We start from the raw sequence: 57,671 nt of genomic DNA, 5'->3' as shown, positions 1-57,671 counted from the left end.
GTCAAGCCGGTGTGGATCGGCTGGGCGCTGGATTCTCCCTTGCTCTCCCACCAGCTCTTCAGCTTGTTCTCGCCATAGCTGGCTTCCAGCCGGCTGGTCAGCGTCTCGTTCTGGAACTTGAGACCGCCATCATACTGGAAGGCCTGTACCCGACTCTGATCGGCCGACTGATAGGCATCATCCATCTCGGTCTGGTTGTCATAACCCTGAGCGTTGAAGTCCGCACTCCAGGCATCATTGAAGGCATGGTTCAGCCCGATCTGGCCATTCAGACTGTCGAAGCCATCCCGATCCGGCTGCTGGGCATTGGCCACCACATCGAAACCATCGGTGCGCTCGTAGCCGATCATCATATTCATGTCGGTCTGCTGACCCAGGGCCTGCACGGTACGCACCTGACCCTGGCCGTAACCATTGCTGCCCACGCCCCCCTTCAGGTGGGTCTCGCTGCCATTCTTGGCGGAGGTCTTGGTGATGAGGTTGATGACGCCGCCGATGGCATCCGCGCCATAGACAGCAGCACGCGGGCCCCGGATGTACTCGATGCGCTCGATATTGCCCAGCGGGATCTGGCTGAGGTCTGGCGTGCCGGCCACCATGGCGGCGATGGGGCGCCCGTTCATCAGCACCAGTGAATGGTTGGAGTTGGTACCGCGGATGAACAGGCTGCTCATGTGCCCTCGCCCACCCAGCGTGGTGATCTGCACACCCGGCAGCGTCTTCAACAGCGCTGGCAGGCTCTGCACCTGACGGGATTCGATCTCGGCGCGATCGATCACCACAACGGGTGCCAGAACTGTGCTGATGGGTTGTTCCACCCGGTTGGCGGTGATCACCAGGGTAGGATTGACGGGGATGGTCGTCTGGGCGAAGGCCGCCGTTGGCAACAGGGCAGCCACCAATAATTTCTTGGACATGAGAGATCCTTAAGTTCGCGTAAGCATCTACTTCGTGGCCGGTTTCTCTCGGCCCGAAATACGAACTTTGGCAGGTCTTCGGGCTGGGGGGCTGATGGCCTACGGCGACGGCTTCCCACCTGACGGCAGTGCCCTGATGTCGCTTCGTTCCCCCTTACCGCTGCGCGCCAGCTCCGGATTTTCACCGGATTCCCTATTAAGCATGATGCGCCAAAGTGGGGGGGATTATAGGAAAGGGCGGCACAAGAGTATAGATATTTAGCCATCTATACGTCTTTTGATGAAAGAAAAACCTGAGCCCATCGGGCTCAGGTTTCATGTCGTCATCGAGCGAGGCGAACCCTCAATCGGTGCAGAGCGGCTTGGGAGCCGGCAGACGTATGGTGAGGGAGAGCACCAGGGCCACCACCATCAGCACCAGAATCAGGTTGAAGGTCGCCATGAAGCCGCCGAACAGGGAGGCCACTATGGAGCCTATGATGCTGCCCAGACCAAAGCCCAGATAGATGACGCCGTAGTTCTTGGTCAGGTTGTTGAGACCGAAGAAGTCGCTCACCAGCGAGGGATAGACTGTGATGGTGCCACCGAAGCTGAAGGCCACGCAGGCTACCGCCACGAAGAAGAGGTTGGCATTGAGCGGCACGAACAGCAGCAACGCCATGCCACACAGGGTGATCAGCTGGGCTATGGTGATGACCCGGATGCGGGACATCTTGTCAGACAGTATGCCCAGCACCAGCCGACCACCCAGGTTGGCCATGGCGATGATGGCGACCGCATTGGCGGCAACCGCAGTCGACAGACCCACCATGTTCTCGCCTATGTCCTTGGCCACACCGATGACGTAGAGGCCGCTCATGCAGGCGGTGAGGAACATCAGCGCCAGCATCCAGTACTGCGGCTTGCGCATCGCCTCGGCCAGGGTGAAGTCACGGCTTTCGGTCTGCTGCACTGAGGCGGCCTGCTTGGGCGCATCCTTCATCAGCATGCCGCCCACCAGCACCATGGACATGGCGATCAGCCCCCACAGCTGGAAGGTCGCTTCCAGACCGTTGTTGGAGAGCAGCAGCAGGTTGATGTATTTGAAGCCGAGACTGCCGAGGCCATAGGCACCGATGGAGCAGGCGGAGATGAGCCCCTTGCGCTCCGGGAACCACTTCACGCAGTTGGAGAGGGTCATCAGGTAACCGGTCCCGTCGGCGAAGCCCACCAGTATCCCCGCACAGAGGTAGAGCATGGCCAGGTTGCTGGCGTGGGCGGTGAGGAAGAAGCCGATGCCAAGCAGCACGCCGGCCCCCAGGGTGACGTTGCGCACCCCGAACCGCTCCTGCAGCTTGCCCGCCATGGAAGAGGCCACCGCCAGTGACAGGCTGAGCAGACCGAAGGCAAACGCCACCTGGCTGACCGGCTCGTCCAGCTTGTCGGAGAGCTGGGCGTTGAACAGGCTCCAGGTGTAGACGGAACCCAGCGCAAACTGGGTGATGATGGTACCTATCAGGGTCAGATAGCGGGTGCGATTCATCTCTTTGGTCATGATGCGTCTCGGTCGATGGCCTTAAGGAAATTGAGGCCACTATAGGCAAGACGCAGCTCGCGCCGACCGATTAAGGCATGAAATGCAGATCGGCGGGAATGAATGACAATCAGAGCCGCATCAGCTGACGGAACGCCTTGATGTTGCTGCGGCTGACCGGCACCTCGAACGGCAGGTCATGGAGCCGGATGAGATAGGTGCTGTTGAACCAGGGCACTATCTCGCGGATCTTGTTGATGTTGACGCAGTAGGAACGATGGCAGCGAAAGAACCCCTCCGCCGGCAGCCGGCTGACAAACTCGCTGATGGTCATGGTCATCACGTAGCGATCGGTGCGGGTATAGACATAGGTCAGCTTCTCGTCCGCTTCCGCGTAATAGATCTGCTCGCAGGGGGTGACTATGATGCGCTCCCCCTTCACCAGATTGACGGTGCGATTCTGCGGGCTGATCACGTCTCCGCTAGCCTCTCCCGTGGTGGCTGGCTGCGACTTGCCCGCGTGCTCGAGCTTTTGCAGCAGATTGATGATGCGCGGCTCGTTGTAGGGCTTGAGGATATAGTCGAACGCCTCCAGCTCGAACGCCTCCACCGCAAACTCCTTGTAGGCGGTGACGAAGACGATGTGAGGCGGATGGCTCGACTTGTGCAGGTTCTTGGCCAGCAGCAGGCCATCGATGGAGGGGATCTGGATATCCAGAAACACCACGTCCACCTCGTGATCCTGCAGGTATTTGAAGGCCTCGAGCCCGTCCTCGAAGCTCGCCACTATCTCGATCTGGCTGTGCTGGCTCACCAGATAGATGAGTTCCTCACGGGCCAGATATTCATCTTCGACAATAATGGCTTTCAGCATTGCGTTGCCCCTAGCTGGGAAGAAGAGCAGGTCAGCACCTCTCGAGTCAGAGACTCGTCCTCAACAGTGATGTCTCTCAGCATGGCATGGCCTCCTGATCCGGCAGATAGAAACAGACTTCGGTACCCGGTTCCAGCCGCTTGAGCTGCAGGCCGTCACCGTACAGCAGCTTGACCCGCTGATGAACGTTCATCAGGCCTATGCTGCGGCTCTCCACCCGACCGGCAGCCACCCCATCGATCACCGCCTGACTGATGCCATAGCCGGTGTCGCGCACCGCCACCCGGATACCACCCGCCAGCTGCTTCACCTCGATAGTGACCCGGCCCGGCGCGCTGCGGGGCTGGATGCCGTGCAGGATGGCGTTTTCCACCAGCGGCTGCAACAGCAGGCTCGGCACCTGGATGTGGACGTCGTCCACCTCGAACACCACCTCCAGTTTGTCGCCAAAGCGGGCCTGCTCGATGGCCACGTAGTCGCGCACCTGCTGCAGCTCCTCCTGAATGTCGATCAGCTCATCCCCCTTGTTGAGGTTGTAGCGCAGGTAGTCCGCCAGATTGGCAATGAGCTGGCGCGCCTGCTGGGGACGAATGCGGATCAGGGATGAGATGGCGTTGAGGGCATTGAACAGGAAGTGCGGGTTGATCTTGCTCTGCAGTGCGGTGAACTCCGCCTTGCGAGTCATCTCCTTCAACTGCTCGATACGCGACACCTCCATCTGGGTGGAGATGAGCTGGGAGAGGCCCACCGCCATCTCCCGCAGCGAGCTGGTAATGCTGTGGGTGCGGCGGTAATAAATCTTGAGAGTGCCGCTGACGGCGCCGTTTTCCCGCAGAGGAATGATGATGACAGAGTGAAAATCTGACAGGTGATACTGGCGCAGATCGTTGTTGATGATGATTTGGTCCAGCAGCACGGCCTGCTGGGTCATGCCACTGATGGCGTGGTGTTCGTCCAGCTCGTAGTAATCCTTGCCTACCCCCACGTAGGCCAGCACGTCACGGGTATCTGTGATGGCCACCGCATCGGCATGGATCTCGTTGCAGATGACGCCGCACACCTGGCCGAGGGAGTGGCGATCGACCTTCTGGAAGAAGGGCAGCGTCTTGTTGGCGATATCGAGCGCCAGCTTGGCCTGCTTGGCGGCAATCAGCTCTTTCTCGTCATCCAGATCCTGCACCAGCTTGATGATGAGCCCGATGCAGAGCGCGCCGGCGATCATCGGATAGGCGATGTGGCTGACGATCTCCACCCCTACCTCATGAGGTTCGGTCAGCAGCCAGATCAGCAACATGGTCAGCCCCTCGCACAACATGCCCGCCAGTATGCCGTAGAGCCAGAGTCGCGACTTGCGGCAGCGCAGGTGCAACCAGGTGGCGAGCAGACCGGCGATGATGCTGGCGATGAGGCAAGGTATCGAGGTGTGGCCATCCATGTCGATGAGGTAACGGTGCAGGCCCGAGATGACCCCGGCCGGGATGCCAACCCAGGGGCCGAACAGTATGCCGCCCGAGATGATGGCGATGATCCGCACGTTGATCAGCGCCCCTTCCACCGGAATGCCGGTGTAGGTACTGAACACGGCGAACAGGCCGAAGATGGAGGCGACCAGCACCAGCTCGGCCGGGGTGTGATCCCGCTTCTGGAACAGCCGCTGGAACGGCCTGGTGCGGGTCAGGAAGAACAGGGTCATCAGCATCAACGCCGCCCGTTCGAATACCGCCAACAACATCATCTGATTTTCGAGCAAGACAGGGATCCCGTATCAATGAAGAAGATATGCACCAAGGCGCGGGATCATACCCCGTATTCCGTGTCAGCTCATTCCGAATCACGAGCGTCAAACTAAGCTTTCTGGCAGGTGAGTCGATAAACGGATGACCCCGACAACGGGGTAACCTCTAGATCCAGGAGATGACCATATGTCTCAGAAAGGAATGCTGGTGGCGTTACTGCTTGGGTGCTGTGGTGCAACCGCCCAGGCCGACACCCTGACCCGTCAACTCAATTGGCCAGCTACCGCCAGTAAAGATACCAGGATGGAAATAGCACTGACCCATCCCGGCCTCCAACCCGTCAATTCAAACCAGACGCAGTATCCCATTCACACCCTGGCGGCCAATATCAGCAGCCCGGATTTCAATACCACCTATCAACTGCAAGCCCGCAAACTATATGGCACCCTGACACAACAGGCCGGCACTCCCATCAGTCTCACGCTCAATGGTCAACGGATCCCCTCCACACATCCTCTGACCCTGGCACAAGCCACCCGCTATTACCTCAGCTATCAAGCCCCTTCGAGCCGGCCCCACCAGACAGGTGAGGCCGCCTATGAGTTGATGGTGTATTGGCACGGTTGAGCAGTCATGAAGGCATGTCACCATGCCTTCATTCTCATCCAGGTTCTGCGCGCTGCAACCGCACTATGGCCAGCCTGGCAATGTGATAGACACGTTGCAGGCGCTGCAACGCCATGGGCAGGGTTTGTGCGTTCAGTTCCCCGGACTCTATCTCGCTGCAGGTGGCAACCAGCTGCATGGCCCCCATGATCCTGGCTCCGCCTTTCAGACGATGAACATAATCCAGAAAGCGGGCCAGCTCCCCGGCAGTCGCCGCCTGTTGCAACGCCTGCAGGTCGTCGTCACTGGCACGAACAAATTCGGCCAGCAGGGGCAACATCAGGGCTGACTGGTGACCGGTCAGCGGCCCGAGACACTGCCTGATCTCCTGCATGCAGGCGGCGACATCGGCTTGCTCCTCACGCTGCATATGCCGACGCAGGCAATGATCGAGCGCCTCCAGCCCTACCGGCTTGAACAGACAATCATCCATGCCAGCCGCATGACCCTCGTTCACCTGCTCCTGACGCGCATCGGCCGTCAGACCCAGGATCACACAACGGTGCCTGCCATTGAGGTGTTCCCGCGCACGGCACTGCCGGGTCAGCTCGAACCCGTTCATGCCGGGCATGTTGAAGTCGGTGATGACGACATCGAAGGGGTATTCGGCGAAGAGCGCCAGCGCCTGCTCACCCGACTCGGCCGCCATGGCCTCATGCCCCAGATAGGCCAGTTGCTGACTGATAAGCAGCCGATTGGTGGGGTGATCATCCACTATCATCACTCGCAGCCTATCCCCGCGCGCCATCACTGAGTCGAGTTCGCCTGGCAGGGGTTTCTCCACGGCCGTGGCAAGGGGCAGTTTCATCTCGACACACACCCGGGTGCCACGACCCAACTCGCTCTCCAGCACCAGGGATCCCCCCATTGACTCGCAGAGTGAGCGAGAGATCATCAAGCCGAGGCCCGTACCGGATTGCTGGATGTGCTCGGGCTGGCTGGCCTGGCTGAAGGGCTGAAACAGCCTCGCCAGTTCCGCCGGGGCTATCCCTATCCCGGTATCCCTGACCACCAGTTGCAAGATACACCAGCCGTCACTGCTCCATAGCTGCAGCTCGACCCGTACCGAACCCAGCTCAGTGTATTTGATGGCATTGCTGATCAGGTTGGACAGGATCTGTTTGTAACAGAGGCCGTCTACCTGCACCCAATGGGTCGCTCCGATAACCAGTTCCAGTTGCAGATTCTTCTGTCTGGCCAGGGCGTTGAACACCGTGACGACAGACTCGGTCAAGGCCGCTATGTCATGGGGTTCGGGTACCAGCTCGAGCCGCCCCGACTCTATCTTGGAGATATCCAGGATATCGCCGATCAGGGTAAGCAGATCCGTCGCCGAGCCATGGGCGATGGAGAGCGAGGCTTTATCCTCCTCATGCAGACGATCTCGCCGCAGAGTCAGCTCCAGCAGGCCAATGATGGCATTCATGGGGGTACGAATTTCGTGGCTCATGGTGGCCAGAAACGTCGATTTGGCGCGATTGGCCTCTTGCGCCTCCTGGCTGACCACCGCCAGATCATCCAGCAGGCGCAGGCGCTCGCTCACATCGATCCAGCCGCCAATGCCCCCCTGCACCTTGCCATCCAGATCGTAATAAGGCTGGACCCAGTGATAGACATCCACTGCCCCGTTCACCATGACCAGACGATGATCCCCCTCCTGCGCCTGTCGCTCCTCGCGGGCAGCGGCAAGATCGGCAAACAGGGGAGCGAGAAAGGGCCAACGCTCACCATCAGCGGCCAGGCCTGCGCCCAGCAAGCCGGCTTTCGGTTCACCAAAGAAGGCCGCATAGCTGCTGTTGCAGAGGATAAGCCGCCCATCCTGGTCTCTGGCATAGATGGGATGGGGCGTGCCGTCCACCAGATCTTCAATGAACTTGAGCTGGGCACTCAGCGCCACTTCGGCAACCCGACGTTCGCGCATCTGTTTGCGCAGGGAGAGACTCCACAGGCTGACCAGGAGGGTCAACAGCAGGATCAGTGAAATAAAGATGCCAAACTCGCGTACCAGTTCCTGCCAGGTGATCGCCTCCTGCTGGGTACTGACCCGCCAGCGATTGGAGAGCCCTTCCAGCTCGTCCGGCGGCATGGTTGCGATCACCTTGTCCAGAATATTGCGCAGTACTGTGTTCTCCTGGGATACCGCAAACGCGGCACCAATCGGAATCGAATCGAATAACTCGCCCGTGATAAGCAAGCTGTCGGGAAATTTGCTGTTGACGTAATACTTGGCCACCCGCAGCGGCAGTACAGTCACATCACATACCTCGGTCGCGACACAACGCAGTGCATCTTCAATCTTGTCAAACGGGCGAGTCCTCAACCTGCCGTATACCTCCTCTATGGCCTGCGCCGAAATGAAATCCTTGACCACGGCCACAGTCCCGAATTTGAGCAGGGTGTCCGGTTCACTCGCTTCATGTTTCACGCCAACCACGTAAGACAAGGGATCCAGCACGAAGGCCCGGCTGAACAGAAAACGACGCTTGCGCTCCACCGATGGGCTCATTACCACAGCATCCACTCTCCCCTCATCCAGCAGCTGGATCATGCGCTTGATCGTCTTGACCGGGACCGCCTCGATCTCCACTCCCAGTTTCGCCCTCAGTACCTGCAACAGATCGGCAGTCACGCCATGCAAGGTACCGTTCACGTCGAGGAAGCTCAGCGGCGGAATACCGCTGTTGACCGCAATCCGGAGCTTTCTCTGCTGGCCAAGCCATGCCCATTGACCACTGGTCAGCCCTATCCTCTTGGCATCGATGGAGAGTCCACCACCGCTCCAACGTTTGGCAATTTCCTCGCGCTTGCCTTCCAATACCTCATGCAATGCAATATCAATTATTTTCTTGAGGCGCCGATTCTGTTTTTCCAGCGCGAATGAGAAACCATGAGTATCCACATACAAGGGCCTTAGTAATTGAATGCTGTCTTGGTAGAATTTATTGACGATAAAATTACCAGAAATCATATCCACCATGACAGCGTCGACCTGACCATAAGCGACAGCCGACAAGGCACTATAGCGGGAGGAATATAACTTTACTTGAACGCCAGGCAGGTAACGCATCACATCAAGAGTTGGCAGATAATACTCTGGGACGGCCACCGTTTTTATATCACGCTCCTTTACGTGTATGCTTTTATATATGGCGGGGTCATCTTCCATATATTTATCAGTTAATAGCAACTGTTGTTCCTCCTCATAAGCATTTGAGGTACTCAACAGATCGATCTCCCCCCGCTTGAGCGCAGCTATGGCCGCCGCCCGTGACGGAAGCTTCTTCACCGCTATCTCGACGTGCAACAAATAACTCAACATACCGGCAATGTCGGCGGTAACCCCTTCATAGGCACCGGAACGCAGAGTAATGTCCATGGGGGGGTTGTCCGGCATCGGCACCCCCAGGATCAGCCGTTCACGATTGCGCAACCATAGCCAGTCATCGGCACGCAGAGGTAGTGCCTGCTTGCCGAGATACTCGTTGTCATCCCGCGCATAGACATGCAGCAGGCTATCTTCCAGTTCATGGGCAGGGGCAAGAAACGAACTGAGCGAACTAAGGCTGACGAGCAAGATCAGAAGTAATTTCATCTTGCTCACATCAATTCTTGCCGCTTGGCCAGACTGATCAGGTCAACCATGTTGGTTACATTGAGCTTTTGCATCAGGCGGGTCTTGTAGGTGCTGACCGTCTTCTCGCTGAGCAACATGCTTTCCGCTATCTGCTTGTTTGCATGGCCCTGGCATATCTGCAGCAGCACACTCATTTCACGATCCGAGAGTGCTGACAATAGATCTTCCCTGTCTACTGAATGAGCATTTTTGGCGCCTGCGATAATATCTCTTGGAAAATAGAGCTGATCTTTCTCTATTTTTACGATCGCACTTCTCAATAGCGACAACTCGTCCAGCTTGGACATGAATCCATCAGCCCCGGCCTGCAGGCAACGCACCATGACATGATGAGTTGATTGTGCTGATAAAATAATCACTTTGATGCTGGCATCCAGATCCTTCAGTCTTTTGATAACTTCAATACCATCCAGTCTGGGAATGCCAATATCGAGCACCACAATATCAGGCTGATGTTTCCTAGCCGAAGAGATAGCATCAACACCATTATCAACCTCTGCCAGAATATGGTGCCCATCCTGTTTAAGCAGCATATTCACTGCCATTCTTATTGCGGGATGATCATCGACTATCAATATCCTTGCCATATACCTACCTACCGTTGACTCATTTGATTTAGCGTATACTAACTACAAAATCAGCACCTGTACCATACGGCTCTTTGATATTAATAATATGTTACACAATTCAAATAAAACGCTAATAAAGTGACCTGAACGCTATTTGAACGATTTGTTTTATATCTATTTATCAATTAGTTATAAGTACAAATATTCTTTTGAATCTTATGGTTCATTTGTACCGCATCGCCGACTCAAACATCATTCGCAACCGCTCGCCAGACGCCCGATTCATCTTGATAAGAAAAGCATCAAAATGCTTAAAAATCAAAGTTATAACTTTAAATGACCCATGACAGAGCCGCAGGGATATACATGCATCTGAAGTTGTACGTAACAACTACCTTTTAGGACTTTTCCTACACACCATTAGATCGATCCAAGCAGGTCTGGCGGTTATCTTGGTCGGCGAAAAGATGAGCTGGGTGACGGAACATTATGTTTCGGGGCCCGGCAACACCCCTTGGTCAAATATACCCCGGGGATGAAGAACGAATGCACCTCGGGTGCAGTGAATCAAACGGGTGGCTCAAGGCTACTCATCGGGAAACCTGTAGGAAACATCAAGATGAAAAAGACTCTGATTGCGCTGACAGTTGTAGGTTTGGGTTTTACCGCTGCCACCCAGGCAGCCGTAGAAGCCTCGGCAGTCGCAACATGGCAGGCAACCGCCAAGAAAGACACTACCTCCGAGCTGGTTGTCACCCCGCTCTCCAGCCTCTCTTTCCAGTACGCCGAAGGGATCAAGGGTTTCAATACCGTCAACGGCCTGTTCGATGTCGCCATCAAGGGGGATGCCAGCGCGACTTCCTTCATTCTGAAAGCCAAGAAGCTGAACGGCACCCTGAACCATCTGGGTGGCAACTCCACAGTCGATGTGGGCGTGTTGTGGGGCGGTGCACCGGTCAGCACCACGGCCTACACCACCCTGATCGATACGGCGGCGGGCATCACAGGCGGCAACCTCTCCCCCATAGCCCAGGGTTTCAAGGAGGACACCCAACGCACCACGGCGCAGGGTTCCTTCAGCTTCAACATTGAAAGCGCCACTGCCAACGGCAGCACGGCCACCTTTGAAGCCCTGCCAGACGGTCTGTGGAGCGGCGAAGTCAACGTCGAGTTCGTGGCCAACTGGGCCTGATTGCCTCAACGCATATCATTCGGGGCCCTGCGGGGCCCTTTGTATTCACAGGAGATCACATGAACCTGAAAATGCTGGGGGTATGGATGCTGTTTATTCCCGGAATAAGCCAGGCGATCAACGTCGGCTCGGTTACCACCTTTATTGATGCGGGCAGTCAGGATGTCGCCAAAGAGATCGAGAACGCCAGCGATCAGGCCAGACTGGTCACTGTCACAGTGACACGCATCTCCTCCCCGGAAGAGGGCGGACAAGAGATGCCGATGGAAGTGGACGGTGAACTCATGCTGTCGCCAAGCCGGCTGATGCTCCCCGCCAACGCCAAGAACAACGTGCGCTTCTTTTACAAGGGCCCGCAGGATGGCAAGGAGCGTTACTACCGCATCCGCTGGCTGGATACCGCCCTGTCGATGGACGACCAGCGCAACGAACGCCGCCAGGCGGTCGCCACCACCTCAGCCCAGATAGGCACCATCCTGGTGGTTACACCGCGCCAGCAGAAGTTCGATTACCTTCTGCAAGGCGACACCTTGACCAATAAAGGAAACGCCTCATACCGCACAGTGGCGTATGGCACTTGCCTGAAACAGCGCAAGGAACAGTGCAAGGAGACCTATTACGACCTGCCGGGCAAGCAACGCCAATTCCGCCAGGTTGATCTCCGGGATCCGAAGAGCCATGTCGGCCTCTGGCTGGGCCAGGAATTCGTCGTCATCAAATAATCCTTTGTACTGGTACTGCCTCCACCACCCGGTCGAGTGGCTGTGTTGTTTTGCCGAAATTTAGAGCCATGGTGCGTGATATGTTGAAAAAAGCCTGCCTGTTGCCAGTCTCATTGCTGATCATGATGTCAGCCTCGGCCAGCGCCTCAGCGCCACTCAAAATCGCCAATATCATCATTCCTGCCAGCTTTGCCAGTGCACTGGCAGAGGGCATTGCCGTACCGGTCAGGCTGCAGTATCAGGATCAGGCGCTGGCACTCGACACCACCACCGAAGAGTCCGTTGGCAACGCCACGCTGATCCTGCGGGACGGCGCGCTGCATCTGCTCAACCTGGACTTCAACCAGGGCCAGAGCGATGTGGCCCTGCGCCAGGAGCTGGTGGAGCTGCTGCAACAGAATCAGCTGCGCACCTTCTCCAGAGACGGACGGCTGGTCATCAACGACAGCGCCACCCTGCAGCTGGATCTGATCGCCATGCTGCTGACCATACAAGTCACCAAGGCAGCCTTTGGCGAAAAGCGTGTCAGTGTGGCCAAGACCAGCCTGACGCCCTCCGTTGAGGCGTTGACCAGCGTCAATCGCTACAACCTGGGCTACTCCTTTGCCAACAGTCGTCAGGCGGGCAGCACCAGCACCAACTTCGCCCAGTTGAACAGCCTGGTGGGGTACAGTGAACACCATCTGGACCTTGATGGTTCTCTCTACAATCTGGGGGAAACGAACCAGAACGGCTCCCTCTATCGCGCCATGTATGAGCGGGATATCGAAGATCGCCGTTTTGCGACCGGCATGGTGTCGACCTGGGACCTCCAGACCCTGGGGGGCGTATCCGCCCTGAACGCAGGCCGGATCTACGGGCTCTCTTACGGCAATCAGGCCCGCTCACGTACCGTCAACGAGAGTGAATCCACCACCCCGATCCAGGTCTTCATGCCCTCGGCGGGTGAGGTTCGGGTCTATCGGGATGGCAAGCTGATCGGCCTGCAGAATTTCTCGATCGGCAACCACCGCATCGATACCAGCCGCTTCCCCCACGGCTCCTACAGCGTCACGGTCGAGATCCATATCGATGGCCGCCTGACGGAATCCAGCAATCAGCGCGTCACCAAACTCAACAGCAGCCTGGGCTTCGATCAGGAGTGGGGCTGGCAATCCTGGGGCGGCCTGATGGAGGCCAGTCAGGATGGTGCCCGCTCTCCCCTGCTGGGGCTGTCGCTGGCTCGCACCTTCGAGACTACCAACCTGACCCTGACCGGCTATGGCTTCAAGGATGCCCTGGTCAGCGAGAGCCAGGCCAGCTGGCAGCTGACCGACAGAGTCAGTACCCAGCTGCAGGGCATGCTGGCCTCGGACGCCTCCTGGCGGATCTCGTCCGGCGTGACGGCACAAGTACACGACAACGTCTCGTTCTGGCTCAGTCAGGAGAAACTCGACACGGGCAGCAAGCTGACCACGGCCCCCCTGGATCTTTATACCGCCGGCATCAGCATCAACCTGGGCGGCTGGCATGACAGACTGGGCAGCCTCTCGTTCAACACCACGCACGACCGTGAGCAGGAGAGCGATCGCAGCTATATCGACTATTACCAGAGCCTCTATTCCGGTCGCTATGGCCAGTTGTCGCTGCGTACCAGCCTGCAGAGCAGCAGCGCGACCCTGAGCGGATTCAACAACAAGAGCCTGACCCTGGACTACTCGATCCCGTTCGACAACCTGTTCAGTCTGGGCATGAGCAGCAACGAAGAGGGCCACACCACGGCCAACCTCAGCTATCAGAAACGCATGGAGGGCTTCATCAACACGGCGACACTCAACGGTGCCAAAGTCATCAGTGGCGCAGAGCACAATGACCTGGCCCTCTCGGGGACCCTGGGTTTTGAAAACAGCATGACGGGCGGCACCCTGACCCTGGGTCGCAGTCAGGGCGGCGATGTGAACGGCAACCTGATTGCACGTGGTGCTGTCATCACCACAGGGGATGAGATCCTGGCCTCCAGCCAGAACCGATCCGGTTCCGGCTTGCTGATCGATACCGGCATTGGCAAGGAAGGCAAGATGCTCGCCAAGATCAATGGCCAGGAGTACTCGCTCGAAGGCAGCAAGACCTTTGTCGCCCTCTCCCCCTTTCAGGAGTACGAAGTGGAACTGCTCAACAGCAAGACGACCAAGGACAGCTATGACATCAACACCGGCAAGCAGCGCTACACCCTGTTCCCCGGCAACGTGGCCAAACTGGATGCCACCCGCTCGGTCAAGGAGATGGTCACCGTCTTTGGCATCATACGTGCCGAGGATGGCAGCGTGATCGCCAACGCCAGGATCGACAACCACATCGGCACCACTGTGACCAATGAGACAGGTGAGTTTTCACTGGATGTGGACAAGGCCAATCCGGTATTGAGCTTCAAGCACGGCAACGAATTCTGTGAGGCAGAGCTTGATCTGGCGCAGCAGAGCGGCGCCGCCTGGGTAGGTGATGTGATCTGTCGCGGCCTGCCGACTTACGCCATGGTGAGAGGTTGATGGCATGAAAATGACGAAAATAGTTATCGCGGCCTGCTTCATCGGCAGCATGCTCGCCAGTGTCGGCACCCAGGCCGCCGTCTCCAAGACCGTCTTGGGCGATGCGCCGCTACGCAACTTCCTGTTCATCGAAAACCAGGAAGACAGCAACCTGTTTGTTGCACCTACTGACTCACTCGATCCCCGGCTTACTGGTGCCAATGCCTGGACCTCTCTCAAAGGAAAAGGGCAGGTCAGTCTCGCATACGTGGACAATGGGCAGAATACCGACATCAATAACTGGAACGTAGATATGTGGGAAATTGGTCCCATTCATCGTCCCTATATCAACCAACGCTGTATCATGACCTATACCCGCTGCGATCCTGAAACAGCAGAAGCCGTCAATAAACCCGCAGTAGTGGATGAACAAGGTTTCTATGGACTGCTCGGGGCATCTGCAGGTTGGGGGCATGGCAAACTAAGTTCCAGCTTTTTCGACTATTTGAGAAGCATGCCTGTCGGGTCTGTCCTGCAACGTGAAATGAATTTGTGTAGGACGAAAATAAATTACGATGCCGCATCAGGTGCCCGCTGCATCAACCAGAGCAGTGGAAATTGGTATGTACGCAAGATGCAACATAAGAAAGCCGGCCATATAAGGTTTATCCAGACTAATGCCATCAGCGAAGTAACTGTCGATAGTAATGGCAATCCATATGTTCTACCGGGTTCACAGGGATGTGAAAACTATATAGTGGGCTCTCGTGACGGTATTTTGTGCCGTTTCCTCGACTACAGCTTCAATGAAGATGGCAGTCAAAGTTATAGCGAACCTTATTTATATACCAACGTCAAAAATAGTGCTCTGAACTCAGCCATCGCGAACGCTGACTTGCAAATGAGCTCAGATCTCACCAGTTGGGCTAATAAAGGTGCACGATACAACGTAAGTAAACTGCGTGGACAAACGTCCATCTATTTGTTCATGTCGAGTAATTTTTTCAAGCAGGTAGTGAAACTTGGGCTTCAAGATCAGCTAACTAGAAATCTGATCAACTTCAATATGCGCAATGGCCATGCCCCCGAGAGTGGTTATTACGAGTTCAGCGGCACCACGGAAATCATCATCAAGCCACGCCACTTCAGCGTTTCCATTCTCTCGTCAGAAGGGATCACCAATCCCTATCGTGAGGGACAGATCGGCAAGGATGTGTTGTCGTTTCAATACAATATCTCGGACAGCGGCCCCGTCTCGGCCGACGTGCTGGAGATGATACTGGCCCAGGACAAGGGAAGCCCTTATCAGGGAAACTGTACCTTCTACCCGGCCGATAGCCAGGAACCCGAGAGTGCCGTGCCCATTCCCGCCAGGCTGGTGTTCGACTCCACCCGCTATGGCGCCAATTACCGCCATCCGATCGGCTGTGACCGGGTGCCGGTCAATATCAGGACACTCGCCATCAAAGACAGTCAACCGGCTCACAATTGGATAGATCCCAACGGGAACCCGGGTATTACCCGCTTCTACCTGCTCAAGCTGGACTTTGATCTGACCGATCCAAGGGCGGCACAAACCACGGAGGGCAGCATGTGGGAAGGAGAACGGCACCAGAGCGGCACCCTGACCATCAAGGGCAGCTGGCGTTAGCAATCAACATGGACCTCAGGACAATGATGAAAAACCTGGCGCGCAGTTTGACTCTGCTGACGACTCTGCTGCTTGCCGGCCCCCAGACATGGGCCATCGACATAGGCCCCATGACAGCCATCATGGAGCACGATGAAGAGTTCATCTCCCGCACCGTCACCAACAACGCCAGCACACCCAAGCTCTACGAGCTGGCGGCGTATCGCATCACCAGTCCGACAGCGGACGAGGCCATTCTACCCATGGCCCCTGGCGAACTGCTGTTCGCCCCCAAGCGGTTTGTGCTGCATCCGGACCAGCGGCAGCACGTCAAACTCTATTACAAGGGGCCCGGCGATCGGCAGGAGCGCTACTACAGGGTCGTTTTCACCGAAGTTCCGGTGGCGCAGGCCGGCACACCCGATAACGCAGGCAAGCGCAGTTCGGTCGAGATGACCATAGCGCTGCAATCCATTCTGGTGGTGAGACCCCGCCAGGAGCGGTTCGAATATCGTCTCGATCAGGCGGCGGGCAGCATCACCAATACCGGCAACAGCTTCTTTGAGTTCATGGTGAAACAGGGGTGTGACCAGCCGGACAGCATGGCAGACAGCAAATATCTGCTGCCCGGCGAGACCTATCGCAATCCCAAGATCAGCCAGTCTGGCAATCAGAAGCTGATCGTGCATCAGTCCCGTTTTGTACGGGTAGGCAAGGATTGCTGGCCGGACTAGACGCCCGGCACCGGGCGTCCATGGCTTGGCAGGCCCGCAGGCCGGTCAAGACGAGAGGGTCGCCAGACGGGCGGCGAAGCCCATAAAGAAGAGACCGATGAGGCCATTGCCGAGTTTGGCGAGGCGTACCTTGCGCGCAAAGAAGCGGGCCATCAGGGTGCCGCCGAAGATCAGCAGGGTGAGATAGACGAAGCTCATGGCCTCCAGCATGCTCGCCAGCACCAGGTAGGAGACCCAGGTGTGGGCATAGTTGAAGTCGACGAACTGCACGAAGAAGGAGACGTAGAACAGGATCGCCTTGGGATTGGTGAGGCTCAGGGTCAGCGCCTTGGAGAAGTAACGCTCGCCGTGCTCGACCACGGATGCCTCTCCTTCCCGCCTGGCGATGAAGTTGGCGTGGAGGATCTTCACCCCCAGATAGAGCAGGTAGAGGGCACCCAGGTAGCGCACCAGGGTAAACAGCAAGGGGGTGGTGCGGATGAGGGAGGCGATGCCCAGATAGGCGCAGAAGATCAGGATGGCGTCGCCGACGAAGACCCCGAGGGCCGCCTTGTAGCCGGGGCCGACGCCGCGGCTCGCCCCGGTGCGCAGCACATAAATCGAGTTGGGCCCCGGCGCTATGATGATGAAGAAGAGCCCGACCAGATAGGTCCAGACGTTGATGACTCCCAGGCTCTCAAACATGGCGCGCCCCTCTGGACTTGGAAAAGAGCCCACTCAAGCAGGTCCAGACATTGATGACACCCAGGCTCTCAAACATGGCGGGCCCCTCTGGACTTGGAAAAGAGCCCGCTCAGGCAGGTCCAGACATTGATGACTCCCAGGCTCTCAAACATGATCCCTCCATGGCGGGTGGCGACCCGCATAATGCGACGACGAGGTTTCTATACTAATCCGCCGCCCGCCGAGTACAAGCGCCGATCCGTGATCCGCTCGCCCCATCCTCTCACCGCCGTAACCGGCAACCCCGATCACCACCACTTTGTGGTGTCCAGACGCGCCGGGATCAGGCATGTTAAGCCATACCCAGGATCACAGAACCCGCCCTCATGGAAAAGAGCCTCAGTACCGATCAGCCACTCGCCGCCTCTACCGCGCACGACGCCTTGAACACCACCACCTATCCGGTGATCGCCGCCATCAGCTTCTCGCACCTGTTGAACGACATGATGCAGTCTGTGCTGCTGGCCATCTATCCGCTGCTCAAGCTCGGCCTCAACCTGTCGTTCGCCCAGATCGGCCTCATCACCCTCACCTACCAGTTCACGGGCTCGCTGTTGCAGCCGCTGATCGGCCTCTACACCGACCGCAGGCCCATGCCCTATTCATTGCCGTTCGGCATGGGCTTTACGATGATCGGCTTGCTGTCGTTGTCGCAGGCAGCCAGCTTTGGCGCCGTGCTGCTGTCGGCCATGCTGATCGGCATAGGCTCGTCGGTATTCCACCCGGAATCTTCCCGGGTCGCCCGCATGGCAGCCGGCAACCAGCCTGGCTTGGCGCAGTCGCTGTTCCAGATCGGCGGCAACCTGGGGTCGGCCATAGGCCCGCTGCTCGCCGCGCTCATCATAGTGCCGCAGGGTCAGGGCAGCGCGGCCTGGTTCTCGCTGTTCGCGCTGGTCGGCGTCATAGTGCTCAGCCTGGTCGGGCGCTGGTCCAGCCACCACGCCGCCAATTTCCATAAACGGATGAAGGCTCACCTCGGCCACGGTCTGAGCCGCCGCCAGATCGGCTGGTCGCTGGCCATCCTCGGCCTGCTGATGTTCTCCAAATTCTTCTACATGGCCAGCCTGAGCAGCTATTACACCTTCTACCTGATGGACAAGTTCAGCCTGCCGCTGGAAAGCGCCCAGCTCTATCTGTTCGCCTTCCTGTTTGCCGTCGCGGCGGGCACAGTGCTCGGCGGGCCGATCGGCGACCGCATCGGCCGCAAGCGGGTGATCTGGATCTCCATCCTCGGCGTCGCCCCCTTCACCCTGCTGCTGCCCCACGTCGACCTGTTCTGGACCTCGGTACTCTCGGTCATCATAGGCCTGATCCTGGCCTCGGCCTTCTCCGCCATCCTGGTCTACGCCCAGGAACTGGTCCCCGGCAAGGTCGGCACCATCTCCGGCCTGTTCTTCGGCTTCGCCTTCGGCATGGGGGGCATAGGGGCCGCCCTGCTGGGCCAGCTGGCCGATGCCACCAGCATAGAGACCGTGTACCAGGTCTGTGCCTATCTGCCGCTGATCGGCTTGCTGACCGCTTTCTTGCCGACCATCAGGAAGGGTTAATAGATGCCCCACTCGGAAGGCAATCCATAAAAAACGCGGCCTGAGCGGCCGCGTCTGAAGGTGATGAGAACGAAGGTAGGTCAGCAATACTGCCCCGCCACCCAGCCCGATGACCAGGCCCACTGGAAGTTGTAGCCGCCGAGCCAGCCGGTCACGTCCACCACCTCGCCGATGAAGTAGAGACCGGCCACCTTGCGCGCCTCCATGGTCTTGGAGGAGAGCTCGTTGGTATCCACGCCCCCCAGGGTAACCTCGGCGGTGCGATAGCCCTCGGTGCCATTGGGCAGGATCTGCCAATCCCCCAGCAGGGTGGCGATGGCCTCCAGCTCGCGCTCGTTGTACTGACGCATGGGCTTGTTGATGAGCTGACCCAGCTCCACCAGCTTGTCGACGAAACGCTTGGGCAGCTCGCGTCCCAGCACGGTTTTCAGCTCCTGGGCGGGATGGGCCTGCGCCCATGCCTTGAGGGCCGCCGGAATATCCAGCTCGGGCAGCAGGTTGAGGTGGATCTTCTCCCCCGCCAGCCAAAATGAAGAGATCTGCAGTATGGCGGGGCCCGAGAGGCCGCGGTGGGTGAACAGCATGGCCTCCTTGAAGCGGGTGCCATCCTCGGCGGTCACGGCCACCGGCAGGCTGACCCCCGCCAGATCGGCGAAGGCCTCCTTGTCGGCCTGATGCAGGGTGAAGGGCACCAGACCGGCGCGGGTGGTCAGCACAGCAAGGCCGAACTGCTCCGCCAGCTTGAAACCATAGGGGGTGGCGCCGAGCTTGGGCATGGAGAGACCGCCGGTGGCCACCACCAGCGACTGGCAGCTGATCTCCCCCTGGCTGGTCGCGAGCACGAAGCCCTCTTCCGTCTTGCTGACGCTCAGGATCTCGGTCTGGAACTGCAGGGTGACGCCGGCCCAGTCACACTCGGTGAGCAGCACGTCGACTATCTCCTTGGCACTCTCGTCACAGAACAGCTGGCCCAGGGTCTTCTCGTGGTAGTTGACCCCGTGCCGGTCCACCAGATCGATGAAGTCCTGCTGGGTGTAGCGCGCCAGCGCCGACTTGCAGAAGTGGGGATTGCCAGAGAGAAAGGCGTGGGGCCCGGTCTGATGGTTGGTGAAGTTGCAACGACCGCCGCCGCTGATGAGGATCTTGCGGCCCGGCTTCTTGGCGTTGTCGAGCAACAACACGGATCGGCCCCGATAGCCCGCCTGCTGGGCACACATCAAACCGGCCGCACCGGCCCCGATCACCACCACATCAACCTGCTTCATCATCACTCACTCATCCAAAGAAAAACGGCCCCTTTATACGAAAGACCGTCATTGTACCCAACAGAAACCACCGCAGCGGTTTCTATGGCGTCTGCAATAGAAAACGGCCCCTATACGAGGGGCCGTTATTGTACTGGCTGAACACTAAGTGTCCACGACTATCAGGCGTTGCCATCCATGACGCTGGCGGGGGCGCCCTTGGCCAGCTCGGCCAGCTCCTTGTCGATGAAGTAGAGACCCTTGCCATCCTCGCCCACCAGCGACAGACGGTCGACAATGCTCTTGAACAGCTTCTCCTCTTCATGCTGCTCGGCCACGTACCACTGCAGGAAGTTGAAGGTGGAGTAGTCCTGGGTGGTGAAGGCCACATGGGCCAAACCGTTGATGCACTTGGTGATGTGGTACTCGTGCTCCAGGGTGGTGCGGAAGATGTCACCCAGGGAGTTGAACTCGTGGGGAGGCGCATCTATGGCGCCCAGCATCGGCATGGCGCCGGTCTCGCTCACGTAGGTGAACAGGCGCTCCATGTGCTGGCGCTCCTCGACCGCGTGCTGGCGCAGGAAATTGGCCGCCCCTTCGAAGCCCTTGTCCTCACACCAGGCGCTCATCTGCAGGTAGAGATTGGAGGAATAGAATTCAAGATTAATCTGCTCGTTCAACTTCTCGATCATGGCTTTGGCCAACATGCTGATTCTCCACTGTGATTTGGTCACGATTGTCGCCACTGTTTCATCACGAATCAACCAGATACGGTGGCCCCAGCTCTCAGTTGTGACAGCTTTTCACCTCATCCTATCCCCCATACGGTTATAGAGAAGCAAAGAAACATGGTGTAGGTGGATTCAGCCATTATGATGGCGCCAGTGGTCGGGGAAAGGATTCAATGAGATTCATTATGGCACTGGCACTGCTCTGGATAACCCAGTTGCAGGCTGCTCCCTCCTTGCTGGAAGAGGCTGAATTGCAGGCGGCGCGCGATCCCGTCGGCTATCTGCGGCGCCTCGATGCCCACCCGCAGCAGGATATGGAGCTGTTTCATGCCAGAGCCCTGGCCCAGGCCGCCCTGGGGCGCTATCCACAAGCCCTGCTCGACAATGCCCGGGCGCGCGGGCTGGCCAGCGCCCAGCAGGAGACCCAGCGCCTGCTCGACTTCAGGTTGCAGCAGATAGCCCTCACCCTGGATACGGAGGCGCCGGATCAGGCCCTCGCCCTGCTGGCCCAGCTCAGGCCAGCCGTCGCCGACCACCCTATGCAGGAATCCGAGTGGCACGCCCTGAACGGGCTCGCCCTCTATCGCACCCAGCAGTTGAAAGAGGCGATCGCCGAACTCAAGACCGCCTTCCAGCTCAAGCGATCCGCCCCGGACAACCCCATCTCCAGCCTGCAGTGCGCCCGCCTGCTGATGACACTCGGCAACCTCTATGCCGACCTGAGCCTGGCCAAGGAGGCTGAAACCTATTACCAGGAAGCCTTGCAGCTGATGGTGAAACTGGACGAGCCCAACAGCCAGACCATCATCCGGGCCAACATGGCGCGGCTCTACATAGATACGGATCGCCCCGCCCAGGCCCGGCAACTGCTCGACGGCCTGCTGGCCACCCCGGATCTGGCGCCGGATTACCGCGCCATCATGCTCGGCTATCAGGCCATGGCGTTCAATGCAGAGGGCGACTGGACGGGCGCCCTGCGCAGTCTGGACGAGGCGCAGGCACTCTATCAGCAACTGGGTTACCCGGAGGCGGGGGTACGTCTGCTCGAGACCCGGGCCCGGGCGCTGCAAGGCCGCGGCGAGAAGCAGCTCGCGCTGCAGCTGCTGACTTCCCAGGGGCAAGTCAGTGTCAGCAGCAAGGCGCTGCAAGCCAGCCTGCTGGCCGATCAGGGCCGCTATCCCGAGGCCTATCAGGCGCTGACCGACTACATGAGCGACTACAAGCAGCACTTCAACCAGACCCTGAGCCAGCATGCCACCGCCTTCCAGGCAGAGATGGATCTGGCCCGCAGCGAGGCCAGCAACCGGGCGCTGCAACAGGAGAACGAGCGCAAGCGTCAGCAGTTGCTGCATCAACAGAGTGCCCGCAACTACCAGCTGGTGCTGGTCGGCCTGCTGGCCGGCGCCCTGCTGCTGCTGGGGATCACCACCCACAGGCTGCACCGCAGTTCACGCCACCTCTACAAACTCGCCACCTTCGATCAGCTGACCGAGCTGCCAAACCGCCGCGCCCTGCTGGAACGGCTGGCCACCCAGTGGCAGCAGGAGGGCCCGCTCACCCTGCTCATCATCGACATAGATCACTTCAAGCAGATCAACGACCGCCATGGTCATCAGGCGGGGGACAGGGCGATCCAGCGGCTGGCGCGGGAGCTGAGATCCTGGGCGCCCGACCTGCAACTGGTCGGGCGCTGGGGAGGCGAGGAGTTTCTGGTGGCGGTGCCGCTGCCGGCGGAGGATTGCTGGCATCTGGCCGAACGGCTGCGCCAGCGGATTGCCCAGCTGGACAACCCCCGCATGACCATCAGCATAGGGGTTGCCGGGCGCTCACCGGTCGACGAGGGGCTGGGCCAGCTCATTCACCGGGCCGACATGGCCATGTATCAGGCCAAGCGCCAGGGCCGCAACCAGACCATATTGGCGACGACCCCTTCGGCGCAGGATGAACTGGCCAGCAGCGTGGCCTGATGATCAGCCCAGCCACAGGCTCTGAGTAAATGGGAGGGATGGAGCTGCAGCTCCATCTGGCTCAGGGCAGCAGCTCGGTCAGCGAGGCCAGATCCACAGGCGCCCCATAATCCACGCCAGGCAGCTCGAAGCCGTTGAGCTGCATGAAATCCTGCCGCAGCCCGGCGAAATCCCCCAGGGCATGGAAGTTGTCCGGCGTCACCTTGGACCAGAGGGTTGAGACCGCAGCCTGAACGGCCGGGTCCAGCTCGTGGTCATCCATCCGGATCAGCCGGTTGCCGTCGGCCACCACCCCATGGGGCCCGTACATCTTGGCGGCAAACAACCGCTGCATCTGCTCGATGCAGCCTTCGTGCACGCCGCGCTCCTTCATCACCCCCATCAGCAAACCCAGATAGACCGGCAGCACGGGGATATAGGCGCTCGCCTTGGTCACCAGCGCCTTGCAGACCGACACCCAGGCGTGGCCGCCGATGTCGGCCAGTTGCAGGTTGATGGTCTCGGCGGTGGCGTGCAGATGCTCCTTGGCGTAGCCGATGGTGCCGTCCCGGTAGAGGGGATAGGTGGATTCGGGGCCTATGTAGGAGTAGGCCACAGTCCGGGCACCGGGCGCCAGGCAATCGGCCTGCTGCAACGCCTGCAGCCAGAGCTGCCAATCCTCGCCGCCCATTACCGTGACGGTATCGCGGATCTCCTCCGGGGTGGCGGGCGCCAGCGATTGCTGCACCAGGGCGTCATGCTCCAGATCCAGCCCCCAGCCACTGAACGGCTGGCCCGTGGTCTTGAGCACCGAGCGCACCTGAGTGCCATCCGGCAGCACCCGAATGCCGCTCGCCAGCGAGTAGATCACCAGATCCACCTGACCCAGCTGCTGGCGTATGCTGTCGATGGCCTGCTGGCGCATGAGATCCGAGAAGGCATCGCCGATCAGGTTGACGGCGATGCGCCCCTCCTGCTCCGCCGCCTTGCGAAACCAGATGTTGTTGTACCAGCCCGCGCTGCCGAGCCCCTTGTCGGAGGGACCCCGCTCGAGCGAGACGCCGACGGTATCGGCACCGGCGCCAAAGGTGAGCGCGATGCGCGACGCCAGCCCGAATCCGGAGGAGGCCCCCAATACCAGCACCCGCCTGGGCCCGTCGAACGGGCCCGCCGCCCTGACGCTGGCGATCTGTTGCAACACGGCAGCGCGGCAGCCGATGGGGTGACAGTTGCGGGCGACGCAACCCTGGATCTGCGGGTGAATGATCATGAAGGGATCTCCAAAGGAACTGGCTACAGCATAACCAAGAAGTCGCGGATTACCTTGATGTCGGGCGGGATATCGGCAGTCAGGGGGCAGAAAAACAAGAGGGAGCACTAGGCTCCCCAAAGCGGTATTCAGATGCTTTTTGTTGTTTTGTGTTCATTGCGAAGCACGGGCACATCCTATGCCCGTCACCCCTTGCGGGCAAGCCGGCGGGTGTGACCTGCTTCAAACTCCTGTTCGATTTATAGCCAATTTTTCACCTGCGGCCGAAAGAGAGCCCCATAAGAAACTCGTTTAAATCCCAAAACTGTGCCGGATACACCATTTTAGTTTCATCAGACATTGGTATAGTGGACTCAGGATCAGTGAGGAGAACTCCCATGAATGGAACCTATTACAAACACATACTGGCCGCGATCGACCTGTCGGAGGACAACCGCAAGGTGATCGAGAAGGCGGTCGACCGGGCCCGCTCCAACGGCGCCAAGCTGTCGGTGATCCATGTGGACGTGGACCTCAAGGATCTCTACACCGAGATGATCGATATCGACATCGACAACGTGCAGGATCAGGTGATCGCCGAAGCGAAAGAGAAGCTGGAGACCTTCCTGGCCTCGGTGGACTACCCCATCGAGAAGAAGCTGGTGATCTGCGGCGATCTGAGCGAACGGGTCAACCAGGCGGTCAAGGATTACCAGATCGATCTGCTGGTGTGCGGTCATCGCCAGAGCTTCTGGAGCCTGCTTACCTCCAGCGCCCGCCAGCTGATGAATACAGTGCCCTGCGATCTGCTGGTGGTGCCCTTGCAGAAGTGATCAAACAGGCGTAGCTTTATTTGCCATGAATATGACCATCTTCAATCACAACTACTGGTGGTGCTGCTTATAAACAGGCGGCACTACTTTTCTATGTAAAATTTTCCAAAGAAAACACCGTGACCGCCGAGAGGCGGTCATTGTTTTTATCCCTTTGTCGCCTCCCGGCCCACCCCAACTGGAGAGAGCGACATGCACAACCCCATCATACTGACCGGTGACCGTCCCACCGGCAAACTGCACATAGGCCACTACGTCGGTTCCCTGCGCCAGCGCGTCGAGGCCCAGCACCATTACCGCCAATTCGTGATGATCGCCGATCTGCAGGCGCTGACCGACAACGGCCACAACCCGGCCAAGGTGACCGACAACGTGCTGGAGGTGATGGCCGACTATCTGGCGGTCGGTCTCGACCCGGCCAAGACCACCTTCTGCCTACAGAGTGCCCTGCCCGCCCTCGCCGAGCTCACCACCTATTACCTCAATCTGGTCAGCGTCGCCCGACTGGAGCGCAACCCCACCGTCAAGGCGGAGATCCAGCAGAAAGGGTTCGAGCGCAGCCTGCCAGCAGGCTTTCTGGTCTACCCGGTCAGCCAGGCTGCCGACATCACCGCCTTTCGCGCCACCCATGTGCCGGTGGGCGAGGATCAGCTGCCCATGCTGGAGCAGACCAACGAGATAGTGCGCCGCTTCAACGCCCTGGTAGGCAAGGAAGTGCTGACCGAGTGCCAGCCGATCCTGAGCGACACCGGCCGCCTGCCCGGCATAGACGGCAAGGCCAAGATGTCCAAGTCCCTCGGCAACACCATAGAGCTCGGCATGTCGAGCGATGAGGTGAAACAGGCGGTATTCGCCATGTACACGGATCCCAATCACCTCAAGGTGAGCGATCCGGGTCAGGTGGAGGGCAATACTGTGTTCGCCTATCTGGATGCCTTCCACCCGGACAAGGCGCTGGTGGCCGAGATGAAGGCCCATTACCAGCGCGGCGGGCTGGGCGACATGCGTTGCAAGCAGGTGTTGAATGACTATCTGCAGACCCTGCTCGCCCCCATGCGGGAGCGGCGCCAGGCGGCGATTGCCGACAAGCGTCAGCTGCTGCAGCTGTTGCAGCAAGGCACGCTGCAGGCCCGTGCGCTCACCGACGAGGTGCTGGCGGAGGTAAAAAGCGCCATGGGACTGGATTACTTCGCCGCACTGACCTGATCCGCCCCGCGCTGCGCCGGGCTGCCCAGCGCATCCGCGCCATAACGTTCGAAGGCGAGCCTGTGCAACAGCCCCTTGAACCAGCCGATGGCCTCGTCATGGGCGGTGAGCGGGTGGCCCGCCATCAGGTAGACGATGGGGATGTCGGGATCCATCTGGTGCAGCCGCAGCGGATAGTAGCGGCAGAAGTGGCGCCCTATCATCTCGGGCACCACCACCAGATAGCGGCCAGTCGCCATCAGGGGCGGCACCGCCATGAAGCTTGGCAGCCGCACCCCCAGCTCACGCTCGACCCCGAAACGGGCCAGCCAGAGATCCACCATGGCCTGGCTGTGGCCCCAGCTGGAGGTATGAATGTGGGGGCGGCTGACCAGCTCGGCCGGCCCCAGCACGTCCGGCAGCTCGCTGCCGAGCGGTGACAAACAGACCAACGGGTTGTTGAACCAGGGCTCGCGCCACAGCCGGGGCGAGAGGTGGTTGGCATCGGCGAACCCGATCACCAGATCCAGCTCCCCTTTCTCCAGCTCCCGCTCATAGTCGCTGTCCGCCAGCTCGCACACCTCCAGCCGGCAGTGGGGCGCCTGCCGGTGCAGCCGCTCCACCAGCACAGGCACCAGGCCATGTTCCACCGAGCCCGGGGTGGCGATGCGGAAGATCCGCCGTGCGCTGGCGGGATCGAATCCCTTCGCCTGGCGCAGCCCCTGCTCCAGCATGGCCAGCGCCTGGCGCACCGGCCCGGCCAGCGCCTTGGCCCGCTCGGTCGGCATCATCTCGCGCCGGCTCATGACGAACAAGGGATCATCCAGCGCCTGGCGCAACCGCCCCAGCGCATGGCTGACGGTGGACTGGGAGAGGTGCAGCCGCTCGGCGGCGCGGGTGACGTTGCGCTCCTGCATCAGCATGTCGAACACGGTCAGCAGGTTGAGGTCGAGGCGGGAAAGCGGGAGTTCCATCGATAATGGCCATAGTTGAATGACGACAATTCATTTTTGGCATAGTAACAGATTGCATAGAATGCGCTGGCGAATTACATCGGAGATTAAAATGCGTAGCTATCTGTTGTTGCTGGCGATTGGCCTGTTGTGGGGATCCCAGTTCATTTTCATGCATCAGGCCGTAACTGAATTGCCCCCCATCATGGTGGCAGCCGGTCGTGCCTTGTGTGGCAGCCTGACCCTGGGTCTGCTCTGCCTGTTCATGCGCCTCAAGAGCGAGCACACCCCCTGGCGTACCTACATGCTGATCGCCCTGCTCGATGCCACCCTGCCCTTCATCATGGTGGCCTGGGGTCAACAGTATGTGGATAGCGCCATCGCCGCCGTGGTAATGGGTTGTATCCCCTTTGTGACCATTCTGGCTGCACCCCTGTTTATTTCTGGTGAAAGAATCACCAAGGGCGGGTTGATCTCGGTGATCATAGGTTTCGTCGGCGTGCTGGTGCTGTTCTGGCCGAAACTGGCCAGCGGCATGAACGCCGGTCTGCTCGGTGCCATGGCGATCCTGTTCGGCGCCAGCTGCTTTGCCATCGGCCTGCTGATGATCAAGCGCTTCGCCAAAGACCACCCTGTGGTGGTGGCGCGCAACATACTGATCTCGTCCGCCATCCAGCTGATGCTGGCCGCCCCCTTCGTCACCGATCTGAGCGCCCTCACCCTGCCGAGCCAGCAGGTCATAGGCGCAGTGGCCGTGCTGGGTGTCTTCTGTACCGGTCTGGTCTACTTCCTCTACATGGCGCTGATCCAGAAGGCGGGTCCGACCTTTGCCTCCTTCAGCAACTACCTGGTGCCGCTGTTTGGCGTCATGCTGGGTGCCCTGTTCCTCGGCGAACAGATCCAGTCCACCACGGGTGTGGCGCTGGCCCTGATCCTGGGCTCGGTCGCCCTGAACCAGTGGGCACAGCAACGTCGCGCCCAGCGGGAGGCCACCCTATGTCAGGCATCCTGACCACCCTGTGTGGCGGCCTGGTGCTGATTGCCGGCTGGCAATACCGCCAGCGGCTGGCCGGCGTGCTCGGCCTGCTGATGGTGCTGCTGCCCTGGTTCTTCGACAGCAAGCTGCAAGCCATGCTGAGCTATGCGTTGAGTGCCTGAAGTCCATCTCTGAATGTGTGACGAGAGTGTATCTCTCCTGTTTTTGGGACCGTTTTTTAAAAAACCTCCGATTTGTCCCCTCTACCGGCGCGCTGCGCCGGTTTTTTTATGCCTGCCTTTCCCTGCCAGCACAGACGCCAAGCCCCCTTGCACATCACTCCCGGTAGCGATAGCTGAGCCGCTCGTTCTTGCGCGGCCCCGTGATCTGCCAGCCGAGCAGAAATCCGCTCGTGGTCTGCGTCAGCTCGGCACTGTAGTGATCCTGGCCACACAGGTGGGGCTCTGCCGTCAACCAGCGGCCATCTCCTTGCGGCAGCAACTCGAACAACTCGACCGGCTGCTCGTAACGCAGGTGGGAAAGCAGGATCCCCTGCGCGCCGCGCCGCCACCAGAAACGGTTGTGCATGGTGAGCACCCGGCCATGGGGCGTGGTGTAACGGCCTGTCTCGGCGAACAGCCAGCCCCCATGATGATCGGTCACCAGCACCTCACCCTCACCACGACCGCACCAGTCGGTCGCGGACCCTTCCCCGTTGCTCGCCTCGAAGGCAAATGCTCCGATCTGTGGCAACTGCCCCCATAAACGCTGGATCGCGCTTTCCAACTCGGCCATCATAGCGCCCTCCAAATTGACAACTGACGACAATTCAATCACATGAACTACTTGATAGGGGTAACCCTGCTCTGGTCATTCTCCTTCAGCCTGATCGGGGTCTATCTCGCCGGCCAGGTGGATGCCTACTTCTCCGTGCTGACCCGCATCGTCCTCGCCAGCCTGGTGTTCCTGCCCTTTCTCAGACGTCGCTGGCTGCGGCCCGATCTGGTGGTCAAGCTGATGAGTCTGGGCGCCATCCAGCTCGGCATCATGTATCTGTTCTATTACCAGTCCTTCCTGCTGCTGACGGTGCCGGAAGTACTGGTGTTCACCATCTTCACCCCCATCTACGTCACCCTGATCCACGATCTGCTGGAGCGGCGCTTCAAACCCGTCTATCTGTGGGGTGCCCTGCTGGCGGTGCTGGGAGCGGCCGTCATCCGCTTCGATGGGCTGACCGAGAGCTATGTGCTGGGATTCCTGGTGGTGCAGGGGGCCAACATTTGCTTCGCCATCGGCCAGGTCGGCTACAAGGTGTTGCTGGCGCGGGAGAAGGAACAGCCCCCCCAGCTCGCGGTGTTCGGCTGCTTCTATCTGGGGGCCCTGGCTGTCGCCCTGCCCGCCTGGTGGCTGCTGGGCCAACCGCAATACCCGACCAGCGGTCTGCAATGGGGCATTCTGCTGTGGCTGGGGATAGGCGCTTCCGGACTGGGTTACTTCCTGTGGAACAAGGGCGCAACCAAGGTCAGCAGCGGTGTGCTGGCCATCATGAACAACGCCCTGATCCCGGCGGGGTTGCTGGTCAACCTGCTGCTATGGGGACGGGAAACTGACCTGCTCCGCCTCGCGCTTGGCGGCCTGTTGATGCTGGCCTCCCTCTGGATTTGCCAGCGCGCCAACGTGAGCAAGCATTAACCAACGACGGCATTGTGCTCCCGTCTGGCCTGACCGTGACAGGTGGCCAGACGGGCCAGCAGGTGATCGATATGTTCGCCGCTCTGGCTCTGCACCAGCCCTATGCTGACGGTCACCGGCCGCTGCGGCAGCAGGCTGGCATCGGCGATCTCCAAGCGCAGCCGCTCGGCAATCTCCAGGCCGCTCAGTCGATCGGTCTGGGAGAGCATCAGGATGAAGCCATCCTGGTCCCAGCGGGCGAAGGGATCTTCCCGCCGCAGTTCGTGGCGCACTATGCGCGCCAGCTTGGCCAGCATGGCATCGCAGGCCGCCTCGCCAAACAGCTGCAGTATCTTGGCACTGTGGTCCACGGTGAACTGCAGCAGGCTGAAGCTGCCGCTCTCGGTCGCCAGCCGTTCGTCGAGCAGTTGCTCGAAGTGGCCGCGGCTCTCCAGTCCGGTGAGGGGATCCATGCCGTGGCGCTCTTCCACTATCACGGCCAGCGGGTCTAGCTGGCGCACCACCCCCAGAACCTGGCCGTGCACATCGCGCCGGGCCCGCTCTTCCAGCCGCACATAGTGACCATCGTGATGCAGGATGCGGTATTCGAGCCGGATCTGGGCCACTCGTCCGCTCTGGCAGGCACCGAGCGCATCCTGCAATGCGGCCACATCGTCGGGATGTATCCGCTCAAGCCAGCCGAGATCATCCAGCCCAGTCTCATCCAATCCCAGCAGGCGCAGGCAGGAGAGATCCCGCTGCACCCCCTGCTGCGGGCTCCAGCTCCAGAGTCCCGCCGCCAGCAGAGCCATGGCATCCGCCATCAGCGCCAGATCAAACCGGGTGATTGCTTCCCTGAGGGGAGCCTTGAGCATGTCCATCGAGCGCCTCGAAACCGAATCTGAATACCTGCCCAATAAGTAACATTGGCTCTCGCGGCGAGCAACAGGGTCAGCCCGCTTTTCCTTGATAACCCTGCATCAAGGCCTGCCAGTTGTCCGGCACGAAGTGAAAACTGGTATGCAATTGGGACTCTTTGGTGAAGGAGCGCAGCAACCGCTCCAGGTTGGCCTGCTGCCAGCTGCCTGGGGAACGGATTGCCCCCTTGTCGAAGTCGATTACCCACACCTTGCCCTCCTTGTCGAGCAGCAGGTTGTGGCTGTTGAGATCCGCATGATAGACACCGGCATCGTGCAGCTGGCGCACAGTCTGGCCGACCTTGTGCCACACCTCGCCGGCGATCGGCCCCTGCTTGAGCAACGCCACCAGATCCTTGGCGCCGCGAATTCGCTCGATCAGGATGTCGGCCCGATAGAAGGGACCCTGCTTGGCCATGCGGGCCGCAAACGGGCGCGGCACCGGCAGGCCCTGCTCGCTCAGCTTGGCCAGCAGGCTGTATTCGGCCATGGCCCGGCTGCTCTCCACCCCCTCGAACCAGAAGCGATCCCGCACCACCTTGCCCACCATGCCCCCGCGATAGTAATGGCGCAGCACCAGATGGCGCGACTCATCCTTCACGAACCAGGTCACCCCACGACCTATGGAGGAACCCACTACCTGGCGATGGGTCTGCCACCAGGCCGGATCAAACAGCTCGGGGGAAGGGTCATGAAAAATCCCTTCGGCGTACCAGCAGATCTGGTTGTGTTCGGTCTGAATTCGCATCTTGGTGATTCCGGTCGGTCAGTAATCGCAATGGTTCGATTCACGATAAGGCGGCCTGTCGGCATGGACCCGAGCTCCTTGTGAGGATCAGGGCCAGTACCGGCTGCCAGTTGCGCGCAATTTTACAATCCACAGGGGAGTTTGCATAATGCCATCCATCCATTTTGCCACCATTGCGCCACATCATGCCGCTGTTCCAAACGCCGCCCTCTTCCATCTGCATCCTGCGGCTCTCCGCCATCGGGGATTGCTGCCACGCGCTGGCGCTGGTGCGCGTCATCCAGCGGGAGTGGCCAGAGACTCGCATCACCTGGATCACCGGCAAGATAGAGGCGACACTTTTCGCCGATCTGCCCGGGGTCGAGGTCATCGCCTTTGACAAGAGCAAGGGCTGGCGCGGCTACCGTGACCTCTGGCAGACCCTCAAGGGGCGCAGGTTCGATGCCCTGCTCCATCTGCAGGCGGCCATGCGCGCCAGCATTGCCACCCTCGGCATCAGGGCGAACATCAAACTCGGTTTCGACAAGGCACGCGCCAACGACGGTCAGTGGCTGTTCACCAACCACAGGGTGCCGTCCCCCTCATCTCCTCATGTGCTGGATGGCTTTCTCGCCTTCGCCAAAGAGCTGGGCATCAAGGATCTGACCCCGGACTGGCAACTGCCCATCAGCGCCGAGCATCGGGCCTGGGCCCGGGAGAAGATTGGCGGCAAACCGACCCTGCTCATCTGCGCCGCCGCCAGCAAGGCGTTCAAGAACTGGACCGCCGCGGGTTATGCCGCGCTGGCGGATCACGCGGCCAACAAGGGCTTTCAGGTCTATCTGTGCGGTGGCCCGGCCAAGCTGGAACGGGATCTGGCCGCCGACATACAGCGGCTGAGCCAGAGCAAACCGGTGGATCTGGTGGGGCAGACCAACCTCAAGCAGCTGCTGGCCCTGATTGATGAAGCGAGCCTGGTGCTGGCCCCGGATACGGGCCCTACCCACATGGCAACCCTGGTCGGCACGCCGGTGATCGGCCTCTACGCCCATCACAATCCGGCCCGCACCGGCCCCTATCTGTGCCGCGACTACGCGGTCAGCGTCTATCAGGAACTGATCGAACAGGAGACCGGCAAACCGTTGGCCGAGCTGAGCTGGCGCACCCGCCTCAAGGATCTGGATGCCATGAGCAAGATCACGAGTGAACGTGTCATCGCCACCTTTGACCGGCTCTGCGCCGATCGCCATCTGCCAGGCTGAGAGGCAACTCGGAAATTCCGAGCCCTGAGGCAGGGATAACCTGCTGGCCCCAGCCCCGCCCACAGTGCAGAATAGCGGCCGATGTGGGTTACGCTCCCGCAGCAAGCTACGAATACTTTGATCGGCTGGAATATGATTCCGGCCGTTTTTTTATCCGCCGCCTTCTGTTAAAATTCGCCGCCTTTACATCCCCCTGATCCAAGAATTTTCCGCGTTTTGCGTTTGGCTGTCTCCCTTTCGGACACAAGACGGCGGCCTCTGCTACAACCAAAACATGGGTTTCGATTAAAGGTAATGACATGGCGCAACAAGGCACTCTCTATATCATCTCCTCCCCGAGCGGGGCGGGTAAATCCAGCCTGCTCAATGCCTTGCTGACCAAACACAACGCAGCAGGCAAGATGCAACTGTCGGTCTCCCACACGACTCGTGCCATGCGCCCGGGCGAAGAGCACGGGGTGCATTACCACTTCGTGCCGGTGGAGACATTCAAGGCGCTGATCGAGCGCGGTGATTTTCTGGAGTGGGCCGAAGTGTTCGGCAATTACTACGGCACCTCACGCGCCACCATCGAAGCCTGCCTGGCCAAGGGGATCGACGTCTTCCTCGACATCGACTGGCAGGGCGCCCGCCAGATCCGCGAGCAGATGCCGACCAAGTCCATCTTCATCCTGCCCCCAAGCCGTGCCGAGCTGGAACAGCGCCTGATCGGGCGCGGTCAGGACAGCAGCGAGGTGATCGCCGGCCGGATGGCGAAAGCCATTGCCGAAATGGTGCACTACGACGAGTATGACTATGTCATTATCAACGAAGACTTTGAGCTGGCGCTGTTCCAGCTCAGGGCCATTATTGAGTGCCAACGGCTGGAAATGCATCAGCAACAGCAGGCACAACAAAACTTGCTGCAACAGCTACTGGCAGAATAGGCCAAAAACAAGTAAACTTTTGCGTCATTTTTAAACACCGCTTTTCTAAACACAGAAAGCCCAAACACTGGAGTCCTGCATGGCACGCGTTACTGTAGAAGATGCTGTAAAACAGGTAGGTAACCGTTTTGACCTGGTGCTGGTCGCCGCCCGCCGCGCCCGCCAAATCGCGGTTCAAGGCAAAGATCCCCTGGTTGACGAAGAGAACGACAAGCCGACCGTGATCGCCCTGCGCGAGATCGAGCTGGGTCTGGTGAACAACCAGGTGATGGACACCCAGGACCGCTACGAGCAGCAAGAACAGGAAGCCGCCGAGCTGGCTGCCGTTGCTGCCATCGCCGAAGGCCGCGGTTAAGTCAGTTATTTCTCATAGTCGGCGCCCGCCCGGGTGCCGACTGTTCTTCCCATTTACAACCGCTCGAAAACCTCGCAAACTCAGGACTATACCCTCTATTCCACGGATTGCCGTTTCACCGCTGCGGGGACTGTCTTGTATTTATTTGAAAATCTTAAAGAAATAGCCAGTTCCTACCTGCCATCAGAGCAGGTTGAGAAGCTCAGGCAAGCCTATGTGGTGGCCCGTGATGCCCACCAGGGACAGATGCGTTCCAGTGGCGAGCCCTATATCACCCACCCGGTTGCCGTTGCCCGCATTCTCGGCGACATGCGACTCGATCACGAAACCCTGATGGCCGCCGTGCTGCACGACGTCATCGAAGATACCCCGGTCACCAAGGCCGATCTGGCCGAACTGTTTGGCGATGCCGTCGCCGAGCTGGTAGCGGGCGTCTCCAAGCTCGACAAGCTGAAATTCCGCGATCGCAAAGAGGCTCAGGCCGAAAACTTCCGCAAGATGGTGATGGCCATGACCCAGGATATCCGGGTCATCCTGATCAAGCTGGCCGACCGCACCCACAACATGCGCACGCTCGGCTCATTGCGGCCGGACAAGCGCCGCCGCATCGCCCGTGAAACCCTCGAGATCTTCGCCCCCATCGCCAACCGCCTCGGTATTCATACCATGAAGAACGAGCTGGAAGAGCTGGGCTTCGAGGCGCTCTACCCCATGCGCTCCCGCGTGTTGCGAGAGTCGGTGCGCCGTGCCCGTGGCAACCGCCGCGAAATCATCGACTCCATCCAGAGCGAGATCGAGGGCCGATTGCGGGATGCCGGTATCGACTCCCAGGTGAGCGGCCGCGAGAAGAACCTCTTCTCCATCTACAACAAGATGGAGAAAAAAGAGCTGCAATTTCATGAGGTAATGGATATCTACGCCTTTCGCGTCAGGGTGAAGGACATAGATACCTGTTACCGGGTGCTGGGGCAGATGCACAGCCTCTACAAGCCGCGCCCCGGCCGCTTCAAGGATTACATCGCCATCCCCAAGACCAACGGCTACCAGTCGCTGCACACCTCGCTGGTGGGGCCGCACGGGGTGCCGGTCGAGGTGCAGATCCGCACCGAGTTCATGGATCAGATGGCCGACAAGGGGGTTGCCGCCCACTGGGCCTACAAGCAGGATGGCGACAGCTCGGGCACCACCGCCCAGATCCGCGCCCAGCGCTGGATGCAGAGCCTGCTGGAGCTGCAACAGAGCGCCGGCAGCTCGTTTGAGTTCATCGAAGGGGTCAAGACCGACCTGTTCCCGGACGAGATCTACGTCTTCACCCCGGAAGGCCGCATCATGGAGCTGCCCACGGGCGCCACGCCGGTGGACTTTGCCTACACGGTGCACACCGACATCGGCCACGCCTGCGTCGGCTCCCGGGTCGATCGCCACCCCTATCCGCTGAGCAGCCCGCTGCATTCGGGTCAGACGGTGGAGATCATCACGGCACCGGGCGCCCGTCCCAACGCGGCTTGGCTCAATTTTGTGGTGACCACCAAGGCCCGCTCCAAGATCCGCCAATTCCTCAAGAACCTGCGCACCGAAGAGTCTGTGGTGCTGGGTCGTCGCCTGCTCAACCATGCGCTCGGCGCCAAGAATATCGAAGACATTCCGGAACCGCGCATCAAGCAGGTGCTGGCCGACACCAAGCACGAGAACCTGCAGGGCCTGCTAGCCGACGTGGGTCTGGGCAACGCCATGAGCGTCATGGTGGCGCGCCGCATGCTGGGAGATGAACTGCCGCCGGAAGAGCAGCCCAAGTCCAGCAGCAAGAAGATGCCGATCAAGGGTGCCGACGGCATGCTGGTCACCTTCGCCAACTGCTGCCGGCCGATCCCGGGGGATGCCATCATTGCCCACATCAGCCCGGGCAAGGGGCTGGTGATCCACCAGGAAGCCTGCCGCAACATCAAGGGCTACAGCCGCGAACCGGACAAATACCTGCCGGTACAGTGGGAGGTGGACAAGGATCAGGAACAGGAATTCCGCACCGGCATCAGCATAGAGATAGTCAACCATCAGGGTGCGCTGGCCGAGCTGGCCAACGTGATTGCCGCCACCGGCGCCAACATTCACGCCATCAGCACCGAAGAGAAGGATGGCCGTGTCTATCTGGTCACCCTGCTCATCACCACCAAGAGCCGTATCCACCTGGCCAACATCATGCGCAAGATCCGCGTGATGCCCAATGTGCTCAAGGTGAGCCGACAAAAGAACTGAATACAGGCGGCGCAAGCCGCCTGCTGCTTTTATAGAGACACGCCATGAGCCCCGAACGCCTCGAGCCAATCCGCACCATACTGACCCAGCGTCAGCCCGACTCGACCCGCTTGCCCGGCACACCCGCCTCACCCGATAGAAACTGATATGACTCCTGAACGCTTTAAACGGATTTCTGACATGCTGGCCCAGCGCCAGCTCGACTTGACCGTCTGTATGGAAGAGGTCCACAAGCCTCACAACCTGGCCGCCATAGTGCGTACCGCCGATGCCATCGGCATCCACAGGGTGCATGCCGTCTGGCCCAAGAGCTGGATCCACAAGCGCAAGGGCACGGCCCGCGGCAGCCAGAACTGGGTGGACGTGAAACTGCACCCGGATATAGGCACTGCAGTGGCCGAATTGAAAGCCGCCGGCATGCAGATCCTGGCGACCCATCTCTCGGAGAGCTCGGTGGACTTTCGCACCATAGACTACACCCGACCCACCGCCATCCTGGTGGGCCAGGAGAAGCACGGCATAGGCGAAGAGGCGCTGGCCCTGGCCGATCACCATATCGTCATCCCCATGGTGGGCATGGTGCAGTCCCTCAACGTCTCTGTGGCCGCCGCCGCCATCCTGTATGAGGCCCAGCGCCAGCGCGAGCTGGCCGGCTGCTACCAGCGCGGCTGCCCGCTCGACCTGGAGGAGCAGAACAGCATATTGTTCGAGGGGGGTTACCCCATCTATGCCCAGCTCTGCAAAGAAAAAGATATGCCCTATCCCCAGCTCGGTCCGGCCGGCGAAATCCTGGCGGACGAGGCCTGGTGGCAACAGATGCAACTGACCCGCAAGGGCTGGGCCGCACAGCAGTCGGACGACACCTCGGAAGAGTACATTGATGAAGCCTAACTATTTGCCCCTGTTGGCCCTGACCCTGTTTTCTGCCGGAGCCCTTGCCGTGACCAATCCCTATCCGCTGACATCCGAAGCCGAGGTTGCCACCCTCCATCAGCAGACCCTGCCCGACTTCTGGCGCGAGCACGCCGTCGAAGGGGAATTCAAGGGCAAGGACGGCGTCACCATCCGCTACGCCGCCCTGCGCCAGGCCAGGGTGGATCGCGCCATCCTCATCGTCAACGGCCGGGTCGAGAGCTATCTCAAGTATCAGGAGCTGGCCTGGGATCTGTGGCGTCAGGGCTACAGCCTCTACCTCATCGACCACCGCGGCCAGGGCTTGTCCGATCGGCTGCTGGCCGACCAGGAGAAGGGATATGTCGACCAGTTCGACGATTATGTGCTCGATCTCAAGCAGTTTCATGACGAGGTGATCGCCCAGGACCAGCCCGCCAAGCTGTTCCTGCTGGCCCACTCCATGGGCGGCGCCATCTCGGCGCTCTATCTGGAGCGCTGGCCGGATGACATCAAGGCCGCCGTGCTCTCCTCCCCCATGATGGGCATCAACCTTGGCGGCCTGCCCAAGTGGCTGGCACAGGGGCTGGCGGCCAGCATAGACACGGTCGGCAGCTGGCTGGGCGAACCGCCCTATGGCCCGGGTCAGGGCAGCTACCAGTCCCACGAATTTGCCGAGAATGGCCTGAGCCACAGCGAGCCGCGCTATCAGGCGTTTCGCGAGCTCTACGAACAGCGTCCGCAGATCAAGCTGGGCGGGGTGACGGCCCACTGGATCCGCGAGGGGATAGCCGCCGGAGACAGCGCCATCGCCGCCGCCGATCGCATCAAAACACCGCTGCTGCTGCTGCAGGCGGGGGAAGACAGCGTGGTGGACAATGCCGCGCAGGATGCCTTCTGCGCCCGGGCTCGGTGTGAAGGGGGCAAGCCGTTGCGGGTAGAGGGAGCCTGGCACGAGCTGTTCATGGAAGCCGATCCCCAGCGTCAGGTAGCGCTGAATGCCACCCTGGCCTTCTTCGATCGCTTCTGACGCTGGTTATTTTTTGGATCCCTAAATAAATGGGGTGACGCAAAACGCTGGGGTACACTGCCCCGGCGTTCAATTGATGCCGAGGTAATGATGTTCAAGGTAGTTGTATCCGATCTCGATGGCACCCTGCTCAACAAGCAGCACCAGATCTCCCCCCGCACCCGTGACACCCTGCACCGTCTGGTGGAACAGGGGATCAAGTTCGTGGTGGCCACAGGCCGGCACCATGTGGATGTGCGCAGCATTCGCGACACGCTCGGGCTGGACATCTTCCTGATCACCTCCAACGGTGCCGTGGTGCACGACAAGCAGGATCAACTCATCTTCAATCAGGCGCTGCCAGCCGCCGTGGCCGCCGAACTGATCGCGCTGGAGCGCGACCCCTCCATTCACCTCAACGTCTACTATGGCGACGAGTGGCTGGTGGAAGAGGAACTGCCCTGGTTGCTGCAATTCCATGACGAATCCGGATTCACCTACCGCCTGACCGACCTCGCCACCCATCCGATGGACAAGGTCAACAAGGTGTTTTACATCGGCGACCACGAGAAACTGCTGCAGATCGAGGCCCAGCTCAATCAGCATTATGGTGATCGACTCAATGTCACCTTCTCCCTGCCGGACTGTCTCGAGGTGATGCACGCCGGGGTGCACAAGGGCAATGCCGTGCGCGCCGTGCTGGAGCAGCACGGGCTGGAGATGTCCCAGGCCGTTGCCTTCGGGGATGGCATGAATGACTTCGAGATGCTGAACATGGTGGGTCGCGGCGTGGTGATGGGCAATGCCCACGATCGCCTCAAGCTGGCCCTGGCAGACCACGAACAGACTCTGAGCTCGGATGAAGATGGCGTCGCCGTCTATCTGGAACAGCTGTTCGCCATCAGCACCGCCGGCGCAGCCTGATCCCTGCCGTCATGGATACCGCCCGTGCGTGGTATCCATGACGCTCCGGCCGACATCTCAAACCGAGACACGGGCGACGTTACGCATTCCAACTGCGATCGCCACCCATCCCAAAAGCCTCACCAGATGAGGCTTTTCAGGTTCAGCTGGTCCAGCACGCTCGTTTCATTCTTCCACTCGAAGCTCTGGTTGGCACCGCCGTAGCAATCCGCCAGCCGCAGCGGGGTGCCAGGTTTGTGACGGCGCCCGGCGACGTCCAGGCATAGCTCGACCTTGCGGTTGAACAGGCGATCCGCCTGCCACTGCCATTGACGACTCTCATCCTGACACTCCGTCATGGCGAGCACACTCCCTCCCTTGGCCACCAGACAGCGCTGCTGGAGCTGCAAGGCACCGGCATCCCAGCTGAACTGCTGACGGGCTGTCTGGTCGCAAGGCTGGGTGATCAGCTGATCCTGGGCATTCAATGCCACGCAGAAACCACCACTGGTCACCAGGGTGGAGGGGGTATCAGCGGCCTGCCTGGGCGCGGCGCCCATCAGGATCTCATCCGGCTTGGGTTTGAACGAGCAGCCGCTGAGGGCCACGACAACAAGCGCCAGCGTGCTGACGCGAACGATATTAGGGTGCATATGACATGTTGGCCTGAAATGTGTTCAATGATGCCCACTTGCTGTGGGTCTGTGGTCCAGCATACCCGAAGCCGCGGCGAGAAAGTGCCAACAGAAGTGTAAACAGACGTGACAAGGTGTGACGACAGGAGAGATGGCAAACGCCAGAAAGCGAAAAACCCCGCCGAAGCGAGGTTTTTCTGAATATGGTCGGTGATAAAGGATTCGAACCTTTGACCCTCTGGTCCCAAACCAGATGCGCTACCGGGCTGCGCTAATCACCGAGACAATTTTCTTTACTAAGTACTCTAAAGCACAAAGACGACCACTTGTGATCATCCTCGTCATACAGCAAGTNGACAATTTTCTTTACTAAGTACTCTAAAGCACAAAGACGACCACTTGTGATCATCCTCGTCATACAGCAAGTATGGTGCGAAGAGAGGGACTCGAACCCTCACACCCGGGGGGCACTAACACCTGAAGCTAGCGCGTCTACCAATTCCGCCACCTTCGCATACCTGACAAGCTGTAAAATGGGGTGGCTGATGGGGCTCGAACCCACGACAACCGGAATCACAATCCGGGACTCTACCAACTGAGCTACAGCCACCACAGCTGTTTTCGTTCCACAACAACGCCCGTTTAACTGGCGCACGTTTGATGGTGCGCCCGACAGGATTCGAACCTGTGACCTCTGCCTCCGGAGGGCAGCGCTCTATCCAGCTGAGCTACGGGCGCTACGCTGTCGAACGGGGCGCATTATTGATGATGGGAGCATGCTTGTCTACACTTTTTTGCCTGCACTGAATCAACCGCTTGTTTTTCCATCGTTTATGGCTGTTTTATGCCATTTTCCCTTCATTCAGGCTGGATCCAGTCCTCCCCCGTTACTTTGTACCCCCACTATGGTGGTCAAGCGCGCAGCAGAACTTGACTTGCCTCAAGGCCCCCCTAAAATGAATGAACGTTCATTCAGCCGTTGTGATAATCGAGTCATGAACAAGAAAGAACGCATTTTCAATGCGGCGCATGAAGTACTCGGCGAGCAGGGTTTCCACGGGCTATCCATTGCCGTGGTGGCGAAGAGAGCCAAGGTCGCGGCGGGCACCATCTATCGCTACTTCAGCGACAAAGATGATCTGATCCGCCAGCTCTATCAGCACACCATACTCCAGTGTCATCCCCTGGTCATGGAAGGGGTGCAGATAGAAGAGGTATCGTTTCAGCAATTTCGGCGCTTGTGGCTCAACATCCACGCCATTTTTGCCGACGAGCCCAACGCGCTCAAATGCAAGTTGCAGTATGAGAGCTCTCCGCTGGGAGCCGAGCTGGAGAAAGACCCGGTCATCATGGCCGCCTGGGCACCTCTGGATCGCTTCTTCGAACGGGGACGTGAACAAGGTCTGTTTATCGATCTACCCGTCCGGGCACTGCAGGTGCTGAGCCTGGATTGCGTGGGAAGTCTGGCGTTGCAACGCCAGGTTCACCACTTTGAACTGACGCAAGAACAGCTGGAAGCCGTGATCCGGGCCAGCTGGAATGCCATTTTAAACCCCAATTTTTCCACCTCAGGAGCCTGTTCATGAAAAAGTGGATGGCCATCATGTTGCTGATAGCGCTTGCCCTGTTTGGCAGCGTCATCGGCTTCAATATGTTCAAGCAGAAGAAGATTGCAGAGTTCATGGCCAACCGGCCTGAACCCGAGTTCCCGGTGACCGCCATGGTGACCAAGGCGCAGGACTGGGTACCGACCATAGAAGCGATCGGCTTCATCGAACCGAACCAGGGGGTGACGCTGTCCACCGAACTGGCGGGCACCATCGATGCCATCACCTTCGAATCCGGCAAGCCGGTCAAGGCGGAGCAGCTGCTGCTGAGCCTGGACTCCAGCGTGGAGAAGGCCAACCTGCAAGCCTCCCTGGCCAAGCTGCCGGCGGCGCGCGCCAAGTACGAGCGCTTCCAGAACCTCTTCAAGAAGAGCTCCATCTCCAAGGATCAGCTGGATGATGCCGAAGCCAGCTACCGCTCGCTGGAGGCCGACATCGAGAGCCTGAAGGCGACCATAGCCCGCCGTGAAGTCCGCGCCCCCTTCGGCGGTGTGGTCGGCCTGCGCAACGTCTTCCTCGGCCAGTACCTGCAACCGGGTACCGACATAGTGCGGCTGGAAGACACCAGCGTGATGCGCCTGCGCTTCACCGTGCCCCAGACCGACATCTCGAAAATCACTCTGGGCCAGATCATCAAGATCAACGTGGATGCCTATCCCCAGACCCAGTTTGATGGCCACATCACCGCCATCGAGCCGGCCGTCAACTACCAGAGCGGCCTGATCCAGGTACAGGCTGACATCCCGAACAACGACGGCCAGCTCCGTTCAGGCATGTTCGCCCGCGCCAGCATCATACTGCCCACGGTCAAAGAGCAGATGGTGATCCCGCAATCGGCCATCTCCTTCACCCTGTATGGCGAAAACGTCTATGTCATCCACGAGGTGGACGGCATGAAACGGGCCAAGCAGGTCGTGGTCAAGGCGGGCGAGCGTCGCGGCAATGACGTACATGTGCTGTCCGGTATCAAGGCCGGGGACGAGATAGTGTTGTCGGGCCAGGTTCGCCTGAGCAACGACACCAAGGTGCGCGTGGTCGAAAACGATGCCCTGGCCGTTCCGGCACAAACCCCGATGCTGTAAGCGCGGAGATCTGCAATGCGATTTACTGACATATTCATAAAACGGCCTGTGCTGGCGATCTCGCTCAGCTTCCTGATCGCCCTGCTGGGCTTTCAGGCCATCTTCAAGATGCAGGTGCGGGAATACCCCGAGGTGACCAATACGGTGATCACGGTCAGCACCAGCTACTACGGTGCCAGTGCCGACCTGATCCAGGGCTTCATCACCCAGCCGCTGGAGCAGGCGGTGGCGCAAGCCGACAACATCGATTTCATGACCTCCTCCAGCCAGCTGGGCAGCTCCACCGTCACGGCCTTCATGAAGCTCAACACCGACCCGAACGCCGCGCTGTCTGACATACTGGCCAAGGTCAACTCGGTGCGCTCCCAGTTGCCGAAAGAGGCGGAAGACCCCTCGGTCACCTCCTCCACCGGCTCCACCACGGCGGTGCTCTACCTCGGCTTCACCAGTCCGGAGCTGAACTCCAGCCAGATCACCGACTATCTGGAACGGGTCATCAAGCCGCAGCTGTTTACCGTGGGCGGCGTGTCCAAGGTTGATCTCTACGGCGGTGTCGAGTTTGCCCTGCGGGTATGGCTGGATCCGGCCAAGATGGCGGCCTTCAACCTGACCTCAAGCGACGTGATGACTGTGCTCAACAGCAACAACTATCAGTCGGCCACCGGCCAGGCGACGGGTTACTTCACCCTGTTCAACGGCAATGCCAAGACCCAGGTCAGCAATACCGAGGAGCTCAAGCGACTGGTGGTGGCCACCCGTGACGGCAAGGTGATCCGCCTCTCCGACATCGCCAAGGTGACGCTGGAGAAGAGCCACGACATCTACCGGGCCAGTGCCAACGGCCGCGAAGCCGTGGTCATGGCGGTCAACGCGGCGCCGACCGCCAACCCCATCAACATTGCCCACGACGTGCTGGAGTTGCTGCCGAGCCTGAAGAGCAACATGCCTAGCACCATGCAGGCCAACGTGCTGTATGACTCCACCATCGCCATCAACGAGTCCATCCACGAGGTCATCAAGACCATACTGGAGGCGGCCGCCATCGTACTGGTGGTGATCACCCTGTTCCTCGGCTCGTTCCGCGCCGTCATCATCCCCATCATCACGATTCCGCTCAGCCTGATCGGCGTGGTGATGATGATGGATCTGTTCGGCTTCTCGATAAACCTGATGACACTGCTGGCCATGGTGCTGGCGATCGGTCTGGTGGTGGATGACGCCATAGTGGTGCTGGAGAACGTCGACCGACACATCAAGCAGGGGGAGGAGCCCTTCCGGGCCGCCATCATAGGGACCCGGGAGATAGCCGTGCCGGTTATCGCCATGACGGTCACCCTGGCCGCCGTGTATGCGCCGATCGCTTTGATGGGAGGCATCACCGGCTCCCTGTTCAAGGAGTTCGCGCTGACCCTGGCGGGGGCGGTATTCGTCTCCGGCATCATAGCGCTGACCCTGTCACCCATGATGTGCGCCAAGATGCTCAAGGCCAACGAGCAGCCGGGCAAATTCGAGAGCACGGTACACCACCTGCTGGATCGGATGACTGAACGCTACGACAGCATGCTGCACGCCGTGATGCAGAAGCGCATCGTGGTCGTGGTGTTCGCCGTCATCGTATTCGGCAGCCTGCCGCTGCTGTTCAAGTTCATCCCGAGCGAGCTGGCGCCGTCGGAAGACAAGGGCGTCATGGCGGTGCTGGGCACGGCACCCTCCAACGCCAACCTGGACTACATCGAAAACACCATGGCGGACGTGAACAAGATCCTGGATGAGCAGCCGGAAATCGCCTACTCCCAGGTCTTCTCCGGGGTATTCAACGCCAATCAGGCGTTTGGTATCGCCTCCATGGTGCCCTGGAGCCAGCGTGAAGCGAGCCAGAAAGAGGTGCTGGACCGGGTCGCCGGACTGGTGAAGGACATCCCAGGGATGGCCATCACCACTTTCCAGTTCCCTGAACTGCCGGGTGCATCGAGCGGCTTGCCGATCCAGTTCGTCATCACCACCCCGAACAGCTTCGAGAGCCTGTTCCTGATCGCCAGCGAGATGCTGACGGCCACCCAGGCCAATGGCCAGTTCGTCTATTCGGATCTCGATCTGAACTACGACTCCGCCACCATGAAGATCAAGATCGACAAGGACAAGGCGGGTGCCTACGGCATCACCATGCAGGATATAGGCATCACCATGGGCACCATGATGGCGGACGGTTACGTCAACCGCATCGACCTGGATGGCCGCTCCTACGAGGTGATCCCCCAGGTCGAGCGCAAATACCGCATGAACCCGGAATCCATGAAGGGTTACTACGTGCGTGCGGCCGACGGCAAATCCATCCCGCTGGGCAGCCTGATCAACATCGAAGTCGTGGGCGAGCCCCGTGCCCTGCCCCACTTCAACCAGCTGAACTCCGCCACCATAGGCGCCGTACCGGCACCGGGTGTCGCCATGGGGGACGCGATCAACTGGTTCAAGACCACAGCCGAAGAGAAGCTGCCGCAAGGCTATCGCTACGACTTCATGGGTGAGGCTCGCCAGTTCGTGACCGAAGGCAACGCCCTCTATGCCACCTTCGCGCTGGCCCTGGCCATCATCTTCCTGGTGCTGGCCATCCAGTTCGAATCGGTACGTGACCCCCTGGTGATCATGGTGTCGGTCCCGCTCGCCATCAGTGGTGCCTTGATCGCGCTGGCGTGGGGCATGGCCACCATGAACATCTACTCCCAGGTGGGCCTGATCACGCTCGTCGGCTTGATTACCAAGCACGGGATCCTGATCTGCGAGGTGGCGAAGGAGGAGCAGCTGCTGCACGGTCTGAACCGGACCCAGGCGGTGATGCAGGCGGCCAAGGTGCGGCTGCGCCCCATCCTGATGACCACGGCGGCCATGATCGCGGGTCTGATCCCGCTGCTGTATGCGGCCGGCGCCGGTGCGGCCCAGCGCTTCAGCATCGGCATAGTGATAGTGGCCGGTCTGGCGATCGGTACCATCTTCACCCTGTTCGTGCTGCCGGTGATTTACACCTACCTGGCCTCCGAGCACAAACCCTTGCCCGTGTTTGATGAATCCATCCCGCCCAAGGCGAAAGGGAGTCATTGATCACCGATTTGAATGCAAAAGGCCCCGATTCGGGGCCTTTTTTTATCCCGCTAACGAAACACGACATAAGTGCATGAAGCAGTTAAACTAAATGGCAATATATCCAGACCGCAAGGACGCCATGTCAGGACTCTTCTCCAAGACCGCGAGGGCCGTCGGCCGTAACGGGCTCTCATACCGCCTGCTCTCCTACATTCTGGTGTGCAGTACCGTATTGGCGATGATCATTACGGTGTTGCAGCTTGCCTGGGATTACCGCAAGGATGTCGCCGTCATCGAGGACAGCATCGGCCAGATCGAGGCCTCCTTCCTGCAACCCATCGCCGCCAGCCTGTGGAACCTGGATGAGGAGCAGGTCAAGGTACAGATAGAAGGCATCATGAACCTGCCCAACATGCAGTTCGTGATGGTCAAGGAGATGCTCGGCAACTCGGAAGTGCCGCTGCTGACCCAGGGGGTAGAGCGTGAAAGCTACGACATCTCCCGCGAGTTCAATCTCACCTATCAGGGTGAAGTGGTCGGCAAGCTGTTTGTCGCCGCCTCCCTCGAACAGATCTACCAGCGCCTGATTGAAAAATCCGTGCTCATCATGGTCAGCCAGACCATCAAGACGCTGGTGGTCTCGTTCTGCATCCTGATCATCATTTACTATCTGGTGGTCCGTCACCTCAACCGCATCGCCAACTATGCCCAGAAATTCAATCTGGATAGGCTGGCCATAGAGCTGACGCTGGAGGGGCGCCCCCTGCCCCGCAAGAAACCCGACGAGCTGGATACCCTGGTCGCCACCCTAAACCAGATGCGAACACGGCTGAACGACGAGTTTGCGGCACGCCATCAGGCGGCGGAACAGTTGCAACAGGAGCGGGACTTCTCCGCCACCCTGATCAACTCGGCCAACATGCTCATCTGCTGCATGGAACCCAACCTCACCATCGCCAGCATCAACCCGGCCGCCATACTGCTGACCGGCTACCACCAGCAGGAAATCTTGCAGCACAGCTGGCTGGATCTGTTCGTCAGCCAGGAACAGCGTGAAGAGCTGGCGCTGATCCTGGCCGATCACGGCTCCATCGAGGACAAAGAGGTCATCATGCATGACCAGCAGGGCCATGAGCTGGTGCTGCAGTGGACCTTTGCCCCCTTCTACGAAGGCCTCAACCTCAAGTATCTCATCGGGTTCGGCTACGATATCACCCGCCTCAAGAAGGTGGAGCGGGAGATCATCTCCCTCAACGAACAGCTGGAAGGCAAGGTGGTGGAGCGAACCCGCAGCCTGAGCGACGCCAACGATCAGCTGGGCAAGGCCTACGACGACCTGAAGCAGGCCCAGCAGACCCTGGTGGAATCGGAGAAGATGGCCTCCCTCGGCTCGCTGGTGGCCGGGGTGGCGCACGAAATCAACACCCCCATCGGCATCAGCGTGACCGCCTCCTCCTATCTGCAGGAGCGGGTGGCCGACTTCAAGCTGCACATCGACTCCAAGCAGCTCTCCCGCTCCTATCTCAACGAGTTCACCGTCAACCTAGACGAGTCCATGCAACTGCTGCAGGGCAACCTGAGACGCGCCTCGGAGCTGATTGCCAGCTTCAAGCAGGTGGCGGTCGATCAGTCGTCCGAGGCGCGTTACAACTTCAGCCTCGCCGACAACCTGCATCAGGTGGTGGTCTCCCTCGGCCACAAGCTGAAGAAGGCCCAGTGCGAGGTGGATATACAGTGCGATCCCAAGCTGTCGATCTTCTCCTTCCCCGGCAGCTTCACCCAGATCTATTCCAACCTGATCCTCAACTCCATCAACCATGGCTTCGACAACTGGGACAAGCCGAAGAAGATCACCATCAAGGTGGAGCAGCAGGGTGAGGAGCTGATGATCGACTACAGCGACAACGGCCGCGGCATCCCGCCCGAGATACTGCCACGCATCTTCGACCCCTTCGTCACCTCCAAGCGGGGCCAGGGCGGCAGCGGGCTCGGCACCCACATCATCTACAACCTGGTGGTGCAGCTGCTGCGTGGCCGCATCAACTGCGTCAGTGAACCGGGCAACGGCGCCCAGTTCCATATTCGCCTGCCGATCCAACATAACTGAGTGCTGGCTCTTGTGAGCCAGCCGCTTTATCCCCATCATGCTGTGATTGCATTCTTAATGAGCGGAGAACCTCGCAATGGCACAGCATTTTGACTATATCGCCATCGGTGGCGGCAGCGGCGGCATCGCCTCGGCCAACCGGGCTGCCATGTACGGCAAGAAAGTCGCCCTGATTGAAGCCAAAGAGTTGGGTGGAACCTGCGTCAACGTCGGCTGCGTGCCGAAGAAGGCCATGTGGTATGCGGGCCAGATCGCCGATGCCCTGAAATATGGCGCCGACTACGGCTTCGACACCACACTCAACCACTTCAGCTGGGCCAAGCTGGTCGAGTCCCGCCAGGCCTACATCGGCCGCATTCACAAGTCCTATCAGAACGTGCTGGGCAAGAACCAGATCACTGTCGTCAAGGGCTTCGCCAGCTTCGTCAATAGCAACACGATCGAGGTCAACGGCGAGCAGTACAGCGCCGATCACATACTGATCGCCACAGGTGGCCGTCCCGAAGTACCCGCCATTCCGGGTGCCGAGCTGGGTATAGATTCCGATGGTTTCTTCGATCTGCAGAGCCAGCCCAAGCGGGTTGCCGTGGTCGGTGCCGGCTACATAGCTGTGGAGATAGCCGGCGTGATGCAGGCGCTCGGCTCAGAGACCCACCTGGTGGTACGCAAGCACGCGCCGCTGCGCAACTTCGACCCCATGATCCACGAGACTCTGGTTGAGATCATGGCGCAGGAAGGGCCCAAACTGCACACCCACGCCATTCCGAAAGCCGTGGTCAAGAACGCCGATGACAGCCTGACCCTGCAACTGGAAGATGGTCGCCACCTGACCGTCGATTGCCTGATCTGGGCCATAGGCCGCGTGCCGGCCACCGACAACCTCAACCTGGCCGCCACCGGTGTCGAGCTGGACGAGAAGGGCTTCATCCCGACCGACAAATTCCAGAACACGACCGTCGCCAACCTCTATGCCGTCGGTGACAACACGGGCCGCATCCAGCTCACTCCGGTGGCCGTCGCGGCGGGCCGTCGTCTCTCCGAGCGGCTGTTCAACAACAAGCCGAACGAGCACCTCAACTACGATCTGGTGCCGACCGTGGTGTTCAGCCACCCGCCCATCGGCACCATAGGGCTGACCGAACCGGAAGCCGTCGCCGAGTATGGCGAGGGCCAGGTCAAGGTCTACCGCAGCCAGTTCACCGCCATGTATTCGGCCCTGACCCAGCATCGCCAGCCCACCCGCATGAAGCTGGTGTGTATCGGGCCGGAAGAGAAAGTGGTCGGCCTGCACGGCATCGGCTTTGCCATGGACGAGATACTCCAAGGCTTCGGCGTCGCCATGAAGATGGGAGCCACCAAGGCCGACTTCGACAACTGCGTGGCCATTCATCCGACCAGCGCGGAAGAGTTTGTGACTATGCGCTGATGGCCGTGTGAGGAGGGAAACTCGAGGTCTGTCTCGACAACTGCGTTCCCCCTCCTCACCCCACCAGCGCGGAAGAGTTTGTGACCATGCGCTAACCGCATATGAAACTGGCCTCATCACCATCAGGCTAGCTTCAGCAACTTGCTACCAAACCCGGCCCAGGCCGGGTTTTTTCATATCTGCCCTTCGACAGCCCCGACAGACCTGCGCTTTTTACGCCGATTTTACGCCCCCTCCATGCCGCTTTATGGCGCCTTTACGCCGGTTTTACATACCCTTTCAACGTCAATGACACCAACGGAGTCGATAGGGTTTTACATCGACTCTCGCAGCTAATTATCTCAATGGAGTCGATATGAATTGGCTATATCTGCTGCTGGTCCTCGCCCTGATGGGCTATCTGTTGCGTGCGTTAACGCGCAGCCATGAGTGAGGAACTGACTATGTGGCAAGAAGTGATCTATCCGGTGGCCTTTGTGCTGCTGATCCTGCTGCCGGCTCCCCTGCTTGGCGGCTACCTGTATCGGGTATTCGAGGGGCAGAGCCGCTGGCTGTCGCCCATAGAGCGCACCACCCTGGCCTGCTGCGGCACGGACGGACGGGAGCAGGACTGGAAGTCCTACGCCCTCAGCCTGCTGGCATTCAACGGCGCCGGTTTCGGCCTGCTGTTCCTGATCCTGATGGCGCAAGGCCTGCTGCCCCTCAACCCGCAGCAACTGCCCGGCCTGAGCTGGCAAATGGCCTTCAACACGGCGGTCAGCTTCATGACCAACACCAACTGGCAAGCCTATTCCGGTGAGGCCAGCCTCTCCTACTTCAGTCAGATGGTGGGGCTCACCACCCAGAACTTCGTCTCCGCCGGGACGGGCGCGGCCGTCGCCATCTCCCTGTTCCGCGGCATAGCCCGCCAGCAAACTACCCACATCGGCAACTTCTGGCAGGATCTGGTGCGTTTCTGCCTCTACGTGCTGCTGCCGATGGCGCTGATCATGGCGCTGCTGCTGGTATGGCAGGGCGTGCCCCAGACACTGTCGGCCTATCTGCCGTTCCACAGCCTGGAAGGTCAGGAACAGCTGCTGCCGCTCGGCCCTGCCGCGTCCCAGATCGCCATCAAGCAGCTCGGTTCCAACGGCGGTGGCTTCTTCGGCATCAACTCGGCTCACCCGTTCGAGAATCCGACCGCCCTCTCCAACTGGCTGGAGATGGTCGCCCTGCTCACCATAGCCGCCGCCATGGTCTGCACCCTGGGCCGCTACGTGAAGGACGTGGCCCACAGTCGCGCCATCCTCATCGCCATGACCATCATGCTGGTACTGGGGCTCTGCCTCTCCCTCTCCCAGGAGATGAAGCCGGATCCCAACCTCGCTCACCTCACCACTCAGATGGGCAACTGGGAAGGCAAGGAGAGCCGCTTCGGCCCAGTGCTCTCCAGCATCTGGGAAGTGGCGACCACGGCCGCCTCCAACGGCTCGGTCAACGCCATGCACGACAGCTTTGCCCCCCTCGCCGGCATGGTCGCCATGATCAACATGCTGCTGGGTGAAGTGGTGTTCGGCGGCGTGGGTGCCGGCATCTACGGCATGATGCTGTTCGTGCTGCTGACCGTGTTCCTGTGTGGCCTCATGGTGGGTCGCACCCCGACCTATCTGGGCAAACGCCTCGGCATCACAGAGATGAAGTGGGTGGTCGCCAGCATGCTGGTGATGCCGGTCGGGGTATTGGTGATCGGTGGCGTGACCCTGCTGATGCCGGATGCCGCCACCGTCATAGGCCATGAAGGCCCGCACGGCCTGTCACGGCTGATCTATGCCTACGCCTCGGCTGCCGGCAACAACGGTTCCGCCTTCGCGGGCTTTGCCGCCGCCGATAGCTGGCAGTGCATCGCCATCGCGCTGGCCATGCTGCTCGGCCGCTTCGGTTACATCATCCCCGTGCTGGCCATCGCCGGCCAGCTCGCCCGCGCTCCGCGCCAGGAGACGGGTGAAGGTGACTTCCCGATCCGGGGGCCACTGTTTATTACCTTGCTGATCATCACAGTACTGCTGATTGGCGGCCTCTCCTTCCTGCCACTGCTGGCACTGGGACCCGTGGCCGAACATCTGAGCCTGATACAGGGAGCTTTCTAATGAGCAAGTCCATCTCAATGACGGCCAGCACCGAGAAGGTGAAGGCCAAGAAACAGAGCTCGCAAATTGTGCAAGCCATGGTCGAAGCCCTCTATCGCTTCAACCCCAAGGCACTGTTTGGCAGCCCCATACTGTTCACCCTCTGGCTGGCCGCCGTGATGGCGACCCTGGAGTCCCTGCTGGGCCAACCCTTGTCGGGCGTGGCCCCCAGCCTGGCCTGGCAGCTCACCGCCTGGCTCTGGCTGACCCTCTGGTTTGCCAACTTCGCCGAGACCCTGGCCGAAGGACGCGGCAAGGCGAGAGCCGACAGCCTGAAGGCCGGCATGAGCCAGCTCAAGGCGCGCCGGGTCATGGATGCCAAGGATGGACAGGGTGAATGGGTGCCCGCCACCAGCCTGCTGAAAGGCGATCTGGTGCTGGTGCGCAGCGGCGAGATGATCCCGGCCGATGGTGAAGTGGTGGCCGGCATCGCCTCGGTCAACGAGGCAGCCATCACGGGTGAATCCGCCCCCGTCATTCGCGAATCCGGCACCGACCGCAGCGGCGTGACCGGCAACACCACTGTGGTTTCGGACGAGATCTGGGTACGAGTGAGCAACAATCCGGGTGAGAGCACGCTGGACCGGATGATCTCGCTGGTGGAAGGGGCCAAGCGCCAGAAGACCCCGAACGAGATGGCACTCGATGCCCTGCTGGTGGGTCTGACCCTGATCTTCCTGCTGGTGGTGGCTACCCTGCCCTGGTTCCTCGACTACAACGGTACCCAGGTGCCCAGGCTCTACCTGATCGCCCTGTTCATCACCCTGATCCCGACCACCATAGGCGGCCTGCTCTCCGCCATCGGCATCGCCGGCATGGATCGGCTGGTGAAGCTGAACGTGATTGCCAAGTCGGGCCGCGCCGTGGAGGCCGCCGGTGACGTGCGCACCCTGCTGCTGGACAAGACGGGCACCATCACCTTCGGCAACCGCATGGCCGACGAGCTGATCCCGGCCCCTGGTGTGGATCCCTCCCTGCTGGCCCAGGCAGCCATGCTGGCCTCCCTCGGCGACAATACGCCGGAAGGCAAATCCATCCTGACTCTGGCAGGTAAAAGCATGGCCAAGCCAAGCCAGCTGGAGAGTGACAAGCTGATCCCGTTCAGCGCCGAGACCCGGTTGAGCGGACTGGATCGCAACGGTCATCAATATCGCAAGGGGGCTGTGGATGCTGTGCTCAACTACCTCTCCCTCGAGCGCAAGGCGGTGCCCGAGCTGATCCTCAAGTCGGTCGACAACATAGCCCGCCAGGGCGGCACCCCGCTGCTGGTCTGTACCCACGAGAAGTTGCTGGGGGTAGTGTTCCTCAAGGACATCATCAAGCCCGGCATCAAGGCCCGCTTCCAGATCCTGCGTCACATGGGGATACGGACAGTGATGATCACCGGCGACAACCCGCTGACCGCCGCCGCCATCGCCGCCGAAGCCGGGGTGGATGACTTTATCGCCGAAGCCACTCCAGAGAAGAAGCTGGCCTATATCCGCCAGGAGCAGGCCGATGGCCGCCTGGTCGCCATGTGCGGTGACGGTGCCAACGACGCCCCGGCGCTGGCCCAGGCCGACGTGGGTCTGGCCATGAACGAAGGCACTCAGGCCGCCAAGGAGGCGGGCAACCTGGTGGATCTGGACTCCAACCCCACCAAGCTGCTGGACGTGGTGCTGGTCGGCAAACAGCTGCTGGTGACCCGCGGCGCCCTGACCACCTTCTCCATCGCCAATGACGTGGCCAAGTACTTCGCCATACTGCCGGCCCTGTTCATCGCCGCCTATCCGCAACTGGGGGCACTGAACCTGATGCAGCTGGGCAGCCCGCAGAGCGCCATTCTGTCGGCCATCATCTTCAACGCCCTGATCATAGTGGCGCTGGTGCCGCTGGCCCTGCGCGGGGTCAGCCTGAAGGGATCCGCCGCCAGCCTGCTGCGCCGCAACCTGCTGATCTACGGCGTCGGTGGTCTGATAGTGCCCTTCATTGGCATCAAGCTGATCGACCTGGTCATCACCGGCCTGGGGTTGGTGTGATGAAAACGCCGCACGATGGTATCCACGGCCAGATCGTGCCCCCATACATGGGCATCAAGCTGATCGACCTGGCCATCACAGGCCTGGGTCTGGTGTAACGACGACATAGCGGGGTGCAAGCCTGGCCTGCACCCCATCAATCTGTTTGGAGCAAGAGAATCATGATAGCAATCAGAACCCTGCTGACCCTGACCCTGCTGCTGGGTGTCGGCTACCCGCTGGCGGTGACAGGGCTGGCCCAGCTGATGTTCCCCTGGCAGGCCAACGGCAGCCAGCTGACCAACGGCAAACAGCAACTGATCGGCAGTGCCCTGCTGGCGCAGAAATTCGAGCGGGCCGAGTACTTCCACTCCCGCCCCTCCGCCAGCGACTTCGCCACCATAGGCGGTGGTGCATCCAATCTGGGCATGAGCTCACCCCTGCGGGCCCAGTTTGCCAACACAGAGGCCCAGGCGCCGACCGGTGACGCATCACCCGCCACACTGACCCGATCTGCCTCCGGCCTGGACCCCCATCTGCCGGTGGATGCCGTGCTGGCTCAGGTGGAAAGAGTGGCCAAACAGCGAGGGCTGGATCCCGCCTTGCTGACGGAGCAGGTCAAGTCCAGTGCACAAGCTGGTATCCTTGGCCCGCAAGTGGTCAACATACTCCAGCTGAACCTGCTGCTAGACAAGGATGCTTGATAGAAAGGACCGGTATCCCACATTTTCGAACTGAGCCAGCGGTTGCTCGATAAGGATAACAATGCGTGATGGAGTAACGGCTGGCGCCTTGCTGGCAAGCCTGGAGTGGGAGTACGGGAATGCGTGACGAGGTAACGGCTGGCGCCTTGTTGGCAAGCCTGAAGCAGGAGTACGGAAATGCATGACGAGGTAAAGGCTGGCGCCTTGTTGGCAAGCCTGGAGCAGGAGTACGGGAATGCGTGATGAGGTAACGGCTGGCGCCTTGTTGGCAAGCCTGAAGCAGGAGTACGGGAATGCGTGATGAGGTGCGGGCCGATGCCTTGTTGGCGAGCCTGGAGCAGGAACACAAGGGCAAGCTGAAGGTCTTTCTCGGCGCCGCCCCCGGCGTAGGCAAGACCTACGCCATGCTGCAAGCCGTGCGGGAACAGGCTCGGGAAGGGGTCGACATCCTGATCGGCGTGGTGGAGACCCATGGCCGTCAGGAGACCCTGGCCCTGCTCGACAAGCTCGCCATCCAGCCGCGCCAGATCCATCTCCACCGCCAGCAACGGCTGGAGGAGATGGATCTGGATGCGCTGCTCGAACGCAAACCCGCCATAGTGGTGGTGGATGAGCTGGCCCACAGCAACGCGCCGGGCAGCCGTCACGAGAAGCGCTGGCAGGATGTGGAGGAGTTGCTCGGTGCCGGCATCGACGTCTACTCCACCCTCAACGTGCAGCACCTGGAGAGCCTCAACGATCTGGTGTGGCAACTGACCGGGGTCAGGGTCAAGGAGACACTGCCGGATCAGGTGCTGCTGGAAGCGGACAGTATCATACTGATAGACCTGCCCCCCAAGGAGCTGCTCGGCCGGCTCAAGGAGGGCAAGGTCTATGTGCCCCATCAGGCCAAGGCCGCTCTGCAATCTTTCTTCTCCCTCAACAACCTGACCGCCCTGCGCGAGCTGGCGATGCAGACCGCCGCCAGCCACGTGGAGGGGGATCTGCAACTGCAGTGGCAGGCCGCGGGCAAGGCCACGCTGCCGCTGCGGGGCAAGCTGATGGTCTGCCTCGGCGATCAGCACGGCTCGGCGCTGGTGCGCTACGGCCACCGCTTCGCCCAGCGCCGCCAGCTGCCCTGGCTGGTGGTGCACATCGACAGCAAGGGGCAACGCTCCGCCGAGCTGGAGCAGGCGCTGGCGCTGGCCTCCCACCTGGGTGCCAAGGTGCTGACCCTCTCCAGCCCGGCGGTGGCCAGCACCTTGCTGGAAACCGCCGAACAGCAGCAGGTCTCGCAGCTGCTGCTCGGCAAACCCCACAAGGCCCCCTGGCGCCGCTCCCTGGTGCAGCACCTGCTCAAGCAGGCACAGGGGCTAGAAATCACACTGGTGGACACGGAGAAACGCAAACCCGGCCTGGGGCTGCAACCACTCCACCCCAAGGACATTCGCCAGAGCCTGCTGGCCATCACCATAATGGCGGTGACCTCGGCCACCGCCTGGGGGCTCTCCCACTGGCTGCCGCCCGCCTCCCTGCCGCTGCTGTTCGTGCTGGGGGTGCTGGCCACGGCGCTCACCACCAGTCTGGTGCCCGCCATACTGGCGGCCGTGCTGGGCTTCGTCGCTCACAATCTGCTGTTCACCGCCCCCTACTTCTCCCTGAACGTGGCCAGCCACAGCGACCTGCTCACCCTGTTCGTGCTGCTCATCGTCGGCATGACGGCGGGACGACTCGCCTCCCGCCAGCGCCAACAGCTGATCGGCCTGCGCGAGACCCAGCAGCTCGGCAATGCCCTGCTGTCGCTGAGCCAGGGGCTGGCCACCGCCAGCAGCCCGGAAGAGGTGCTCAGGCAAGGCACCCAGGCCATCTCGCTGGCCCTGACCCAGCCCGTCTTTGCCCTCGATCAGGATTATCAGCACAGGGCGGGATCGGCTCAGCACAGACCCGGGCAGACCGACAAGGCGGCCATCGACTGGTGCCTGGCCCAGAAGCAGAGCGCCGGGGCCCACACGGCCACCCTCAATGCCGCCGAGGCGCAATATCACCATCTCACCGATGATCTGGTGCTCGGCATTCGATTGTCCAACCCGCTCGCCTCCTCGGCCGAACATCAGCTGCAGGCCCTGCTTACCGACATCCGTGCCGCCCTGGCCCGGATCGATCTCAACGAGCGACTGGCCGACAGTCAGCTGCAGGCGGAGACGGATCGGATGCGCGCCGCCCTGCTCTCGTCGGTTTCCCACGATCTGAAGACGCCGCTGGCCACCATAATGGGGGCCGGCAGCACCTTGCTGGAATACGGTGATCGGATCAGCGCAGAGGATCGCAACGAACTGCTCCATTCGGTACAGGACGAGGCGCGCCGCCTGCACAGCTATGTGCAGAACCTGCTGGACATGACCCGCATAGGCTCGCCGGACTTCCAGTTGAAACGGGACTGGGTCGACCTGGCGGATCTGGTGGAGAGCGCCCGCAAGCGGCTGGAGTCCTCCTGGCGTCAGCACAAGCTGCTGGTGCACTTCGATCAGCAGATCCCCCAGCTTTATGTGCACGGGGCCCTGATCGAGCAGGTGCTGGTCAATATCCTCGACAACGCCTCCCGCTACTCGCCGGCCGGCACCCCCATAGAGTTCAAGGTGATGCTGGCGGATCCGGATCTCATCATCGACATCATCGACATCGGGGTCGGCATCGCCGAGTCGGATCGGGACAAGATCTTCAATCTGTTCTACACCCAGCCGGTCGGTGATTGCGGCAGTCGCGGCACCGGGCTTGGCCTCGCCATTTCCCGCGCTATGATAGAGGCTCATGGCGGCCGCATCTGGGCATTTTCCGGCCCCAACGGCAACGGCACCTGCATGCGCATCTCACTGCCGCTCACCCTCAACTCACCGGAAGTATGATGGATCCCATCCTTTGTCATAGCGGCAGAGAGTGCATGCTGCCATCGCCAGTTCCCTCCCCAACATTCGCCGCTGGAGGCTAGATGGCTCATATCCTGGTCATTGATGATGAAGCGGCGATCCGCCGCTTTCTGCGGATCAGCCTGATCGCCGAGGGCCATCAGGTCAGCGAGGCGGTGGGCGTCAATGAGGGATTGGAGCAGTATCGCCATCTCAATCCCGATCTGGTGATCCTGGATCTCGGCCTGCCGGACGGAGACGGCATCCAGATACTGCAGATGATTCGTGAACACCATCAGCACCCGGTACTGGTGCTGTCGGCGCGGGATTCGGAGCAGGAGAAGGTGCGCCTGCTGGACGCGGGCGCCAACGACTACATGAGCAAGCCGTTCGGCATTGGGGAGATGATGGCCCGCATCCGCGTCTTGCTGCGCCAGCGAGCCGGGGTCAGCAGCGGCGAATGCCGCCACTTCCCGCAATGCGGCCTGACCCTGGACGCCAGCAGCCACAAGGTGACCATGAAGGATGAAGAGATCCCCCTGTCTCGCAAGGAGTTCGCCCTGCTGCAGGCGCTGGTGTGCCACCCCGGCAAGCTGGTGATGCAGACCCAACTGCTCAACGACATCTGGGGCCCGAGCCACAAGGAAGATACCCACTACCTGCGCATCGTCATCGCCAGCCTGCGCAAGAAGCTGGGAGATAACCCCCAGCAACCCAGCCTGATCGAGACCGAATCAGGCATCGGCTACCGTTTTATCGGCAGCTGATGTTGCACGTGGAACGCCGGCCACTGCACAGCACGGCCAGCAGGCCGCAGCCAAGGAGCAGCAAACCCAGATCCTGCAAAGCGGCCGCCAGCGCCAATCCCAGGCTGAGCAGCAGGTAGTAGGCCAGTCCGAACAGGGCACCGGCACTGCCTGCCACCTCCCGATAAGACAGCAAGGCCTGACTCAACACATTGGGAATGGCGATGCCAAAGGCCACCACGACTCCCAT

The 57,671-nt window shown here is 60.3% G+C and carries 46 protein-coding genes, 4 tRNA genes and 1 riboswitch (2 of these 51 running past the window's edge); of the genes, 30 read left to right on the top strand and 20 right to left on the bottom strand.

What is annotated here, in order from left to right:
• The 4 genes from ACM3N8_RS20500 to ACM3N8_RS20485 form a co-directional block, all read right to left on the bottom strand.
• Positions 1-917, bottom strand: the 5' end (the start) of a protein-coding gene (locus ACM3N8_RS20500; protein ID WP_290019326.1) for a TonB-dependent receptor domain-containing protein. It extends 919 nt beyond the left edge of the window; only the first 917 of its 1,836 coding nucleotides appear in the window; the start codon lies at positions 915-917; the stop codon falls past the left edge of the window.
• Positions 918-968: 51 nt separating this feature from the next.
• A riboswitch (cobalamin riboswitch) is annotated at positions 969-1,147 on the bottom strand.
• A gap of 113 nt (positions 1,148-1,260) precedes the next feature.
• Positions 1,261-2,451, bottom strand: a complete 1,191-nt coding sequence (locus ACM3N8_RS20495; protein WP_043557384.1) for an MFS transporter — start codon at positions 2,449-2,451, stop codon at positions 1,261-1,263.
• Between the two features lie 109 nt (positions 2,452-2,560).
• Positions 2,561-3,304 carry a LytR/AlgR family response regulator transcription factor gene (locus ACM3N8_RS20490; protein WP_290019327.1) on the bottom strand — a complete coding sequence of 248 codons (744 nt, stop codon included), beginning with the start codon at positions 3,302-3,304 and terminating at the stop codon, positions 2,561-2,563.
• Between the two features lie 76 nt (positions 3,305-3,380).
• Positions 3,381-5,054, bottom strand: a complete 1,674-nt coding sequence (locus tag ACM3N8_RS20485; RefSeq protein ID WP_043140345.1) for a sensor histidine kinase — start codon at positions 5,052-5,054, stop codon at positions 3,381-3,383.
• Between the two features lie 172 nt (positions 5,055-5,226).
• On the opposite strand from ACM3N8_RS20485, the gene ACM3N8_RS20480 reads away from it, so the two are divergent.
• Entirely contained in the window at positions 5,227-5,667 is a 441-nt protein-coding gene (locus ACM3N8_RS20480; RefSeq protein ID WP_241280457.1) for a hypothetical protein, read from the top strand.
• A 34-nt stretch (positions 5,668-5,701) separates the two neighbouring features.
• Here the strand turns inward: ACM3N8_RS20480 and ACM3N8_RS20475 are convergent, their stop codons facing one another.
• Positions 5,702-9,298: a transporter substrate-binding domain-containing protein gene (locus tag ACM3N8_RS20475; protein WP_416016542.1), complete on the bottom strand. Its 3,597-nt coding sequence runs from the start codon at positions 9,296-9,298 to the stop codon at positions 5,702-5,704.
• 5 nt (positions 9,299-9,303) lie between these two features.
• On the bottom strand, positions 9,304-9,927 hold the full coding sequence (locus ACM3N8_RS20470; RefSeq protein ID WP_098981124.1) for a response regulator transcription factor: 624 nt from the start codon (positions 9,925-9,927) through the stop codon (positions 9,304-9,306).
• Between the two features lie 601 nt (positions 9,928-10,528).
• Here ACM3N8_RS20470 and ecpA point away from each other — a divergent pair.
• The 5 genes from ecpA (at position 10,529) to ACM3N8_RS20445 (ending at position 16,691) form a co-directional block, all read left to right on the top strand.
• Positions 10,529-11,101, top strand: coding sequence for a common pilus major fimbrillin subunit EcpA (gene ecpA / locus ACM3N8_RS20465; protein WP_274453148.1), 573 nt, complete (start codon positions 10,529-10,531; stop codon positions 11,099-11,101).
• Between the two features lie 59 nt (positions 11,102-11,160).
• Positions 11,161-11,823, top strand: coding sequence for a hypothetical protein (locus tag ACM3N8_RS20460; RefSeq protein WP_098981129.1), 663 nt, complete (start codon positions 11,161-11,163; stop codon positions 11,821-11,823).
• An 80-nt stretch (positions 11,824-11,903) separates the two neighbouring features.
• On the top strand, positions 11,904-14,348 hold the full coding sequence (locus tag ACM3N8_RS20455) for a fimbrial biogenesis outer membrane usher protein (RefSeq protein ID WP_290022888.1): 2,445 nt from the start codon (positions 11,904-11,906) through the stop codon (positions 14,346-14,348).
• Between the two features lie 4 nt (positions 14,349-14,352).
• Positions 14,353-15,978 carry a hypothetical protein gene (locus ACM3N8_RS20450; RefSeq protein WP_290022889.1) on the top strand — a complete coding sequence of 542 codons (1,626 nt, stop codon included), beginning with the start codon at positions 14,353-14,355 and terminating at the stop codon, positions 15,976-15,978.
• 26 nt (positions 15,979-16,004) lie between these two features.
• On the top strand, positions 16,005-16,691 hold the full coding sequence (locus ACM3N8_RS20445; RefSeq protein ID WP_290022938.1) for a fimbria/pilus periplasmic chaperone: 687 nt from the start codon (positions 16,005-16,007) through the stop codon (positions 16,689-16,691).
• 45 nt (positions 16,692-16,736) lie between these two features.
• Here the strand turns inward: ACM3N8_RS20445 and leuE are convergent, their stop codons facing one another.
• Positions 16,737-17,375 (bottom strand): leucine efflux protein LeuE, encoded by a 639-nt coding sequence (gene leuE, locus ACM3N8_RS20440; protein WP_290019340.1) that lies wholly within the window; start codon positions 17,373-17,375, stop codon positions 16,737-16,739.
• Positions 17,376-17,740: 365 nt separating this feature from the next.
• Between leuE and ACM3N8_RS20435 the strand changes: the two genes are divergently transcribed.
• Positions 17,741-18,961: an MFS transporter gene (locus ACM3N8_RS20435; RefSeq protein ID WP_416016541.1), complete on the top strand. Its 1,221-nt coding sequence runs from the start codon at positions 17,741-17,743 to the stop codon at positions 18,959-18,961.
• Between the two features lie 80 nt (positions 18,962-19,041).
• Here ACM3N8_RS20435 and ACM3N8_RS20430 read toward each other — a convergent pair whose 3' ends face one another.
• Entirely contained in the window at positions 19,042-20,226 is a 1,185-nt protein-coding gene (locus tag ACM3N8_RS20430; RefSeq protein WP_416016544.1) for an NAD(P)/FAD-dependent oxidoreductase, read from the bottom strand.
• 161 nt (positions 20,227-20,387) lie between these two features.
• Entirely contained in the window at positions 20,388-20,912 is a 525-nt protein-coding gene (gene ftnA, locus ACM3N8_RS20425; protein WP_043140307.1) for a non-heme ferritin, read from the bottom strand.
• Between the two features lie 209 nt (positions 20,913-21,121).
• Here ftnA and ACM3N8_RS20420 point away from each other — a divergent pair, with 209 nt between their 5' ends.
• On the top strand, positions 21,122-22,903 hold the full coding sequence (locus tag ACM3N8_RS20420) for a diguanylate cyclase domain-containing protein (protein ID WP_353851974.1): 1,782 nt from the start codon (positions 21,122-21,124) through the stop codon (positions 22,901-22,903).
• Positions 22,904-22,964: 61 nt separating this feature from the next.
• Here the strand turns inward: ACM3N8_RS20420 and fabV are convergent, their stop codons facing one another.
• Positions 22,965-24,152: an enoyl-ACP reductase FabV gene (gene fabV, locus ACM3N8_RS20415; RefSeq protein ID WP_416016540.1), complete on the bottom strand. Its 1,188-nt coding sequence runs from the start codon at positions 24,150-24,152 to the stop codon at positions 22,965-22,967.
• Positions 24,153-24,529: 377 nt separating this feature from the next.
• Here fabV and ACM3N8_RS20410 point away from each other — a divergent pair, with 377 nt between their 5' ends.
• Together ACM3N8_RS20410 and trpS are read left to right on the top strand one after the other, a co-directional pair.
• Positions 24,530-24,964 carry a universal stress protein gene (locus tag ACM3N8_RS20410; protein ID WP_042873586.1) on the top strand — a complete coding sequence of 145 codons (435 nt, stop codon included), beginning with the start codon at positions 24,530-24,532 and terminating at the stop codon, positions 24,962-24,964.
• Between the two features lie 192 nt (positions 24,965-25,156).
• Positions 25,157-26,170 (top strand): tryptophan--tRNA ligase, encoded by a 1,014-nt coding sequence (gene trpS, locus ACM3N8_RS20405; protein WP_416016539.1) that lies wholly within the window; start codon positions 25,157-25,159, stop codon positions 26,168-26,170.
• Here trpS and ACM3N8_RS20400 read toward each other — a convergent pair.
• A complete protein-coding gene (locus tag ACM3N8_RS20400) occupies positions 26,149-27,123 on the bottom strand; it encodes a LysR family transcriptional regulator (protein WP_290019346.1) in 975 nt (324 codons plus the stop codon). The genes trpS and ACM3N8_RS20400 overlap by 22 nt on opposite strands.
• Positions 27,124-27,214: 91 nt before the next feature.
• Between ACM3N8_RS20400 and ACM3N8_RS20395 the strand changes: the two genes are divergently transcribed.
• A complete protein-coding gene (locus ACM3N8_RS20395) occupies positions 27,215-28,114 on the top strand; it encodes a DMT family transporter (protein WP_043140296.1) in 900 nt (299 codons plus the stop codon).
• Positions 28,099-28,260: a hypothetical protein gene (locus ACM3N8_RS20390; RefSeq protein ID WP_098981153.1), complete on the top strand. Its 162-nt coding sequence runs from the start codon at positions 28,099-28,101 to the stop codon at positions 28,258-28,260. Before ACM3N8_RS20395 ends, ACM3N8_RS20390 begins: the two co-directional genes overlap by 16 nt.
• Positions 28,261-28,414: 154 nt before the next feature.
• On the opposite strand, the gene ACM3N8_RS20385 is transcribed toward ACM3N8_RS20390, so the two are convergent.
• Complete coding sequence (locus ACM3N8_RS20385) at positions 28,415-28,873, bottom strand: DUF6314 family protein (protein WP_290019347.1); 459 nt, start codon at positions 28,871-28,873, stop codon at positions 28,415-28,417.
• 42 nt (positions 28,874-28,915) lie between these two features.
• Here ACM3N8_RS20385 and ACM3N8_RS20380 point away from each other — a divergent pair, with 42 nt between their 5' ends.
• Positions 28,916-29,770, top strand: a complete 855-nt coding sequence (locus ACM3N8_RS20380; protein WP_290019348.1) for a carboxylate/amino acid/amine transporter — start codon at positions 28,916-28,918, stop codon at positions 29,768-29,770.
• Here the strand turns inward: ACM3N8_RS20380 and ACM3N8_RS20375 are convergent.
• Both ACM3N8_RS20375 and ACM3N8_RS20370 read right to left on the bottom strand, forming a co-directional pair.
• Positions 29,767-30,630: a GGDEF domain-containing protein gene (locus tag ACM3N8_RS20375; RefSeq protein WP_290019350.1), complete on the bottom strand. Its 864-nt coding sequence runs from the start codon at positions 30,628-30,630 to the stop codon at positions 29,767-29,769. The two genes, ACM3N8_RS20380 and ACM3N8_RS20375, sit on opposite strands and share 4 nt — an antisense overlap.
• A gap of 70 nt (positions 30,631-30,700) precedes the next feature.
• Entirely contained in the window at positions 30,701-31,414 is a 714-nt protein-coding gene (locus tag ACM3N8_RS20370) for a 3-deoxy-D-manno-octulosonic acid kinase (RefSeq protein ID WP_043557361.1), read from the bottom strand.
• Between the two features lie 173 nt (positions 31,415-31,587).
• Between ACM3N8_RS20370 and ACM3N8_RS20365 the strand changes: the two genes are divergently transcribed.
• The 7 genes from ACM3N8_RS20365 to ACM3N8_RS20335 all read left to right on the top strand — a co-directional run bounded on the left by ACM3N8_RS20365 (position 31,588) and on the right by ACM3N8_RS20335 (position 39,013).
• Positions 31,588-32,655 (top strand): glycosyltransferase family 9 protein, encoded by a 1,068-nt coding sequence (locus ACM3N8_RS20365; protein ID WP_290019412.1) that lies wholly within the window; start codon positions 31,588-31,590, stop codon positions 32,653-32,655.
• Between the two features lie 299 nt (positions 32,656-32,954).
• Entirely contained in the window at positions 32,955-33,581 is a 627-nt protein-coding gene (gene gmk, locus ACM3N8_RS20360; RefSeq protein ID WP_290019351.1) for a guanylate kinase, read from the top strand.
• 79 nt (positions 33,582-33,660) lie between these two features.
• Entirely contained in the window at positions 33,661-33,936 is a 276-nt protein-coding gene (rpoZ, locus tag ACM3N8_RS20355; RefSeq protein WP_005307060.1) for a DNA-directed RNA polymerase subunit omega, read from the top strand.
• Positions 33,937-34,071: 135 nt separating this feature from the next.
• On the top strand, positions 34,072-36,189 hold the full coding sequence (gene spoT, locus ACM3N8_RS20350) for a bifunctional GTP diphosphokinase/guanosine-3',5'-bis pyrophosphate 3'-pyrophosphohydrolase (RefSeq protein WP_043140283.1): 2,118 nt from the start codon (positions 34,072-34,074) through the stop codon (positions 36,187-36,189).
• A gap of 147 nt (positions 36,190-36,336) precedes the next feature.
• Positions 36,337-37,080, top strand: a complete 744-nt coding sequence (gene trmH, locus ACM3N8_RS20345; RefSeq protein WP_290019353.1) for a tRNA (guanosine(18)-2'-O)-methyltransferase TrmH — start codon at positions 36,337-36,339, stop codon at positions 37,078-37,080.
• Positions 37,070-38,110, top strand: coding sequence for an alpha/beta fold hydrolase (locus ACM3N8_RS20340; RefSeq protein WP_290019354.1), 1,041 nt, complete (start codon positions 37,070-37,072; stop codon positions 38,108-38,110). Before trmH ends, ACM3N8_RS20340 begins: the two co-directional genes overlap by 11 nt.
• Positions 38,111-38,200: 90 nt before the next feature.
• Positions 38,201-39,013 (top strand): Cof-type HAD-IIB family hydrolase, encoded by an 813-nt coding sequence (locus ACM3N8_RS20335; RefSeq protein ID WP_290019355.1) that lies wholly within the window; start codon positions 38,201-38,203, stop codon positions 39,011-39,013.
• Between the two features lie 119 nt (positions 39,014-39,132).
• On the opposite strand, the gene ACM3N8_RS20330 is transcribed toward ACM3N8_RS20335, so the two are convergent.
• The 5 genes from ACM3N8_RS20330 to ACM3N8_RS20310 form a co-directional block, all read right to left on the bottom strand.
• Positions 39,133-39,645: an RICIN domain-containing protein gene (locus ACM3N8_RS20330; RefSeq protein WP_241326454.1), complete on the bottom strand. Its 513-nt coding sequence runs from the start codon at positions 39,643-39,645 to the stop codon at positions 39,133-39,135.
• A gap of 186 nt (positions 39,646-39,831) precedes the next feature.
• A tRNA-Pro gene (locus ACM3N8_RS20325) sits at positions 39,832-39,908 on the bottom strand.
• Positions 39,909-40,055: 147 nt separating this feature from the next.
• Positions 40,056-40,141, bottom strand: a tRNA-Leu gene (locus ACM3N8_RS20320).
• 20 nt (positions 40,142-40,161) lie between these two features.
• Positions 40,162-40,237 (bottom strand) — tRNA-His (locus ACM3N8_RS20315).
• Positions 40,238-40,288: 51 nt separating this feature from the next.
• Positions 40,289-40,365, bottom strand: a tRNA-Arg gene (locus ACM3N8_RS20310).
• A gap of 257 nt (positions 40,366-40,622) precedes the next feature.
• Here ACM3N8_RS20310 and ACM3N8_RS20305 point away from each other — a divergent pair.
• The 10 genes from ACM3N8_RS20305 to ACM3N8_RS20260 all read left to right on the top strand — a co-directional run bounded on the left by ACM3N8_RS20305 (position 40,623) and on the right by ACM3N8_RS20260 (position 57,442).
• Positions 40,623-41,213 carry a TetR/AcrR family transcriptional regulator gene (locus ACM3N8_RS20305; RefSeq protein WP_043141674.1) on the top strand — a complete coding sequence of 197 codons (591 nt, stop codon included), beginning with the start codon at positions 40,623-40,625 and terminating at the stop codon, positions 41,211-41,213.
• Positions 41,210-42,316, top strand: a complete 1,107-nt coding sequence (locus ACM3N8_RS20300) for an efflux RND transporter periplasmic adaptor subunit (RefSeq protein WP_098981179.1) — start codon at positions 41,210-41,212, stop codon at positions 42,314-42,316. The genes ACM3N8_RS20305 and ACM3N8_RS20300 overlap by 4 nt, the downstream gene beginning before the upstream one ends.
• A gap of 15 nt (positions 42,317-42,331) precedes the next feature.
• Positions 42,332-45,412, top strand: coding sequence for a multidrug efflux RND transporter permease subunit (locus ACM3N8_RS20295; RefSeq protein ID WP_098981181.1), 3,081 nt, complete (start codon positions 42,332-42,334; stop codon positions 45,410-45,412).
• Between the two features lie 121 nt (positions 45,413-45,533).
• Positions 45,534-47,501 (top strand): ATP-binding protein, encoded by a 1,968-nt coding sequence (locus tag ACM3N8_RS20290; RefSeq protein WP_205619636.1) that lies wholly within the window; start codon positions 45,534-45,536, stop codon positions 47,499-47,501.
• Between the two features lie 76 nt (positions 47,502-47,577).
• Positions 47,578-48,927, top strand: a complete 1,350-nt coding sequence (gene gorA / locus ACM3N8_RS20285) for a glutathione-disulfide reductase (RefSeq protein ID WP_416016538.1) — start codon at positions 47,578-47,580, stop codon at positions 48,925-48,927.
• Positions 48,928-49,370: 443 nt separating this feature from the next.
• The gene (gene kdpA, locus ACM3N8_RS20280) at positions 49,371-51,053 is read left to right on the top strand and encodes a potassium-transporting ATPase subunit KdpA (RefSeq protein WP_416016537.1); all 1,683 of its coding nucleotides are present in this window, start codon (positions 49,371-49,373) and stop codon (positions 51,051-51,053) included.
• Positions 51,053-53,110, top strand: coding sequence for a potassium-transporting ATPase subunit KdpB (gene kdpB / locus ACM3N8_RS20275; protein ID WP_416016536.1), 2,058 nt, complete (start codon positions 51,053-51,055; stop codon positions 53,108-53,110). The genes kdpA and kdpB overlap by 1 nt, the downstream gene beginning before the upstream one ends.
• A 161-nt stretch (positions 53,111-53,271) precedes the next feature.
• Positions 53,272-53,793: a potassium-transporting ATPase subunit C gene (locus tag ACM3N8_RS20270; protein WP_416016535.1), complete on the top strand. Its 522-nt coding sequence runs from the start codon at positions 53,272-53,274 to the stop codon at positions 53,791-53,793.
• A 293-nt stretch (positions 53,794-54,086) separates the two neighbouring features.
• On the top strand, positions 54,087-56,675 hold the full coding sequence (locus ACM3N8_RS20265) for a sensor histidine kinase (RefSeq protein WP_103472789.1): 2,589 nt from the start codon (positions 54,087-54,089) through the stop codon (positions 56,673-56,675).
• 83 nt (positions 56,676-56,758) lie between these two features.
• Positions 56,759-57,442, top strand: a complete 684-nt coding sequence (locus ACM3N8_RS20260) for a response regulator (protein WP_416016534.1) — start codon at positions 56,759-56,761, stop codon at positions 57,440-57,442.
• Here ACM3N8_RS20260 and ACM3N8_RS20255 read toward each other — a convergent pair.
• On the bottom strand, positions 57,429-57,671 hold the end of the coding sequence (locus ACM3N8_RS20255) for a multidrug effflux MFS transporter (RefSeq protein ID WP_290019361.1). Its footprint extends 903 nt past the window's final position; only the last 243 of its 1,146 coding nucleotides appear in the window; the start codon falls outside the window, past its right edge; it ends in the stop codon at positions 57,429-57,431. The genes ACM3N8_RS20260 and ACM3N8_RS20255 overlap by 14 nt on opposite strands.

Origin of the sequence: Aeromonas sp. A04 (assembly GCF_047780465.1) — a bacterium.
Taxonomy (GTDB): Bacteria; Pseudomonadota; Gammaproteobacteria; order Enterobacterales; family Aeromonadaceae; genus Aeromonas; species Aeromonas bestiarum.
Note: the sequence above shows the minus strand (reverse complement) of the source record. Positions and strands in the feature narration are given on the sequence as shown.

Coding starts and splice junctions, on each gene's coding strand:
- ACM3N8_RS20495 (WP_043557384.1), bottom strand. CDS start 2,451: ATGACCAAAGAGATGAATCGCACCCGCTATCTGACCCTGATAGGTACC.
- ACM3N8_RS20490 (WP_290019327.1), bottom strand. CDS start 3,304: ATGCTGAAAGCCATTATTGTCGAAGATGAATATCTGGCCCGTGAGGAA.
- ACM3N8_RS20480 (WP_241280457.1), top strand. CDS start 5,227: ATGTCTCAGAAAGGAATGCTGGTGGCGTTACTGCTTGGGTGCTGTGGT.
- ACM3N8_RS20475 (WP_416016542.1), bottom strand. CDS start 9,298: ATGAAATTACTTCTGATCTTGCTCGTCAGCCTTAGTTCGCTCAGTTCG.
- ACM3N8_RS20470 (WP_098981124.1), bottom strand. CDS start 9,927: ATGGCAAGGATATTGATAGTCGATGATCATCCCGCAATAAGAATGGCA.
- ecpA (WP_274453148.1), top strand. CDS start 10,529: ATGAAAAAGACTCTGATTGCGCTGACAGTTGTAGGTTTGGGTTTTACC.
- ACM3N8_RS20460 (WP_098981129.1), top strand. CDS start 11,161: ATGAACCTGAAAATGCTGGGGGTATGGATGCTGTTTATTCCCGGAATA.
- ACM3N8_RS20455 (WP_290022888.1), top strand. CDS start 11,904: ATGTTGAAAAAAGCCTGCCTGTTGCCAGTCTCATTGCTGATCATGATG.
- ACM3N8_RS20450 (WP_290022889.1), top strand. CDS start 14,353: ATGAAAATGACGAAAATAGTTATCGCGGCCTGCTTCATCGGCAGCATG.
- ACM3N8_RS20445 (WP_290022938.1), top strand. CDS start 16,005: ATGAAAAACCTGGCGCGCAGTTTGACTCTGCTGACGACTCTGCTGCTT.
- leuE (WP_290019340.1), bottom strand. CDS start 17,375: ATGTTTGAGAGCCTGGGAGTCATCAACGTCTGGACCTATCTGGTCGGG.
- ACM3N8_RS20435 (WP_416016541.1), top strand. CDS start 17,741: ATGGAAAAGAGCCTCAGTACCGATCAGCCACTCGCCGCCTCTACCGCG.
- ACM3N8_RS20430 (WP_416016544.1), bottom strand. CDS start 20,226: ATGAAGCAGGTTGATGTGGTGGTGATCGGGGCCGGTGCGGCCGGTTTG.
- ftnA (WP_043140307.1), bottom strand. CDS start 20,912: ATGTTGGCCAAAGCCATGATCGAGAAGTTGAACGAGCAGATTAATCTT.
- ACM3N8_RS20420 (WP_353851974.1), top strand. CDS start 21,122: ATGGCACTGGCACTGCTCTGGATAACCCAGTTGCAGGCTGCTCCCTCC.
- fabV (WP_416016540.1), bottom strand. CDS start 24,152: ATGATCATTCACCCGCAGATCCAGGGTTGCGTCGCCCGCAACTGTCAC.
- ACM3N8_RS20410 (WP_042873586.1), top strand. CDS start 24,530: ATGAATGGAACCTATTACAAACACATACTGGCCGCGATCGACCTGTCG.
- trpS (WP_416016539.1), top strand. CDS start 25,157: ATGCACAACCCCATCATACTGACCGGTGACCGTCCCACCGGCAAACTG.
- ACM3N8_RS20400 (WP_290019346.1), bottom strand. CDS start 27,123: ATGGAACTCCCGCTTTCCCGCCTCGACCTCAACCTGCTGACCGTGTTC.
- ACM3N8_RS20395 (WP_043140296.1), top strand. CDS start 27,215: ATGCGTAGCTATCTGTTGTTGCTGGCGATTGGCCTGTTGTGGGGATCC.
- ACM3N8_RS20390 (WP_098981153.1), top strand. CDS start 28,099: ATGTCAGGCATCCTGACCACCCTGTGTGGCGGCCTGGTGCTGATTGCC.
- ACM3N8_RS20385 (WP_290019347.1), bottom strand. CDS start 28,873: ATGGCCGAGTTGGAAAGCGCGATCCAGCGTTTATGGGGGCAGTTGCCA.
- ACM3N8_RS20380 (WP_290019348.1), top strand. CDS start 28,916: ATGAACTACTTGATAGGGGTAACCCTGCTCTGGTCATTCTCCTTCAGC.
- ACM3N8_RS20375 (WP_290019350.1), bottom strand. CDS start 30,630: ATGGACATGCTCAAGGCTCCCCTCAGGGAAGCAATCACCCGGTTTGAT.
- ACM3N8_RS20370 (WP_043557361.1), bottom strand. CDS start 31,414: ATGCGAATTCAGACCGAACACAACCAGATCTGCTGGTACGCCGAAGGG.
- gmk (WP_290019351.1), top strand. CDS start 32,955: ATGGCGCAACAAGGCACTCTCTATATCATCTCCTCCCCGAGCGGGGCG.
- rpoZ (WP_005307060.1), top strand. CDS start 33,661: ATGGCACGCGTTACTGTAGAAGATGCTGTAAAACAGGTAGGTAACCGT.
- trmH (WP_290019353.1), top strand. CDS start 36,337: ATGACTCCTGAACGCTTTAAACGGATTTCTGACATGCTGGCCCAGCGC.
- ACM3N8_RS20340 (WP_290019354.1), top strand. CDS start 37,070: ATGAAGCCTAACTATTTGCCCCTGTTGGCCCTGACCCTGTTTTCTGCC.
- ACM3N8_RS20335 (WP_290019355.1), top strand. CDS start 38,201: ATGTTCAAGGTAGTTGTATCCGATCTCGATGGCACCCTGCTCAACAAG.
- ACM3N8_RS20330 (WP_241326454.1), bottom strand. CDS start 39,645: ATGCACCCTAATATCGTTCGCGTCAGCACGCTGGCGCTTGTTGTCGTG.
- ACM3N8_RS20305 (WP_043141674.1), top strand. CDS start 40,623: ATGAACAAGAAAGAACGCATTTTCAATGCGGCGCATGAAGTACTCGGC.
- ACM3N8_RS20300 (WP_098981179.1), top strand. CDS start 41,210: ATGAAAAAGTGGATGGCCATCATGTTGCTGATAGCGCTTGCCCTGTTT.
- ACM3N8_RS20295 (WP_098981181.1), top strand. CDS start 42,332: ATGCGATTTACTGACATATTCATAAAACGGCCTGTGCTGGCGATCTCG.
- ACM3N8_RS20290 (WP_205619636.1), top strand. CDS start 45,534: ATGTCAGGACTCTTCTCCAAGACCGCGAGGGCCGTCGGCCGTAACGGG.
- gorA (WP_416016538.1), top strand. CDS start 47,578: ATGGCACAGCATTTTGACTATATCGCCATCGGTGGCGGCAGCGGCGGC.
- kdpA (WP_416016537.1), top strand. CDS start 49,371: ATGTGGCAAGAAGTGATCTATCCGGTGGCCTTTGTGCTGCTGATCCTG.
- kdpB (WP_416016536.1), top strand. CDS start 51,053: ATGAGCAAGTCCATCTCAATGACGGCCAGCACCGAGAAGGTGAAGGCC.
- ACM3N8_RS20270 (WP_416016535.1), top strand. CDS start 53,272: ATGATAGCAATCAGAACCCTGCTGACCCTGACCCTGCTGCTGGGTGTC.
- ACM3N8_RS20265 (WP_103472789.1), top strand. CDS start 54,087: ATGCGTGATGAGGTGCGGGCCGATGCCTTGTTGGCGAGCCTGGAGCAG.
- ACM3N8_RS20260 (WP_416016534.1), top strand. CDS start 56,759: ATGGCTCATATCCTGGTCATTGATGATGAAGCGGCGATCCGCCGCTTT.